The organism is Pseudomonas sp. B3(2017), assembly GCF_002113595.1.
Taxonomy (GTDB): Bacteria; Pseudomonadota; Gammaproteobacteria; order Pseudomonadales; family Pseudomonadaceae; genus Aquipseudomonas; species Aquipseudomonas ekonensis.
Genome location: NZ_NEIU01000008.1, coordinates 55,463 through 111,313, shown reverse-complemented (window position 1 = coordinate 111,313; position 55,851 = coordinate 55,463). Strand labels below are relative to the sequence as shown.

Annotated in this window: 51 protein-coding genes (2 of these 51 only partly in view); 30 read left to right on the top strand and 21 right to left on the bottom strand. The window is 64.8% G+C overall.

Annotated features, from left to right (window positions below; genetic code table 11):
- The 3 genes from CAG33_RS14040 to yjiA form a co-directional block, all read left to right on the top strand.
- A protein-coding gene (locus tag CAG33_RS14040) for a carbon starvation CstA family protein (protein ID WP_085584121.1) crosses the window boundary here: on the top strand, positions 1 to 1,766 show its 3' portion. The gene continues 301 nt to the left of window position 1, outside the view; 1,766 of the gene's 2,067 nt are visible here — the last part of the coding sequence; its start codon lies off the left edge, out of view; the stop codon is at positions 1,764 to 1,766.
- 15 nt (positions 1,767 to 1,781) lie between these two features.
- Positions 1,782 to 1,979, top strand: a complete 198-nt coding sequence (locus CAG33_RS14035) for a YbdD/YjiX family protein (protein ID WP_085584123.1) — start codon at positions 1,782 to 1,784, stop codon at positions 1,977 to 1,979.
- 156 nt (positions 1,980 to 2,135) lie between these two features.
- Positions 2,136 to 3,104: a GTPase gene (gene yjiA, locus CAG33_RS14030; RefSeq protein ID WP_085638886.1), complete on the top strand. Its 969-nt coding sequence runs from the start codon at positions 2,136 to 2,138 to the stop codon at positions 3,102 to 3,104.
- 82 nt (positions 3,105 to 3,186) lie between these two features.
- Here yjiA and CAG33_RS14025 read toward each other — a convergent pair whose 3' ends face one another.
- From CAG33_RS14025 to CAG33_RS13995, 7 genes are all read right to left on the bottom strand, one after another.
- Positions 3,187 to 3,897 (bottom strand): GntR family transcriptional regulator, encoded by a 711-nt coding sequence (locus CAG33_RS14025; protein WP_085638883.1) that lies wholly within the window; start codon positions 3,895 to 3,897, stop codon positions 3,187 to 3,189.
- Positions 3,898 to 3,921: 24 nt separating this feature from the next.
- Positions 3,922 to 4,626, bottom strand: a complete 705-nt coding sequence (locus tag CAG33_RS14020) for a FadR/GntR family transcriptional regulator (protein ID WP_085584129.1) — start codon at positions 4,624 to 4,626, stop codon at positions 3,922 to 3,924.
- 49 nt (positions 4,627 to 4,675) lie between these two features.
- Complete coding sequence (locus CAG33_RS14015) at positions 4,676 to 5,989, bottom strand: C4-dicarboxylate transporter DctA (RefSeq protein ID WP_085584132.1); 1,314 nt, start codon at positions 5,987 to 5,989, stop codon at positions 4,676 to 4,678.
- A gap of 274 nt (positions 5,990 to 6,263) precedes the next feature.
- Positions 6,264 to 6,818, bottom strand: a complete 555-nt coding sequence (locus CAG33_RS14010) for a hypothetical protein (protein WP_139831491.1) — start codon at positions 6,816 to 6,818, stop codon at positions 6,264 to 6,266.
- A gap of 76 nt (positions 6,819 to 6,894) precedes the next feature.
- Positions 6,895 to 7,467, bottom strand: a complete 573-nt coding sequence (locus CAG33_RS28275) for a hypothetical protein (protein WP_139831490.1) — start codon at positions 7,465 to 7,467, stop codon at positions 6,895 to 6,897.
- A 289-nt stretch (positions 7,468 to 7,756) separates the two neighbouring features.
- The gene (gene glyA / locus CAG33_RS14000; RefSeq protein ID WP_007924771.1) at positions 7,757 to 9,010 is read right to left on the bottom strand and encodes a serine hydroxymethyltransferase; all 1,254 of its coding nucleotides are present in this window, start codon (positions 9,008 to 9,010) and stop codon (positions 7,757 to 7,759) included.
- Positions 9,011 to 9,249: 239 nt separating this feature from the next.
- Positions 9,250 to 13,098: a bifunctional diguanylate cyclase/phosphodiesterase gene (locus tag CAG33_RS13995; protein WP_085638880.1), complete on the bottom strand. Its 3,849-nt coding sequence runs from the start codon at positions 13,096 to 13,098 to the stop codon at positions 9,250 to 9,252.
- 286 nt (positions 13,099 to 13,384) lie between these two features.
- On the opposite strand from CAG33_RS13995, the gene ettA reads away from it, so the two are divergent.
- Positions 13,385 to 15,049, top strand: coding sequence for an energy-dependent translational throttle protein EttA (ettA, locus tag CAG33_RS13990; RefSeq protein ID WP_085584140.1), 1,665 nt, complete (start codon positions 13,385 to 13,387; stop codon positions 15,047 to 15,049).
- Positions 15,050 to 15,426: 377 nt separating this feature from the next.
- Here ettA and CAG33_RS13985 read toward each other — a convergent pair whose 3' ends face one another.
- From CAG33_RS13985 to CAG33_RS13970, 4 genes are all read right to left on the bottom strand, one after another.
- Positions 15,427 to 15,921, bottom strand: coding sequence for a GreA/GreB family elongation factor (locus CAG33_RS13985; RefSeq protein WP_085584142.1), 495 nt, complete (start codon positions 15,919 to 15,921; stop codon positions 15,427 to 15,429).
- Positions 15,922 to 16,002: 81 nt separating this feature from the next.
- Entirely contained in the window at positions 16,003 to 16,359 is a 357-nt protein-coding gene (locus CAG33_RS13980; RefSeq protein WP_085584144.1) for a hypothetical protein, read from the bottom strand.
- 212 nt (positions 16,360 to 16,571) lie between these two features.
- Positions 16,572 to 18,425: a DUF4105 domain-containing protein gene (locus CAG33_RS13975; RefSeq protein WP_085638877.1), complete on the bottom strand. Its 1,854-nt coding sequence runs from the start codon at positions 18,423 to 18,425 to the stop codon at positions 16,572 to 16,574.
- Between the two features lie 175 nt (positions 18,426 to 18,600).
- Complete coding sequence (locus CAG33_RS13970) at positions 18,601 to 19,089, bottom strand: DUF3015 domain-containing protein (RefSeq protein ID WP_085584148.1); 489 nt, start codon at positions 19,087 to 19,089, stop codon at positions 18,601 to 18,603.
- A 284-nt stretch (positions 19,090 to 19,373) separates the two neighbouring features.
- On the opposite strand from CAG33_RS13970, the gene CAG33_RS13965 reads away from it, so the two are divergent.
- A complete protein-coding gene (locus tag CAG33_RS13965; RefSeq protein ID WP_085638874.1) occupies positions 19,374 to 21,812 on the top strand; it encodes a Lon protease family protein in 2,439 nt (812 codons plus the stop codon).
- Positions 21,813 to 22,123: 311 nt separating this feature from the next.
- The gene (locus CAG33_RS13960) at positions 22,124 to 22,441 is read left to right on the top strand and encodes a hypothetical protein (protein ID WP_085584152.1); all 318 of its coding nucleotides are present in this window, start codon (positions 22,124 to 22,126) and stop codon (positions 22,439 to 22,441) included.
- An 18-nt stretch (positions 22,442 to 22,459) separates the two neighbouring features.
- Here CAG33_RS13960 and CAG33_RS13955 read toward each other — a convergent pair whose 3' ends face one another.
- Entirely contained in the window at positions 22,460 to 24,280 is a 1,821-nt protein-coding gene (locus CAG33_RS13955) for a hypothetical protein (RefSeq protein ID WP_085638871.1), read from the bottom strand.
- Between the two features lie 160 nt (positions 24,281 to 24,440).
- Between CAG33_RS13955 and CAG33_RS13950 the strand changes: the two genes are divergently transcribed.
- From CAG33_RS13950 to CAG33_RS13940, 3 genes are all read left to right on the top strand, one after another.
- Entirely contained in the window at positions 24,441 to 24,929 is a 489-nt protein-coding gene (locus CAG33_RS13950; protein WP_085584156.1) for a TIGR00645 family protein, read from the top strand.
- Positions 24,930 to 25,091: 162 nt separating this feature from the next.
- The gene (locus CAG33_RS13945) at positions 25,092 to 25,397 is read left to right on the top strand and encodes a DUF6482 family protein (protein ID WP_085584158.1); all 306 of its coding nucleotides are present in this window, start codon (positions 25,092 to 25,094) and stop codon (positions 25,395 to 25,397) included.
- Positions 25,398 to 25,522: 125 nt separating this feature from the next.
- Complete coding sequence (locus CAG33_RS13940) at positions 25,523 to 26,140, top strand: FKBP-type peptidyl-prolyl cis-trans isomerase (protein WP_085632290.1); 618 nt, start codon at positions 25,523 to 25,525, stop codon at positions 26,138 to 26,140.
- Positions 26,141 to 26,268: 128 nt separating this feature from the next.
- Here the strand turns inward: CAG33_RS13940 and CAG33_RS13935 are convergent, their stop codons facing one another.
- From CAG33_RS13935 to CAG33_RS13925, 3 genes are all read right to left on the bottom strand, one after another.
- On the bottom strand, positions 26,269 to 26,526 hold the full coding sequence (locus tag CAG33_RS13935; protein WP_085584162.1) for a hypothetical protein: 258 nt from the start codon (positions 26,524 to 26,526) through the stop codon (positions 26,269 to 26,271).
- Between the two features lie 201 nt (positions 26,527 to 26,727).
- Positions 26,728 to 27,069, bottom strand: a complete 342-nt coding sequence (locus CAG33_RS13930; RefSeq protein ID WP_085584164.1) for a zinc ribbon domain-containing protein YjdM — start codon at positions 27,067 to 27,069, stop codon at positions 26,728 to 26,730.
- Between the two features lie 160 nt (positions 27,070 to 27,229).
- Positions 27,230 to 28,198 (bottom strand): polyprenyl synthetase family protein, encoded by a 969-nt coding sequence (locus CAG33_RS13925; protein ID WP_085584166.1) that lies wholly within the window; start codon positions 28,196 to 28,198, stop codon positions 27,230 to 27,232.
- A gap of 241 nt (positions 28,199 to 28,439) precedes the next feature.
- On the opposite strand from CAG33_RS13925, the gene rplU reads away from it, so the two are divergent.
- The 5 genes from rplU (at position 28,440) to CAG33_RS13900 (ending at position 32,179) form a co-directional block, all read left to right on the top strand.
- Positions 28,440 to 28,751, top strand: coding sequence for a 50S ribosomal protein L21 (rplU, locus tag CAG33_RS13920; RefSeq protein WP_003228361.1), 312 nt, complete (start codon positions 28,440 to 28,442; stop codon positions 28,749 to 28,751).
- A gap of 35 nt (positions 28,752 to 28,786) precedes the next feature.
- Entirely contained in the window at positions 28,787 to 29,044 is a 258-nt protein-coding gene (gene rpmA / locus CAG33_RS13915) for a 50S ribosomal protein L27 (protein ID WP_085584170.1), read from the top strand.
- A gap of 193 nt (positions 29,045 to 29,237) precedes the next feature.
- Positions 29,238 to 30,461, top strand: coding sequence for an Obg family GTPase CgtA (gene cgtA, locus CAG33_RS13910; RefSeq protein WP_085584172.1), 1,224 nt, complete (start codon positions 29,238 to 29,240; stop codon positions 30,459 to 30,461).
- Positions 30,462 to 30,584: 123 nt separating this feature from the next.
- Positions 30,585 to 31,703, top strand: a complete 1,119-nt coding sequence (proB, locus tag CAG33_RS13905) for a glutamate 5-kinase (protein ID WP_085584174.1) — start codon at positions 30,585 to 30,587, stop codon at positions 31,701 to 31,703.
- Positions 31,704 to 31,714: 11 nt separating this feature from the next.
- Entirely contained in the window at positions 31,715 to 32,179 is a 465-nt protein-coding gene (locus CAG33_RS13900; protein ID WP_085584176.1) for a CreA family protein, read from the top strand.
- 165 nt (positions 32,180 to 32,344) lie between these two features.
- On the opposite strand, the gene rpsT is transcribed toward CAG33_RS13900, so the two are convergent.
- Positions 32,345 to 32,617, bottom strand: coding sequence for a 30S ribosomal protein S20 (gene rpsT, locus CAG33_RS13895; protein ID WP_085584179.1), 273 nt, complete (start codon positions 32,615 to 32,617; stop codon positions 32,345 to 32,347).
- Between the two features lie 252 nt (positions 32,618 to 32,869).
- On the opposite strand from rpsT, the gene murJ reads away from it, so the two are divergent.
- The 6 genes from murJ (at position 32,870) to ispH (ending at position 40,350) form a co-directional block, all read left to right on the top strand.
- The gene (murJ, locus tag CAG33_RS13890) at positions 32,870 to 34,408 is read left to right on the top strand and encodes a murein biosynthesis integral membrane protein MurJ (RefSeq protein ID WP_085584181.1); all 1,539 of its coding nucleotides are present in this window, start codon (positions 32,870 to 32,872) and stop codon (positions 34,406 to 34,408) included.
- A gap of 129 nt (positions 34,409 to 34,537) precedes the next feature.
- Positions 34,538 to 35,476: a bifunctional riboflavin kinase/FAD synthetase gene (gene ribF, locus CAG33_RS13885; RefSeq protein WP_085584183.1), complete on the top strand. Its 939-nt coding sequence runs from the start codon at positions 34,538 to 34,540 to the stop codon at positions 35,474 to 35,476.
- 13 nt (positions 35,477 to 35,489) lie between these two features.
- Positions 35,490 to 38,321, top strand: a complete 2,832-nt coding sequence (gene ileS / locus CAG33_RS13880; protein ID WP_085638867.1) for an isoleucine--tRNA ligase — start codon at positions 35,490 to 35,492, stop codon at positions 38,319 to 38,321.
- Positions 38,314 to 38,826: a signal peptidase II gene (gene lspA, locus CAG33_RS13875; RefSeq protein ID WP_085584187.1), complete on the top strand. Its 513-nt coding sequence runs from the start codon at positions 38,314 to 38,316 to the stop codon at positions 38,824 to 38,826. Before ileS ends, lspA begins: the two co-directional genes overlap by 8 nt.
- The gene (fkpB, locus tag CAG33_RS13870) at positions 38,819 to 39,271 is read left to right on the top strand and encodes an FKBP-type peptidyl-prolyl cis-trans isomerase (RefSeq protein ID WP_085584189.1); all 453 of its coding nucleotides are present in this window, start codon (positions 38,819 to 38,821) and stop codon (positions 39,269 to 39,271) included. The genes lspA and fkpB overlap by 8 nt, the downstream gene beginning before the upstream one ends.
- 134 nt (positions 39,272 to 39,405) lie before the next feature.
- Positions 39,406 to 40,350, top strand: coding sequence for a 4-hydroxy-3-methylbut-2-enyl diphosphate reductase (gene ispH / locus CAG33_RS13865; protein WP_085584191.1), 945 nt, complete (start codon positions 39,406 to 39,408; stop codon positions 40,348 to 40,350).
- Here the strand turns inward: ispH and CAG33_RS13860 are convergent.
- Positions 40,307 to 40,876: a GspH/FimT family pseudopilin gene (locus CAG33_RS13860; protein ID WP_085584313.1), complete on the bottom strand. Its 570-nt coding sequence runs from the start codon at positions 40,874 to 40,876 to the stop codon at positions 40,307 to 40,309. The two genes, ispH and CAG33_RS13860, sit on opposite strands and share 44 nt — an antisense overlap.
- Before the next feature lie 140 nt (positions 40,877 to 41,016).
- Between CAG33_RS13860 and CAG33_RS13855 the strand changes: the two genes are divergently transcribed.
- The 7 genes from CAG33_RS13855 to thiO are packed head-to-tail and all read left to right on the top strand — an operon-like array spanning position 41,017 to position 47,785.
- A complete protein-coding gene (locus CAG33_RS13855; RefSeq protein WP_085584193.1) occupies positions 41,017 to 41,490 on the top strand; it encodes a GspH/FimT family protein in 474 nt (157 codons plus the stop codon).
- Positions 41,487 to 41,936 carry a type IV pilus modification protein PilV gene (gene pilV, locus CAG33_RS13850; RefSeq protein ID WP_085584195.1) on the top strand — a complete coding sequence of 150 codons (450 nt, stop codon included), beginning with the start codon at positions 41,487 to 41,489 and terminating at the stop codon, positions 41,934 to 41,936. Before CAG33_RS13855 ends, pilV begins: the two co-directional genes overlap by 4 nt.
- On the top strand, positions 41,933 to 42,646 hold the full coding sequence (locus CAG33_RS13845) for a PilW family protein (protein WP_085584197.1): 714 nt from the start codon (positions 41,933 to 41,935) through the stop codon (positions 42,644 to 42,646). The genes pilV and CAG33_RS13845 overlap by 4 nt, the downstream gene beginning before the upstream one ends.
- Before the next feature lie 10 nt (positions 42,647 to 42,656).
- Complete coding sequence (locus CAG33_RS13840; protein WP_085584199.1) at positions 42,657 to 43,136, top strand: PilX N-terminal domain-containing pilus assembly protein; 480 nt, start codon at positions 42,657 to 42,659, stop codon at positions 43,134 to 43,136.
- Positions 43,123 to 46,212: a pilus assembly protein gene (locus CAG33_RS13835; protein ID WP_085638864.1), complete on the top strand. Its 3,090-nt coding sequence runs from the start codon at positions 43,123 to 43,125 to the stop codon at positions 46,210 to 46,212. Before CAG33_RS13840 ends, CAG33_RS13835 begins: the two co-directional genes overlap by 14 nt.
- Positions 46,213 to 46,226: 14 nt before the next feature.
- Positions 46,227 to 46,628, top strand: coding sequence for a type IV pilin protein (locus CAG33_RS13830; protein ID WP_085584202.1), 402 nt, complete (start codon positions 46,227 to 46,229; stop codon positions 46,626 to 46,628).
- Positions 46,629 to 46,684: 56 nt separating this feature from the next.
- Positions 46,685 to 47,785: a glycine oxidase ThiO gene (gene thiO, locus CAG33_RS13825; RefSeq protein ID WP_085638861.1), complete on the top strand. Its 1,101-nt coding sequence runs from the start codon at positions 46,685 to 46,687 to the stop codon at positions 47,783 to 47,785.
- A gap of 81 nt (positions 47,786 to 47,866) precedes the next feature.
- Here the strand turns inward: thiO and CAG33_RS13820 are convergent, their stop codons facing one another.
- The 4 genes from CAG33_RS13820 to CAG33_RS13805 all read right to left on the bottom strand — a co-directional run bounded on the left by CAG33_RS13820 (position 47,867) and on the right by CAG33_RS13805 (position 52,164).
- Positions 47,867 to 49,210: a sigma-54 dependent transcriptional regulator gene (locus tag CAG33_RS13820; protein WP_085632283.1), complete on the bottom strand. Its 1,344-nt coding sequence runs from the start codon at positions 49,208 to 49,210 to the stop codon at positions 47,867 to 47,869.
- Positions 49,207 to 50,796 (bottom strand): PAS domain-containing sensor histidine kinase, encoded by a 1,590-nt coding sequence (locus CAG33_RS13815; protein WP_085638858.1) that lies wholly within the window; start codon positions 50,794 to 50,796, stop codon positions 49,207 to 49,209. Before CAG33_RS13815 ends, CAG33_RS13820 begins: the two co-directional genes overlap by 4 nt.
- Complete coding sequence (locus CAG33_RS13810; RefSeq protein WP_085584210.1) at positions 50,786 to 51,019, bottom strand: PP0621 family protein; 234 nt, start codon at positions 51,017 to 51,019, stop codon at positions 50,786 to 50,788. Before CAG33_RS13810 ends, CAG33_RS13815 begins: the two co-directional genes overlap by 11 nt.
- Positions 51,020 to 51,147: 128 nt before the next feature.
- On the bottom strand, positions 51,148 to 52,164 hold the full coding sequence (locus CAG33_RS13805; protein ID WP_085584212.1) for an outer membrane protein assembly factor BamD: 1,017 nt from the start codon (positions 52,162 to 52,164) through the stop codon (positions 51,148 to 51,150).
- A gap of 150 nt (positions 52,165 to 52,314) precedes the next feature.
- On the opposite strand from CAG33_RS13805, the gene rluD reads away from it, so the two are divergent.
- The 3 genes from rluD to clpB form a co-directional block, all read left to right on the top strand.
- Complete coding sequence (gene rluD, locus CAG33_RS13800; protein ID WP_085584315.1) at positions 52,315 to 53,277, top strand: 23S rRNA pseudouridine(1911/1915/1917) synthase RluD; 963 nt, start codon at positions 52,315 to 52,317, stop codon at positions 53,275 to 53,277.
- Positions 53,274 to 54,011 (top strand): peptidoglycan editing factor PgeF, encoded by a 738-nt coding sequence (pgeF, locus tag CAG33_RS13795; RefSeq protein WP_085638855.1) that lies wholly within the window; start codon positions 53,274 to 53,276, stop codon positions 54,009 to 54,011. The genes rluD and pgeF overlap by 4 nt, the downstream gene beginning before the upstream one ends.
- 220 nt (positions 54,012 to 54,231) lie before the next feature.
- Positions 54,232 to 55,851, top strand: the 5' portion of a protein-coding gene (gene clpB / locus CAG33_RS13790; protein WP_085584216.1) for an ATP-dependent chaperone ClpB. The gene runs 945 nt beyond the window's last position; the window shows 1,620 of its 2,565 coding nt (coding positions 1-1,620); its start codon is at positions 54,232 to 54,234; its stop codon lies beyond the right edge, outside the window.

Sequence of the window (55,851 nt, the reverse complement as noted above, 5' to 3'; positions counted from 1 at the left end):
GCGCAGGCCCCCTGGTCGGCCCGGTGCTGGCGGCGCAGATGGGCTACCTGCCCGGCACCCTGTGGCTGATCGCCGGCGTGGTGCTGGCGGGCGCGGTGCAGGACTTCATGGTCCTGTTCATGTCCACCCGCCGCAACGGCCGTTCCCTGGGCGACATGGTGCGCGAGGAAATGGGCCGCATCCCCGGCACCATCGCCCTGTTCGGCTGCTTCCTGATCATGATCATCATCCTCGCGGTGCTGGCGCTGATCGTGGTCAAGGCCCTGGCCGAAAGCCCGTGGGGCATTTTCACCGTGATGGCGACCATCCCGATCGCGATGTTCATGGGCGTCTACATGCGCTACATCCGTCCGGGCCGCATCGGCGAGATCTCGGTGATCGGCGTGTTGCTGCTGCTGGGCTCGATCTGGCTGGGCGGGCAGGTCGCCGCCGATCCGGTGTGGGCCAAGGCCTTCACCTTCACCGGCGTGCAGATCACCTGGATGCTGATCGGCTACGGCTTCGTCGCGGCGGTGCTGCCGGTGTGGCTGATCCTCGCCCCGCGCGACTACCTGTCCACCTTCCTCAAGATCGGCACCATCATCGCCCTGGCGATCGGCATCCTGGTCACCATGCCCGAGCTGAAAATGCCGGCGCTGACCCAGTTCGTCGACGGCACCGGCCCTGTGTGGAAGGGCGGCCTGTTCCCGTTCCTGTTCATCACCATCGCCTGCGGTGCGGTATCCGGGTTCCACGCGCTGATCTCCTCCGGCACCACGCCGAAGCTGCTGGACAACGAAACCAACGCCCGCTACATCGGTTACGGCGGCATGTTGATGGAGTCCTTCGTGGCCATCATGGCAATGGTCGCCGCTTCGGTGATCGAGCCGGGCGTGTACTTCGCCATGAACAGCCCGGCCGCCGTGGTCGGCGGTGATGTGGTGGCGGTGGCGACGGCGGTCAGCAACTGGGGCTTCGCCATCACCCCGGATGCGCTGCAGGCCGTGGCCCACGACATCGGCGAAACCACCATCCTGGCCCGCGCCGGCGGTGCGCCGACCCTGGCGGTGGGCATCGCGCAGATCCTGCACAGTGTCCTGCCGGGCGAGAACACCATGGCGTTCTGGTACCACTTCGCGATCCTGTTCGAGGCGCTGTTCATCCTGACCGCCGTGGACGCCGGCACCCGCGCCGGGCGCTTCATGCTGCAGGACCTGCTCGGCTCCTTCGTGCCGGCGTTGCAGCGCACCGAGTCCTGGACCGCCAACCTGATCGCCACCGCCGGCTGCGTGGCGATGTGGGGCTGGCTGCTGTACCAGGGCGTGATCGATCCGCTGGGCGGCATCAATACCCTGTGGCCGCTGTTCGGCATCTCCAATCAGATGCTGGCGGGCATCGCCCTGATGCTCGGCACCGTCGTGCTGATCAAGATGAAGCGTCAGCGCTACATCTGGGTCACGCTGCTGCCGGCCGCCTGGCTGCTGATCTGCACCACCACCGCAGGCTTCATCAAGCTGTTCGACGCCAACCCGGCGATCGGCTTCCTGTCGCTGGCCAAGAAGTACAGCGATGCGCTGGCCGCAGGCCAGGTGCTCGCGCCGGCCAAGAGCGTGGAGCAGATGCAGCATGTGATCTTCAACGCCTACACCAACGCGACGCTGACGGCGCTGTTCCTGTTCGTGGTGTTCAGCATCCTGTTCTATGCGCTCAAGGTCGGCATCGCCGCCTGGGGCAAAAAAGAACGCACGGACAAAGAATCGCCGTTCCAGGCCCTGCCGGACGCGTAACCTGAGGATTGCACCATGTTCAATGACCTGAGTCGCCTCGGTAAATACCTCGGTCAGGCCGCACGCCTGATGGTCGGCATGCCCGACTACGACACTTACGTCGAGCATATGCAGACCAAGCACCCGGACAAGCCGGTGATGGACTACGAGACGTTCTTCCGGGAACGTCAGGAGGCCCGTTACGGCGGCAAGGGCGGGCCGAAGTGCTGTTGAGCTGACAGCCTGCGGCCGACGCGGTAAACCTGTGGGAGCCAGCCCGCCGGCGATAGCGGAGCGTCATTCGGCAACGATGCCGACTGACCCGCCCTCATCGCCGGCAGGCTGGCTCCCACATTTGTTTTGTGATTCTTTCAGATCAGGAGAAAACGCTTGTCCTCTCCCATTCCCGTCACGGTGCTCAGCGGTTTCCTCGGCGCCGGCAAGACCACCTTGCTGCGCCACCTGCTCAAGGCCGAGCACGGCCTGAAGATCGCCGTGATCGAAAACGAATTCAGCGACGCCGGCATCGACACCCAACTGCTCGGCGATGAGCCCGTGCAGGTCATGACCCTGGCCAACGGCTGCGTCTGCTGCACCATCCACACTGATTTGACCAAGGCCCTGTACCTGCTGCTCGAACGGCTGGACGGCGGCGAAATCGCCTTCGACCGGCTGGTGATCGAATGCACCGGCCTGGCCGACCCGGCACCGGTGGCGCAGACCTTCTTCATCGACGAAGAACTGCGCGAGCGCTACCTGCTCGACGGCATCATCACCCTGGTGGACGCCGCGCACGCCGACCTGCACCTGACCCAGACCATCGCCCAGGCGCAGGTCGGGTTCGCCGACCGCTTGCTGGTGAGCAAGACGGACCTGGTGGACGAAGCCGCCTTCACCGCCCTGAGCGAGCGGCTGACGCGCATCAATCGGCGGGCGCCCATCCGCGTGGTCGAGCACGGCCGGATCGACCTGGCCGAACTGCTCGACGTGCGGGGCTTCAACCTCAATGCCGACCTGGGCGGCGGGGTGAGCCTGAGGCCGGTGCGCCAGGCGCCGTCCATCGACCGGATCTCCAGCCTGGTGCTGCGCACCGACCGGCCGCTGGACATCGACCGCCTCAGCGGGTTCATGAACGAGCTGCTGGAGGAGCATGGACGGCAACTGCTGCGCTACAAGGGCGTGCTGAGCATTGCCGGAGAGGATCGGCGCCTGGTCTTCCAGGGCGTGCTGAAGCTTTACGGTTTCGACTGGGACACCGAATGGGCCGAAGGCGAGGCGCGGGAAAGCGTGATCGTGTTCATCGCCGATGACCTGCCTGAAGAGAAGATCCGGGCAGGGTTCGCCGAAATGGCAGGCTGAGGGCGCGGCGCCGGCAGGAGGGCTCCCACAGGTTTTGGGCCGCGCCGGCCACTGTGGGAACGGGCTTGCCCGCGAAGGCGATCTAGCCTGCGGCTCTGTGTTCGCGGGTCGGGTCGAGCAGTCTGTCCTCCAGGCGCTCCAGGTAACGGCTCATCAGCACCGCTGCCTTGTCCGCGTCCCCATCTGCCACCGCCTCGACGATCGCCGAATGCGCCTGCCAGGAGTCGCCCTCGGGGGCCTGCCCGGCATTGCGCGCAATGGCCAGCGACGTCAACGGCACCAGGCTGCCGAGAAAGTGCGCCAACGGCGCATTCCCCGCCAACTGCGCCAGTTGCAGATGAAACTCCCCGGACAGCCGGATCGCCGCACCGCTTTGGGCTTGCGCCACGGCCAGGCGCTCGCGCTCCACGCATGCCCGCAGGCGCTTGAGCCCGTCAGGCGATGCGTTGCGGCAAGCCATGCGCACCAGCGTGGCTTCGGCCAGACGCCGAGCGTGCAGTGCTTGCCGGGTCTGCTCGGCATCGGGCTCGGCGACCCGTGGCCGATGATGGGTGCGCAACACAATGACGTGCTCATGGGACAACCGCGTCAGCACCCGGCGCACCTGCGCGCGGCTGACGCCGAACATCGCCTTGAGGCTGTCTTCCGTGAAGCGGTCCGCAGGCCCGATCCGCTGCTCCAGGATCGCCTCGAACAATTGCCGATAAAGATCCTCCGCCGGCGCCCGCAGGCCGGGGAAGGGCAGGGCCGCCGACATCCGGCGGGTGTGAGGCGACGTGGCAAGGCTGTTCATGACCGGTCTCCCGTGTGAGGCGATTCAGTTGCCGAGGTGGTCATCCGGAATGTTCAGCTCGATCCCCATCCGGCGTCCTTCGCGCAGGATGTGCCGACGCATTTCGGCGCTGGCCTGGGCGCTGTTCCGGTTGCGGATGGCGCGCACCACGGCTTCGTTCTCTTCCAGGCGTTCGGCCAGGTGCTGGGGCGAATTGCGCAGCACCTCGGCGCTCTGCTTGAGGGCGTTGCCGGTCTGCTGCACCACGCTCTGGAAGATCGGGTTGGCGGTCAGGGCGAACAGTTCTTCGTGGAAGGCGATGTAGGCGTTGGCCCCGGCTTCGCTGTCGCCGGCGTCGAGGGCTTCGCGCATGTCCATCAGGGTCAGGCGCAGTTGCCCGACTTCCTTGCTGCCGACCGACTGCGCCACCAGGCCGACGATGAACGGCTCCAAGGTGTAGCGCAGTTGCAGGACGTCCTCGAGGCTGGCGCGGGCGACGGCGCTGTCGGGGCTGTGCGTGTCCTCGGCCTGCGCCTCGAGCACCACCACGCCTTTGCCGGGCATCGAGCGCACCAGGCCCAGGGTTTCCAGCACGGTCACCGCCTCGCGCAGGCTCGGGCGGCTGATGCCCAGTTGTTCGGCCAGCTCGCGCTGGCCCGGCAGCATGTCGCCGGAACGCCACTGGCCTCGGGCCAGTGCGGCGCGGAGTTTTTCCACCACTGAGTTGACGACGGTTGAAGTAGTAATCACGTGTTCGCTCCATGGGCCGTGCCTGCGCTCCGGCAGGCACGGCGGTCATTCAGAATTCTTTGGCCGCCGCCCGGGCGGCCGGTTTTCTTGGCTGAAAGGTATAGCCTTGCTCGCCGCTGAGCACCTTGTTGGCCCGTTGCACATCGATGTCCCTTTCCCAGCGGGCGATGGCCACGGTGGCGACGCAGTTGCCGGTCAGGTTGGTCAACGCCCGGCCGATGCCCATGAACCAGTCCACCGCCAGCACCAGCACCAGGCCCACCACCGGAATCGCCGGGATCGCGGTCAGCGTCGCGGCCAGGATCACCAGCGCGGAGCCCGGAATGCCGTGGGCGCCCTTGGAGGTGATCAGCGACACCAGCAGGATCGTCAGCAGATCGGTCATGGCCAGCGGCGTGCCGGTGGCATTGGCGATGAAGACGATGGCCAGGGTCAGGTAGATCGAAAAGCCGTCGAGGTTGAACGAGTAGCCGGTGGGGATCACCAGCCCGACGGTGGAGCTGCCGATGCCCAGGTGTTCGAGCTTGCGCATCACTTGCGGCAGCACGGCGTCGGAGGACGCGGTGCCGAGCACGATCAGCAGTTCCTCGCGCAGGTACTTGAGCAACGGCCACAGGCGCAGGCCCGAAAGACGCATCACCAGGCCCAGGACCAGGGACACGAAGGCGGCGCAGGTCAGGTAGAACAGGCCGATCAGGCTGCCCAGGTGCTGCAGCGAATCCAGGCCGTACTTGCTGGTGGTGAAGGCGATGGCGCCGAACACGCCGATGGGCGCCAGGCGCACGATCATGCCCATGATCCGGAAGATCACATGGCTCAGTTCGTTGATCAGCCGCGAGATGCCGGAGGCCGCCTCGCCCACCAGGTTCAGCGCGCTGCCGAACAGGACGGAGAACAGCAGCACCTGCAGGATGTTGTTGTCGGCGAAGGCGCCGAGGGCCGATGCCGGAATCAGATCCATCAGGAACTGGGTGGTGGTGTGCATGTGCTGGCCGCGTTCGGCGATGTCGCCCATGTCGGCGGCGGCCAGCTGTTCCAGGTGGATGTTGGCGCCGCTGCCGATCCCGGTGGTGAAGGCGAAGACCAGGCCGATCACCAGGGCGAGGGTGGTCAGCACTTCGAAGTAGATCACCGATTTGAGGCCGATGCGCCCGACCTTCTTCAGGTCGCCGGCGCCGCTGATGCCGCTGACCACCACGCAGAACACGATCAGGCCGATGAGCATCTTGATCAGTTTGATGAAACCGTCGCCCAGCGGTTTGAGCTGGGCCGAGTATTCGGGGAGGGTCAGTCCGCAGACGATGCCGAGCATCAGGCCGAGAACCACTTGGAGGAAGATCGAACGCGAGCACCATCTGAGCATGGGAGGAATCCTGGTCGGTGTCCTGGCTGCCGGGCGCGTGGCGCTTCGGATTGAGGACTTAATTATTGTGGTCTTACCGGTATGTCCAGTGCGGGGGCAGAATAGGCGCTGTTTCGGGAGGGGTGCAAGTGAAAAATGACAAATTGGCTTGACCGGTCTGACCAGTGGTTCGGTGCTGCCGGTTATCTTGCCTTGCTTGTGAAGAGGCCAAAGCGCGGACGGTCATGTCCGCGCCTTGGCGTCGGGTAGGCGGTGCGATCCTTGCGATGCCGGATCAGTAGGGCGCGTTGCGCTGCAGGATGTTCAGCTTGAAGTCCAGTGCGGTCGAACTCTGGTTGGGGTCGGTTCGGATGAACGTGCCAACCTTGGGGTCATATCGGTTCCGGCTCAATCCGGCCCGGAGCAGTTTGCCGGCCCGCGTCTGTATCCGGACGGTGGGTGTGTCGCTGCCGAGTCGATCCAGCGTGACGATCTTGCCGCGGGCGTTCAGCAAGTTGAAAGTGGTCTGGTCGCCGTCTTCGGTGGCATAGGCGTTCAGGAAGTCTTCCTGCTCTTTGCTGACAGTCCTGTAGTAATAGTCTCCGGGAGTCAGAATATAGATCGTGTAATAGTCGTCGAGGCATCTGAAATAAAACGTCAGTGCGTCGGGTGCGACGTTTGGGTTCAGGAACAAATAATCGGAAACATCAATGTGGGAAGAAAGAGTGAAGGGCACGTAGTCGGGGCGCATTGTCGAGACTTTCTTGCCGTAGGTCAGTCTTGGAAAGTGAGGGTTTCCAAGAGGGGTGCTGAAAGTTGCAATGAAGGATTTTTCCTGGTCGGTGCTCATAGGATGCTCAGCGTTCTGAATGTTCGTTGAAAAGTGCAGTGTCGCGGGAAGTTGAAGTGCGTCGGGCAGGCGTGGGTCAGACTTCGTCCGGGTCACTCAGGAACGATGCGTTGCGCTCGATGATCCGCAGCTTGAACACGATGCCTTCCTTGTCGGTTTCGCCCAGGTAGCGGTAGGGCGCGCCTCTTCGGCGGAGGCTGCCGACATGCCGGGCGCTGCGTGCCTGGAGCCGGATGAGGTGGGTGTCGCGGGTCAGGTCCGGCAGCGTGATGACGCGGTTGTCCAGGTTCAGCAGATTGAAGGAGGTGGTGTCGCGACCGGCCGGGAGAAACGCCCCGAGGAAGCCGGAAGGGTCTTTGCTCAGGCAGTATCCTGCATAGACGGGGTGGGACCTTACATAGAGGTGGTAATAGTCGTCCGTGCAGCGGAAGTAGATCGTCATTGGCGCGGGATTGGGGATGTCCTGTCGGGAGCGATGGCCCAGCAGGTGGCTGTCGTTTTTCTGTTTCGGTGCGCCAGTGAAAAAGCCACCGGAAAACTGTGTGTCCAGGCGTGTGGCAGGAGTTTCGTGCAACAGGCCAAGAAAGTTAACGTGCTGAGTGTCCATTGCTAATGTTGCGATGAAAGAGTCTTGCCTGTTTGTTCTCATGGGTTCTTCCTTGAATTCCAGTGGTGAGTGGCATTTGGATTGTTTCTTAGTTGTATGTTTTGGTGTTGTCGTGTGGATGGATTTATTGGCGCTGGCGAATTTGGTGAACGATAACAGTTAGTTCTTTGGTGTGGTCGATAGTGATGGGGTGTTGTTGTTTCAAGTCTTGAATGGCAGGAGGGAAAGTTGCTTGGGGAAAGGGGCGCGAGTCAGGGGAACGGCATTTTGCGGGCGAAAAAAAACCGGCCAATCGCTTGGCCGGTTTTCCGTGCTGGGGTTCAGGCTGCCGTTAGGCGCCGTACACCGGCAGCTTCTTGCAGATGGCCTTGACCTTCTCGCGAACGGCGTCGATCACCGCTTCGTTGTTCAGGTCGGCCAGGATGTCGCAGATCCAGCCGGCCAGTTCCTTGCACTCGGCTTCCTTGAAGCCGCGGGTGGTCACGGCCGGGGTGCCGAAACGCAGGCCGGAGGTGACGAACGGCGAGCGCGGGTCGTTAGGCACGGAGTTCTTGTTCACGGTGATGAACGCTTTGCCCAGTGCGGCGTCGGCGTCTTTGCCGGAGATTTCCTGCTTGATCAGCGACAGCAGGAACAGGTGGTTCTGGGTACCGCCGGACACCACGTCGAAACCGCGCTCGATGAACACGCCGGCCATGGCCTGGGCGTTCTTCACCACTTGTTGCTGGTAGGCCTTGAACTCAGGCTGCAGAGCTTCCTTGAAGCAGATCGCCTTGGCCGCGATCACGTGCTCCAGCGGGCCGCCCTGGGCGCCCGGGAACACGGCGGAGTTCAGTTTCTTCTCGATGTCGGCGTTGGCGCGCGCCAGGATCAGGCCGCCACGCGGACCGCGCAGGGTCTTGTGGGTGGTGGTGGTCACGACGTCGGCGAACGGCACCGGGTTCGGGTAGACGCCGGCGGCGACCAGACCGGCCACGTGGGCCATGTCGACGAACAGGTAGGCGCCGACCTTGTCAGCGATGGCGCGGAAGCGCGGGAAGTCCAGCACCTGCGAGTAGGCGGAGAAACCGGCCACGATCATTTTTGGCTTGTGCTCGACCGCCAGGCGCTCGACTTCGTCGTAGTCGATCAGGCCGTTGGCGTCGATGCCGTACTGGATGGCGTTGTACAGCTTGCCGGAGGAGGACACGCTGGCGCCGTGGGTCAGGTGACCGCCGTGGGCCAGGCTCATGCCCAGGATGGTGTCGCCGGCCGACAGCAGGGCCAGGTAGACCGCGGCGTTGGCTTGGGAGCCTGCGTGCGGCTGGACGTTGGCGTAGTCGGCGCCGAACAGTTCCTTGGCGCGGTCGATGGCCAGTTGCTCAACCACGTCGACGTATTCGCAGCCGCCGTAGTAGCGCTTGCCCGGGTAGCCTTCGGCGTACTTGTTGGTCAGCACCGAGCCTTGAGCTTCCATCACCGCAGGGCTGGTGTAGTTTTCCGAAGCGATCAGCTCGATGTGTTCTTCCTGGCGCTGAGCTTCTTGCTCCATGGCGGCAAAAAGGTCGGCGTCGTACTTGGCAATAGTCAAATCACGGCTGAACATGGCGGTCCTCAAGGATCGGGGCAGAAAAGGGGGGCATTCTAACCCAACGGGTTTTGGATGGCATATGAAACGACATCATGTCGCAGACAAGTGGCGTTCATGGCCGAATGCGTGGCGTCCGTGCCGGCCTTTTCGCTGGCCAGCCAGTTCGCACAGTAACCGCTGATAACCACGAACTTCATGATTGACATCAAACTTTGTGGGAGCTGGCTTGCCAGCGATGGCAGCGCCGCAGATCCTCAGTCGAACATGAACAGCGCATCGTTGCTGAACTGCGCCTCGAACCGCCCCGCCGGCATCGGCCGGCCGAACAGGTAGCCCTGCACCTCGTCGCAGCCGTGCTCGCGCAGGAAGTCCAGTTGCTCGTGGGTCTCCACGCCCTCGGCGATCACCGCCAGGTTGAGGCTGTGGGCCATGGCGATGATCGCCCGGGCGATCTGCGCGTCCTGCTCGCCGGACGGCAGGCCGTCGACGAAGGTGCGGTCGATCTTCAGCACGTCGATCGGGAACTGCTTGAGGTAGTTCAGCGATGAGTAGCCGGTGCCGAAGTCGTCCACCGCGATACTCAGCCCGAGGTTCTTCAGGCCGTCGAGAATCTGCATCGCCTCGCTGACTTCGCGCATCAGGATGCTTTCGGTCAGCTCCAGTTCCAGGCAGGCCGGCGGCAGGCCGGTTTCGCGCAGGGTGGTGGCGATCCGCGTGCCGAGCTGGCCGTCGGAGAACTGCCGGGCGGAGATGTTCACCGACACCTTCGGCACGCGCACGCGGCTCTGGTGCCAGGTCTTGAGTTGGCGGCAGGCTTCGGCGATCACCCAGTCGCCGACGTCCACCACCAGGCCGAGCTCTTCCAGCACCGGGATGAAGTCCCCCGGCGGCACCAGCCCGCGACGCGGATGACGCCAGCGCAGCAGGGCTTCGGCGCCGGTCAGGCGCTTGCCGTCGCCGCTGAACTGCGGCTGGTAATACAGCACGAATTCGTTCTGCTCCAACGCGTGGCGCAGGTCGCTTTCCAGCTCCAGGCGCTCCAGCGCACTGGCGTTCATGTCGGCCTGGTAGAACTGGAAGTTGTTCTTGCCGCGTTCCTTGGCGTGGTACATCGCGGTGTCGGCGTTCTTCATCAGTTGGCTGAGCTCGTTGCCGTCCTGGGGGCTCAAGGCGATGCCGATGCTGGCGGTGACGAAGAACTCGCGGCCTTCGAGCACGAACGGTTTCACCAGGCTGGCGAGGATCTGCTCGGCCACGTGGATCGCCCGGTTGAGCGCCATCTCGCGGCTGGAGCGGTGCTGCAGCAACAGGGTGAATTCGTCGCCGCCCATCCGCGCCACGGTGTCGTCATCGTCGACGCAGGCCAGCAGGCGCGTGGCCATGTCCTTGAGCATGCGGTCGCCGGCGGCGTGGCCGAGGGAGTCGTTGATCGGCTTGAAGCGGTCGAGGTCGAGGAACATCAGCACCACCCACGACTTCTGCCGGTCGGCGGACTGCAGCGCGGTGTGCAGGCGGTCCTGGAACAGCGTGCGGTTGGGCAGGTGGGTCAGGGCGTCGTAGTAGGCGAGGCGGTGGATGCGTTGCTCGCTGGCCTTGCGCTCGCTGATGTCGCTGAAGAAGCACACGTAGCTGGCCAGGTCGCCTTCGTCGTCGAGCACGGCGGTGATGCCGACCCAGGCCGGGTAATGCTCGCCGTTGCGCCGCTTGAGCCAGACTTCGCCTTCCCAGGTGCTGTGCTGGTGCAGTTGCTTGAGCACATAGCGCAGGTGCGCGTCCTGCTGCTCGTCGACGGTGAGCATGTTCGGCAACTGGTCGAGGACTTCGGCCACCGCGTAGCCGCTGACCCGGCTGAACGCCTCGTTGGCCTGGACGATGTAGCCGGCGGGGTCGGTGATCAGGATCGCCGACGTCGAGTGCTCGAATACGGTGGCGGCCATGCGCAGGTCTTTTTCGGCGCGGCGCTGCTGGCTGATGTCGCGGCCCACGCCGAGCACACCCTCGAAGGCGCCGTGCTCGTCCCACACCAGCACCAGGCGCAGCTCGATCGGGATCTTGCGGCCGTCGGCCCGCAGGCAGTCGAACAGGAACATCTGGGTCTGCACTTGGCTGCGCAGCAGCGCCAGTTGTTCGGGCTTGTCCAAGGCCTTGCTGACGCGGTCCATCAGGTGATAGATGCCGGTCAGCTGCTGCGGGTTGGCGATGGTCGACTGCCAGCCGTTCTGGAAGATCCACTCGGCGTCATAGCCCAGCACCGCCTGCACCGAAGGGCTGACGTAGTTGAGCGACATCTTGCTGTCGGTGGAGAAGATCACGTCGCTGATGCTTTCGGCGAGCATCCGGTAGCGCTGCTCGCTGTCGCGCAGGGATTCGCTGGCCTCGATCTGCTCGGTGATGTCCTTGGCCACGCCGATGATCCGTGTGACCTGATCGTGCTTGTCCCGGGCCAGCGCCTGTTCGCGGATGTCGAAGCGCCGCCATTTGCCGTCGCGGTGGCGAAAGCGCAACTGGCACTGCAGCAGTTGGCTGTAGCCGGCGTGGCGCTGCAGTTGGCGCGAGCGGTGGTAGTAGTCGGCGTCTTCGGGGTGCAGCAGGATTTCCCAGAAGTACTCGCCCATCTGATGCAGTTCGGTGCGGTTGTAGCCCAGGGTCTGGCCCAGGTGATGGTTGCTGAAGATCATCCGCTGGCTGATCACGTCCTGCACGTACAGGTGATCCGGCACGGTGCGCACCACGTCCGACCAGAAGCCCTCGCGCTCCAGCAGCGACAGTTCGATCAGCTTGCGGCTGGTGATGTCGTTGATGCTCAGGATCACCGCTTTGTAGTCGTGCTGTTCCTGCGGCAGGCGCAGCACCAGCCACAGGTGCTGGTCGCGGCCGTTGATGTCCGGCAGCTTGATTTCGAGCTCCAGCTGCTTCTGTTGCTGGAGCACGGCGTCGAGCACCTGGTTGCCGATGGCGCAGTGGGTGTGCGGACGGCCGTCGATCAGCAGCTGCCAGGCGTGCTCGCAGGAATTGACGTTGAGCAGTTGCAGCGCCACCTGGTTGACCTCGGTGATGCGCAGTTCCTGCAACAGCTGCTGGCGCTGCTGCGGGTGGTCGAGCCAGGCCTTGAGCTGGTCGCTGGTCTGCAGGCGGGCCTTGTCGAACACCTGCTTGAGCCCGGACAGGTCCAGCACGCACAGGGCCACGCCGGTGCCTTCGAAGATGTCCTGGTAGCGGCGCCGGCCTTCATGCAGTTGGCGCTGGCGGCGGCGCATGTTGAGCAGCGCGATGAACGGCAGCAGCGAGAACGCCAGGCCCAGCAGGCATTTGCCGATGAAGGCCGGCAACAGTTGCTCGAGCACGCGCTGACGGTCGAACAGGCCGCGCAGTTGCCAGTCGCTGCTGCTCAGCGGCACGGTCAGCACGCTGTTGGCCAGGTCGTCCGGGGTCAGGGTGCTGGTGCGGGCGGAAGGCAGGACTTCGTCGCGGCTGATGATCTGATGGTTGATGCGGTTTTCCACCAGCCACAGCGGGCGGATGCCGGTGTCGCCCTGTTTGGTCAGCGAGGCGAAGAAGGTCGGGGTCAGGCGCAGCGCCCAGTAGCCGCGGGTACTGCCGCTGGCCTGGTGCAGCAGCAGGTGCACCACCGAACCGTCGTCGGCGTTGCTGAAATAGTGGGCCTGGGCGCGGCTGCGGCGCACCAGTTCGCCGAGGTAGTCGGCGTCTTCGCTGGCGGCGTCGCTGTCGCTGAGCACCTTGCCGGACGGGCTGAGCAGCGCCAGGCTGCGCAGGTCGGGCAGCGACTGCTGCAGCTTGCGCAACAGCGCCTGCTGTTCGTCGGCCGATTGCGGCTGTTCGACGATCGGTAGCAGGTTGAGGGCGATCTGCGCGTTCAGCGCCATGTTCAGGCTGACCTGGGAGGCGAGATCGGCGGTGTAGTCGATGGTGTACTGGCGCTGGTTCTTCTGGGTTTCGCGCAGTTGGTCGAGCAGTTGCCAGAACAGCAGCGCCAGCAGCAGAAGCACCAGGGTCGCCAGCGCGCCTTTCAATGTTCCGCGCAGGGGCGAGCCGGGCGCCGGTTGGGTGCTGCTCACAGAGGCTGGCGGAGTGACATTGGACAAGCTGGAATCCTGCGGTTTGGCTGGACTGGCGCGACGTGCACTATAAGCCGGACGCCCGAAGGGCGGCTAGCATGCCTTGAGTTGTGGCGAAGTGCCAGCCCCGCTCGGCTGGACTGCCTTCCGTCATTCAGGTAGCTTTGCCGGTTACGCGGGAGCGTTCCAGCTCCTAGACTCAGACTTTTTCCGCGCGCACGCATTGGGCACTCTCAACTGAACGACGCGCACCGGTCTGGCCAGGCATCGCCTGCGCTCCACTCATTCATCCGTCACTGACCCTAGGTTCTCCATGGCTCAATACGTCTTCACCATGCATCGGCTGGGCAAAGTTGTTCCGCCGAAGCGGGAAATCCTGAAAAACATTTCGCTGTCCTTCTTCCCTGGCGCCAAGATCGGCGTGCTCGGCCTCAACGGCTCGGGCAAATCCACGCTGCTGAAAATCATGGCCGGCGTCGACACCGAGTTCGAGGGCGAAGCCCGCCCGATGCCGGAGCTGAACATCGGCTACCTGCCGCAGGAACCGCAACTGGATCCGGCCAAGACCGTGCGCGAAGTGGTCGAGGAAGCGGTCAGCGTGATCAAGGACGCCCAGGCCCGCCTGGACGAGGTCTACGCCGCCTACGCCGAGCCGGACGCCGACTTTGACAAGCTGGCCGCCGAACAGGCCAAGCTCGAAGCGATCCTGCAGGCCAGCGACGGCCACAACCTGGAGCGTCAGCTGGAAGTCGCCGCCGACGCGCTGCGCCTGCCGGCGTGGGACGCGAAGGTCGAACACCTGTCCGGCGGTGAGAAACGCCGCGTGGCCCTGTGCCGCCTGCTGCTGTCCGCCCCGGACATGCTGCTGCTCGACGAACCGACCAACCACCTGGACGCCGACTCCGTCGCCTGGCTCGAACACTTCCTGCACGACTTCCCGGGCACCGTGGTGGCGATCACCCACGACCGTTACTTCCTGGACAACGTCGCCGGCTGGATCCTGGAACTCGACCGCGGCGCGGGCATTCCTTACGAGGGCAACTACTCGGGTTGGCTGGAAGCCAAGTCCGATCGTCTGGCCCAGGAATCCAAGCAGCAGTCGGCCCACGAAAAGGCCATGAAGGAAGAGCTGGAGTGGGTGCGCAAAGGCGCCAAGGCCCGCCAGTCCAAGTCCAAGGCACGTCTGGCGCGCTTCGAGGAAATGCAGTCGCAGGAATTCCAGAAGCGCAGCGAGACCAACGAGATCTACATCCCGGCCGGTCCGCGCCTGGGCGACAAGGTCATCGAATTCAAGAACGTCACCAAGGGCTACGGCGACCGCGTGCTGATCGACAACCTGTCGTTCTCCATGCCCAAAGGCGCCATCGTCGGCGTGATCGGCGGCAACGGCGCCGGTAAGTCGACCCTGTTCCGCATGCTGATGGGCAAGGAAACCCCGGACTCCGGCAGCATCGAGATCGGCGAGACCGTGCAGCTGGCCTGCGTGGACCAGAGCCGCGAAGACCTGGACGGCAGCAAGACCGTGTTCCAGCAGATCTCCGACGGTTCCGACCAGATCCGCATCGGCAGCTACGAGATTCCGTCGCGCACCTACGTCGGCCGCTTCAACTTCAAGGGCGGCGACCAGCAGAAGTTCGTCAAGGATCTATCCGGCGGTGAGCGCGGCCGTCTGCACCTGGCGCTGACCCTGAAAGAGGGCGGCAACGTCCTGCTGCTCGACGAACCGTCCAACGACCTCGACGTCGAAACCCTGCGTTCCCTGGAAGAGGCCCTGCTGGACTTCCCGGGCGCCGCCATTGTGATCTCCCACGACCGGTGGTTCCTTGACCGCGTCGCGACCCACATCCTGGCGTACGAAGACGACTCGCAAGCGGTGTTCTTCGAAGGCAACTACACCGAGTACGAGGCCGACCGCAAGAAACGCCTCGGCGACGCCGCGGCCCAGCCGCACCGTGTTCGCCACAAGAAGCTGGCCTGATCCGGCTGGTGGCATGAAAGAGAACGGAGCCTTAGGGCTCCGTTTTTTTTGCCCTGCGTACTTTCAGTGGAACCGCATCAAGGCCATCGCCAGCAGGCTGGCTCCCACAGGTTCCGTGTCCGCCACCCACATTGTGGAAGCCAGCCTGCCGATGATCTGCGGCCAGCGCAAACCTGTGGAAGCCAGCCTGCCGATGATCTGCGGCCAGCGCGAAACCTGTGGAAGCCAACCTGCCGATGATCTGCGGCCAGCGCGAACCCTGTGGGAGCTGGCTTGCCAGCGATTGGGCCGGTGCATCCGACATCACCGGGGACTGATCCGACGCCCTCGACTGTGGGAGCCAGCCTGCTGGCGATGGCGTCAGTGAAGATTGCCGCCTAGGCCGGTTCGATGCGGATCACCTCGATCACCCGATCGCCGGCCGGGCGCTGCCACAGCACTTCGTCGTTGAGCCGGGCGCCCAGCAGCGCCCGGCCCAGGGGCGAGCTCCAGTTGATCAGGCCGCGGGCGACGTCGGCCTGGTCTTCGCCCACCAGTTGTACCCGGCGTTCGGTGTTGTGCTCGTCGGCGTAGGTCACCCAGCTGCCGATCTGCACCTTGTCGGTCGAGGTGGCGGCGGGCACCACCTGGGCGCTGCCGACGCGCTGCATGAAATAGCGCAAGTCCCGGTCGAGATCGGCCAGGCGCTGCTTGTCGGCCTGATCGCCCTTTTCCGATTGCTCGGCCAGCAGGGCCTGCAGTTCCGCCACTTTGGCCTGCAGCAGCGCAAAGCCCTGGGGCGTGACGTAGTTGGGTTGCGTGCTGACCTGCCGCTCGACCGGTTGGTCGGCCTGCGCGGCGGCGTTGTCCTCATTGACGAAAGCGCGGCTCATGGTCGCCTCCTTTGACGGGCCTTCTTAGGGAGTCGACCCATGGTCGCAGGCATCGTTCGGACGCGGTTGTCTGGAAACGACCTAAGGCGAGCGATACGCCCGCGCCGCGTCCCGATCCTTCTGCTGCTGCCAGGCGCGTTCGCGCTCGTCCCAGTGCTCGTTGCGGTAGTCGTCGCGATCCTTGTTTTCCAGCATGGCCTGGCACTGGCGGAAACCGTCGCTCCAGCCTTCGGCGTACTGCGCGTCCTTGAGGTAGCGCGGCACGTCCTTGCGGAACTCTCCGCTGATCGAGCCGGCCGCCTGTCGGCCGCTGACGCAGCCGTCATCGAAACCGTCGGCGAAGGCCGGTGGATAACCTCTGGCGATCAACTCTTCATGGGTGCTCTGGCAACCGCCGACCAGCAACAACACGCCCAGCAATCCCGCACACCGCCACATCTCGTTCTCCCGGGCCGTTTCACGGCTGATACGGGAAAGTCTAGAAGCGGATTCGTCCGGTGTGCGTGAAAGGCATGTGAGCAATTCGTTGAGCGTGCGCAAATCCCCTGTAGGAGCGAGCCTGCTCGCGATAGCGGTGTGCCAGCCCACGCATTCGTCGGCTGAAGAACCGAATCGCGAGCAGGCTCGCTCCTACAGGGGACGGTGGGGGATCAGTAGTGATACCACTTCACCTCAAGCATCACTTCGGTCTGCGGGGTGGCCAGATGGCTGAATTCGCGTTCGGCGCTCAGCCGCAGGCCGAGGTTGCGCGACAGTTCCCACTGCTGGTTGAGGCTCAGGCTGCGGCGCACTTCGCCGTTGGTGAAGTAATCGCCCTTGGCCTCCAGGCTGAGGTTGCCCAGCGGGTTTTTCCACAGCACGCCGCTGTTGAAGCCGGCTGCGGGGGCGATGAACCCGGCGAAGTCGTTGTTGTGTTCAATCCGCACCGTGCCGAGGGCGAAGCCGAGCATGTCCTCGCCCAATTGCCAGGTGCCGCCGCCTCCGCCGTTGACGTGGCTGACCAGGGTTTCGTCGTCGTGCTTGCCCGGCACCCGCTCAAGCCCCCCGGTGACCTGCCACGACAACGGCTGCAGCAGCGCGTTGCGCGGGGTCAGGGAACGGATGGTGGCCAGGTCCAGCCGCTGGAACTGCCAATCGTTGCCCTCGTATTGGCGCAGCTTCATCTGCAGGATTTCGATCTGCGCGCCCAGCGGGAAGCTTTCGCCGTTGTCGTTGAGGTCGTGGTAGGCCATGCGCAGACCGTACTCGCCGAACGCCCGGTCGCCGCGGGTGCCCAGGCCGGCCTGCCAAGTGCGCGATTCGTGTCCGTCCTCGGGCAGGCCGGGGCGAGGGATCTCCAGCTCCGGCGCCGGGTTCTTGTTGATCGCCCGCAGCAGTTCGAAGCTGCGCTGGGCCCGTTGCGGATCGCGCTCCTGGCCGTTGGCGCGGTAGCGCTCCAGGCGGTACGCGGCATCGATGACCAGCGCCTGACGGTCGCGGGGCAGGGCCTTGAAGGCGGGCGCCTGCAACTGTTGCTGGTCGGCGCTGACCTTCAGCACCCAGTCCTGTTCCTCGTCGCTCAACGGCTCGGCGCGGCTGAGCAGTTCGCGCTCACGGGACGGACGGTATTCGATGTGCTCGACCAGGCCCGCGTCCTTCACCGCTTTGACGGTGTCGGTGGGGATGGCCGTGAGCGGGAACTGTTCGGTCAGGCGCAGGCCCGGGCGGGCCACCTGCAGCAGTTCGAGCAGGCGGTAGGAGCAGTTCTCGTCGAAGAAGAAGTAGTCGAACTTGATCTGCTTGAGCTCCCACACGTGCTCGACCATGCGCGCGGTTTCCTGCGGCGTCAGGTTCAGCCGGTATTCCCACAGGTCACGGTTTTCCAGGCTGCGGTACTCGGAGAGCTTTTCCTGGTAGGGCACCAGGGCGAACAGCCCCGGATAGCCGCCCATCAGGCCTTTCCAGGCGTAGAGGATGCTGTTGTCCGAGCCTTCGATGTAGGCGCCGAAGTTGATCGCGTGGCTGAGCAGCGACGTCTTGTCGCTTTGCACGTCGGCCTGGTCGATGCGCAGCAGCGTGTGGCCGAACATCGACGACGGGCTGTTGAGGTAGGCCGCCGGGAAGATCATCACCGCGCTGTGGGGCGAGACGTCCTTGAACCATTGCCGGAATTCGGCGCAGTCCGGGGCCGGCAGGTCCTTGAGGTTCAGTTGCGCCTTCAGCCAGCGGGTACGGGCCGGGTACACGCATTGGGCGTGCCGCTCGCCGAGGCTGGCCGGTGCGTACAGCGCCTGCACGGTGGCGGCCAGTTCACGGTCGGGGTGTTCGTTGCCGTCGGCGGCGAGGAAGAACCGGCTATCGCTGACATAGCTGCGCCAGCCGCCGAGCTTGGCGGTCTCGTAGTGGCCCAGGGAAATCCAGAAGCGGTCGTTGGCCAGTTGCTGCAAACGTTGGGGATCGAGGTGGGGCGCGGCGGACAGCGGGGCGCAGGCACACAGCGCCAGCCAGGCAAGGCGTTTGAGCATAGGTGGCAACTTGAAATCGTCAAAAAGGGTTCGACGGGTAACGGCCGGTCAACCCATGCGGGAGCGAGCAGGCTCGATTCCACCGTCATTGCTGATGACTGGCCGGCATTTCCCGACAGAGGGCCGCTGCGAAAGAACAAAACCCGCTCCCCGAAGGAAGCGGGCGGGGCCTGGCTTAGGCCTGGGTCGCGTACTTGGCCAGGCGAGGGTCGGCCTTGAGGACGGCCAGGGTGTTGGTGTGCACGTCCTCGGCGGTCACGTCAGCCTTGCTGAAGATCTGCTGGAAGTGTTCGTGGGTCACGGCGGCGAAGTGCGCGCGGTCTTCCGGCGCCACGCCCAGCACCACGGCGTAGGTGGTCAGCGCTTCGCCCTGGCCCTTGGCCATGTCTTCGGACAGCTCGTTCATCATGCCGTTCATGGCGAACCAGGACTTGCCGCCGTAGGTCAGCGCCGCGTTGGTGGAGCAGCCGTTGGTGCCGGAGGTCATGCCGAACGTCGCGTTGCCGGAGGTGCCGTTGGTGGTGGAGGCGAGGAAGTGGGCCGGCGTGCCGCGCTGGCCTTCGAACAGCATGTTGCCCCAGCCGCAATCAGGGCCGCCCGGCGCCTGGGCCATGGCATTGATGGATACAGCGGTGAAGAGAGTACCGAGAAGAATCCGTTTCATAGCTTTGTTCTCTTTATGTGCGTACCAATGGACAGGGTTCTGGCCCCCCCAAGCTCTGTGCGTACAGACCCGAACGGCGCCAGTGGGCCGGTATTCGTTCCAGCCGCGCAGCTTGGAGTTTAGGCACGTTCGCCGGGTTCCGTCACATTTTCCTTCAGATTTGCGCACGGGCCGGCTTTTCGTGAGGGCGCAGGCCGGCGCATCGCCGCAAGGCGCCTTGCCAGTGGGTACGGGCAGCGCCAGAATGCCTCTTATCTGCCCCGCCTGATTGTTAAGGAAGCCCGATGCCTGATCCTGTTGCCGCCAGTTTGCGTCTGGCGCCCGAAGCGCTGACCCGTCCGTTTTCCGCTGAACAGTTCAGCTTCACCACCACCAACGATCTGGAGCCCTTTCGCGGTGTGCTCGGCCAGGAACGCGCGGTCGAAGCCCTGCAGTTCGGCGTGGCCATGCCGCGCCCCGGTTATAACGTCTTTGTCATGGGCGAGCCCGGCACCGGCCGCTTCTCGTTCGTCAAACGCTACCTGAAGGCCGAAGGAAAGCGCCTGCAGACCCCGGCGGACTGGGTCTACGTCAACCATTTCGACGAACCGCGCGAGCCCCGCGCCCTGGAGCTGCCGTCGGGCACCGCCGGCGCCTTCATCAATGACATCAACGGCCTGATCGACAACCTGCTGGCGACCTTTCCGGCCGTCTTCGAGCATCCGTCCTACCAGCAGAAGAAGAGCGGCATCGACCGCGCCTTCAACCAGCGCTACGACCGTGCGCTGGATGTGATCGAGCGCCTGGCCCTGGAAAAGGACGTCGCCCTGTACCGCGACAGCAGCAACATCGCCTTCACCCCGATGTTCGAGGGCAAGGCGCTGGACGAGGCGGAGTTCGCCCAGTTGCCGGAAGCCGACCGCGAGCGCTTCCACGAGGACATCTCCGCACTGGAGGAGCGCCTCAACGAGGAGTTGGCGAGCTTGCCGCAGTGGAAGCGCGAGTCGAGCAACCAGCTGCGCCAGCTCAACGAAGAGACCATCACCCTGGCCCTGCAGCCGTTGCTGGCGCCGCTGTCGGAAAAGTACGCCGAGAACGCCGGCGTCTGCGGCTACCTGCAAGCGATGCAGGTGTACCTGCTCAAGACCGTGGTCGAGCAACTGGTGGACGACAGCAAGACCGACGCCGTCGCCCGCAAGCTGCTGGAGGAGCAATACGCCCCCAGCCTGGTGGTCGGCCACCCGGTCAGCGGCGGCGCGCCGGTGGTGTTCGAGCCGCACCCGACCTACGAAAACCTGTTCGGCCGCATCGAGTACACCACCGATCAGGGTGCGCTCTACACCACGTACCGGCAGCTGCGCCCGGGTGCGCTGCACCGGGCCAACGGCGGTTTCCTGATCCTTGAGGCGGAAAAGATGCTCGGCGAGCCGTTCGTGTGGGATGCGCTCAAGCGCGCCCTGCAGTCGCGCAAGCTGAAGATGGAGTCGCCGCTCGGCGAAATGGGCCGCTTCGCCACCGTGACCCTGACCCCGCAGCACATCCCGCTGCAGGTCAAGGTGATCATCATCGGCGCCCGGCAGCTGTACTACGCGCTGCAGGACCACGATCCGGACTTCCAGGAGATGTTCCGCGTCCTGGTGGACTTCGACGAAGACATCCCGATGGTCGACGAAAGCCTGGAGCAGTTCGCCCAACTGCTCAAGACCCGCACCTCGGAGGAGGGCATGGCGCCGTTGACCGCTGACGCGGTGGCGCGCCTGGCCACCTACAGCGCTCGCCTGGCCGAACACCAGGGGCGGTTGTCGGCGCGGATCGGCGACCTGTTCCAGCTGGTCAGCGAAGCGGACTTCATCCGTCACCTGGCCGGCGACGAAATGACCGACGCCGGCCACATCGAACGGGCGCTGAAGGCCAAGGCCACCCGCACCGGGCGCGTGTCGGCGCGGATCCTCGACGACATGCTCGCCGGGATCATCCTGATCGACACCGACGGCGCGGCGGTGGGCAAGTGCAACGGGCTGACGGTGCTGGAGGTCGGCGACTCGGCGTTCGGCGTGCCGGCGCGGATCTCCGCCACGGTGTACCCGGGCGGCAGCGGCATCGTCGACATCGAGCGCGAGGTCAACCTCGGCCAGCCGATCCACTCCAAGGGCGTGATGATCCTCACCGGCTACCTGGGCAGCCGCTATGCGCAGGAATTCCCGCTGGCGATCTCCGCGAGCATCGCGCTGGAGCAGTCCTACGGCTACGTCGATGGCGACAGCGCTTCGCTGGGCGAGGCGTGCACGCTGATCTCGGCGCTGTCCAAGACCCCGCTCAAGCAGTGCTTCGCCATCACCGGCTCCATCAACCAGTTCGGCGAGGTGCAGGCGGTCGGCGGGGTCAACGAGAAGATCGAAGGCTTCTTCCGCCTCTGCGAAGCCCGCGGGCTGACCGGCGAGCAGGGCGCGATCATTCCCAAGGCCAACGTCGCCACGCTGATGCTCGATGAGAAGGTGCTGGCGGCGGTGCGCGCCGGGCAGTTCCACGTTTATGCGGTGAGCCAGGCCGACGAGGCGCTGAGCCTGCTGGTGGGCGAGCCGGCCGGTGAGCCGGACGCCGACGGCCAGTTCCCGGAAGGCAGCGTCAACGCTCGCGTCGTGGAGCGTCTGCGGGTGATCGCCGAGATGATCAGCGAAGAGGACCTGAAGGAGGCCGAGAAGGAAGCGGCCCAAGAGGCATTGGCCGAAGCCAAGCCGGCCTGAAGGCCGATGCGGTAAACCGGTGGGAGCCCGCCTGCGGGCGATTGCGGCATGTCATTCGACATCTGTCTGTCTGACGTTCCGCCATCGCCGGCAGGCGGGCTCCCACCGTCGCATTTGGGCGGGAACGTGCGGGAAAGTGCCATCACTCTGGCGCCAAAATTCACACAATGACCATTCGGCGCCTTCTGGTCGTATCCGGTTGGCGCAGACGACTTTTCTTCTATTCTCAGCTCAAGGACATCGAGAGCATCACTGGATCGAAACAGCCTTCCCTTGAGGGTTGAACACCGGCTTCACCGAGGGTCGCCGCCATGTCGCGCAACCTCTGCCTCACCCGTCAGTGCCTGGGTCTTGTGACCCGTATCGAATGCGCCATCAAGCCCCTGGCCGGCGACACCGGCATGTGGACGCTGCTCTTCGCCGCCGGCATGGCCGGCGAACAACCTTCCGCCATCAAGGCCCAGGGCCCTTTCCACGGGCCGGTCGCCGCCGAGTCGATCCTCGACACCATCGTCGAAAGCCTCACGATGCACGGTTATGAGCTGGCCGACGATCCGCAGATCTGGAGCCTGCACCTGCAAGCCCAACTGCGGCAGATCAACGGCGGCCGCAGCCGCAGCCTCAACTGAGCCTGCCGGTTCCGGGGCTCAGGGGGCCGTGCCCGGTGCCTGAGCCTTGTCGAGTTTGACCTCAAAGCCGTACTGCACGGTGGCGAGGTCGGTTCGCCGGTAGGTTTCCACCTGCGTGGGACGACCGTAGAAGTAGTGCACGCCGAAGATCGCCGGGCCCTCTGCGCCCGCGTCGTGGCTGACCGAAAGAATCTGCTTGAGGTACTGGCCGCTGCCGTCCTTGACGAAGAAGCGCCACTGGTCGGCCGCGAACCGCTTCAGATCCACCACCAGCATGTTGTTGCGGATGTCCAGGCCCTTGGGCAAGGACTTGGCGTCGAACGTCTGCTTTTCCACCGTGGCCAGGAACAGCGGCATGGAGCCGACCGCAAACGCCGGGGTTTCCGGGAACAGGTTCAGATCGTAGGTGATCGTGCCCGACAGCGGATCGACCTGGTACGCCTCCGGCGGTAGTTCGATCGGCTCGTCCCGTTCGCCGTTGCGCTTTTGCGTGAAGAAAGTCACCGGGCTGTCGCCGGGGCTGAAGTCCTCGCCGAGCAGCTCATCGTTGAAGGTCTTGCGGTGATCGAACTCGATCCGGGCGGCACTGGGCTCCTCCACCGACTGGCGGATGCGGATGCTGTCCTTCAGCTGCTGCTCGGTCAGGGCCGCGCCCTTGAGCCAGTCCGCGGCCTGGTCGTCATACACCGTCACCGGCAGATCCAATGGCTGCACCGCCTTCGCGGTGGTGTGCGGATCCAGGTGGCGCACCGGCAGGTCCAGCGGCTTGCGGGTCACGCTCACGTTCGAGAAGTCCAGCACGCTCACTTCGAGGGTCTCGACCGGGCCATGGAAGTACACCTTGTTGTAGCGGCGCGGGTGCTGGCGCTCGAAGGCGCTCTGGCCGTCGTTGAGCTGTTTCTCCAGAGCGTCGCTCCAGGCCTTTTGCTGCTGCAGGTGCGCCAGCTGTTCCTGGTAGAACGCGACCTGCTCCGGGCTCTCGTTGATCGACCCGGCGCGCTTGAGGTACTGGCCGGTGGCGTCGCGGGCCTGGATGATCATCGGGTTGAGCGGTGTGCCGCCGACCTCAGGGGCCAGGGGCAGGCTGTTGCTGAATTCGACTTCGGCGTAGTTCTTCTCAAGCTTGAGCAGCGTGACGCTGAGGTTGCCGTCGGTGCGGGTCTGGCCGATGTCCTGTTTGCCGAGGTCAAAGCCGTGCAGGCGCCCGGGGGCGATGACCTCGATCTCGCCCAGCAGGCTCACCGGCTGCGGCTGGCTCTTGCGGTCGATGTCCAGGCCTTCGATGAAGGGGTAGGACAGGGTCAGGTCGTCGGGGGGGGAGCTGGACGGGCTGAGCTGGATGCCCGGGTCGGTCTCCGACCATTCCGTTTGCCAGGCGATCACCCGTTTGTCGCTCAAGGTCACCGACTGCCATTGCACGCCGTGGGGGAACAGGAAGCCGCCGGGGATGTTGAGGTTGAAGGGGAACACCGGCTGCAGATCGGTGAGGTAGTCGGAGCCGACGTCCTTGCGCAGCACGAACAGGCCATCGATGAACGTATCGACCAGCGCCTGGGGCGTGGGGTAGTGCCTGAGCGCGCCGAGGGCGTCTTCGCCGTACTCGGTCTTGGCCGGTTGGCCGTCGAGCCGCCGCCGGGCGCGTTCGAGCAGCAGCAGCGAACCGCCGAGTTCGGTCACGGCGTCCTTGAGCTTGGGGTCGGTGATGGCGTCCAGCGACTGTTCGAACTGCGCGGTCTTTTCCTCAAGGCTCGGGCCGTGCTTTTCGTCGTCCGGCGAGCAGCCGCCCAGCAGCAGGGCGAGGCACATTCCGGCAGTCGTCATCGGCAAGCGCACATCCATTTCCAGTCGTCCTGTCCACTGTCGCGGGGCTGTCAATGATCTGGACACTAGCAGAAAAACTTTGACACACACACGCAGGTGGCGGATTTCCGGGCGGTTTCTGGCGCTCACGGGGGGCTGGTATACTCGCCGCCGATTACAACCCCTTGTGTGAGATTCAATGGAACGCTTTGTCGAAAACGCAATGTACGCCTCGCGCTGGCTGCTGGCGCCGATCTACTTCGGTCTGTCCCTCGGGCTGCTGGCGCTGGCGCTGAAATTCTTCCAGGAAGTCTTCCACGTCATCCCCAACGTGTTCGAGATGGCCGAGTCGGAACTGATCCTGGTGCTGCTGTCGCTGATCGACATGGCGCTGGTGGGCGGCCTGCTGGTGATGGTGATGATTTCCGGCTACGAGAACTTCGTCTCTCAGCTGGACATCGACGACAGCAAGGAAAAGCTCAACTGGCTGGGCACCATGGACTCCTCGTCGCTGAAGATGAAAGTGGCGGCCTCGATCGTGGCGATCTCCTCGATCCACCTGCTGCGCATCTTCATGGACGCCAAGAACGTCGATCCCGAACACCTGATGTGGTACGTGATCATCCACATGACCTTCGTGGTCTCGGCGTTCGCCATGGGTTACCTGGACAAAGTGACCAAGCACTGAGGCATGACGGGGAAGCTCGCCCGACGGCTTCCCTCTTCAAGCAGGAAAAACACCGCCCGTCCGTTGCAAAACAGACGGGCGGTCTCGTTCATGGCTTGTGCTTTGTCGTGCCGAAGCCTATCCCTGTAGGCGTCCAGACCCGCCGTCGCGTGAGGTGCGCCCATGAACCTGCAAGAGCTGAATGCGTTTGCCGTCGCCAGGAAGGTCGATGAACTGAACCTGATCTCCATGGAGGGCGGAATCTATCTGCTCGAGGCGCGGATGCACGGCGCGGCATACCCGCTCAGCGGCACCGATGGGCAGATGCTGACGCTGCGTTCGGTGGAGCACGCCCGGGATCTGCTGCACAACTTCCCGGTGCTGCCGTTCAACCTGGTGCACACCTCGGTGCACGACGAGATGTGCGGTCTCGGCGCCAGCGGCGAGGAAAGCCTGAAAGTGCCGTTGGCCTGGCGCTCGGCGCTGTAGCGCCCGCGATCCGATCAAAGCCTGGGCATCTGTGCTAGTCTGCTCGCCCTTTTGGTTCCGGGCGCGCCGGGACGCGCTGTGCATGCACGGCCAGTCCCGGGCCGTCCGCACAGCGGAGCAGTGTCATGTCCGAAGTAAATCTGTCCACCGACGAAACCCGCGTCAGCTACGGCATCGGCCGTCAGCTGGGCGACCAGCTGCGCGACAACCCGCCACCGGGCGTCAGCCTGGACGCGATCCTGGCCGGCTTGACCGACGCGTTCGCCGGCCAGCCAAGCCGTGTGGGCCAGGAAGAGATGTCCGCCAGCTTCAAGGTGATCCGCGAGATCATGCAAGCCGAAGCCGCTGCCAAGGCTGAAGCCGCCGCCGGCGAAGGCCGTGCGTTCCTGGCCGAAAACGCCAAGCGCGAAGGCATCACCACCCTGGCTTCCGGCCTGCAGTTCGAAGTGCTGACCCAGGGCGAAGGCGCCAAGCCGACCCGTGAAGACAACGTGCGCACCCACTACCACGGTACGCTGATCGACGGCACTGTGTTCGACAGCTCCTACGAGCGCGGCCAGCCTGCCGAATTCCCGGTGGGCGGCGTGATCGCCGGCTGGACCGAAGCCCTGCAACTGATGAATGCCGGCAGCAAATGGCGTCTGTACGTGCCGAGCGAGCTGGCTTACGGCGCGCAAGGCGTGGGCAGCATCCCGCCGCACAGCGTTCTGGTGTTCGACGTCGAGCTGCTCGACGTTCTGTAAGGACTGGCCTGCCTTGATGGCAGGCTAATGTGGGAGCCAGCCTGCTGGCGATAGGATCGACCGGTTCTTTGGGGGCCGCGCGGATGCCATCGTCAGTTGGCTGGATCCCACCGTTCCTGCGGTGGTTTTCATACTTCGATCTTGTTGTGCAATTCACCGGTCGGGCGCAAGGCCCGGGCGTAGCAGAACAGGAACAGATTGCGCACCAGCTCCTTGAGCACCAGCGGTTCGCTGGAACTCAGGCCGCTGACGTCCAGGTCGCCCTGATCCTGCAGTTCATGCAGGGCTTCTTCTTCCAGCACCGCGCAGACTTCCCCGGTTTCCCGATGCAGGATCCGCAGGTAAGGGTGCGGACGGTCCAGCCAGGCGTCGATCAGATAAGTCATGGTTCTCATCTCCATTGAAAGGGTTCAATGAGAATAATTCTTATTCGTCAAATAGCAAGCGCCTATTGGCGGTTTGCGTTTTTTTGCGGGTAAAGATTGCGTAAGGTCAAAACGGCTGGCGTTTGGCCATTGCGTTGCGGCGAGGGGAAAGCGGGGAGGGGTCGCCATCCCGCGTCGGGCGCGGGATGGCAGGCAGCGGGCTCAGACCTTTCTGACGAACTCGGACTTGAGCTTCATCGGGCCGATGCCGTCGATCTTGCAGTCGATGTCGTGGTCGCCGTCGCACAGACGGATGTTCTTGACCTTGGTGCCGACCTTGACCACCAGCGAGGTGCCCTTGACCTTCAGGTCCTTGATCACGGTGATGGTGTCGCCGTCCTGCAGGACATTGCCCACCGCGTCTTTCTTCACGGTGTCTTCGGATGCCGCGTCGGCTTCACCGTTGGCGGACCATTCGTGGGCGCACTCCGGGCACACCAGTTGGGCACCGTCTTCGTAGGTGTATTCGGAATTGCATTTCGGGCAGGGTGGCAACGTGCTCACTAAGGCTCCTTGGTATGAGGATCGTTAAAGGGCGCACATTGTATAGGGTTTTAAGCGAAGCAGGGCATTGCATGCAAAGCACTGCGGGAGCGGACCTGCTCGCGATGGCGTCTGACATGACGCTATCGCAAGCAAGCCCGCTCCCGCAGGGGCAGCAAGATCAGTGCGTGCGGGCGACCGCGAACTCGCTCAGTTCGACCAGCGCATCGCGGTATTCGCTGGCAGGCAGCGCTTCGAGGCACTTGATGGCACGGGCCACGTAGTCGCGGGCCAACTGCGCGGTGTAGTCCAGCGAGCCGGAGGCTTCGACCGCCGCACGGATGCTTTCGAGGTCTTCGATGCCGCCTTTCTGGATCGCCTGGCGCACCAGGGCCGCCTGTTCCGGCGTGCCTTCGCGCATGGTGTAGATCAGCGGCAGGGTCGGCTTGCCTTCGGCCAGGTCGTCGCCGACGTTCTTGCCCAGCGTGTCGGCGTCGCCCTTGTAGTCGAGCAGGTCGTCGACCAGCTGGAACGCCACGCCCAGGTGGTCGCCGAAGGTGCGCAGGGCCTCGGCCTGTTCGGCGGTGGCGCCGGCCAGCGCGGCGGCGCTGTGGGTCGAGGCTTCGAACAGCATCGCGGTCTTGCCGCGGATGACTTCCATGTAGGTCTCTTCGGTGGTGCTGGCGTCGCGCACCTTGGACAGCTGCAGCACTTCGCCTTCGGCGATGATGCGCGTGGCCTGGGACAGGATCTTCATCACCGGCATCGAGCCCAGTTCGACCATCATCTCGAACGAGCGCGAGTACAGGAAGTCGCCGACCAGCACGCTCGGGGCGTTGCCCCACATGGCGTTGGCGGTGGAGCGGCCGCGGCGCATGCCGGACATGTCGACCACGTCGTCATGCAGCAGGGTCGCCGTATGCAGGAATTCGATGGTGGCGGCCAGCAGGCGCAGGTCGTCGCCCTCGCGGCCCAGGGCCTTGCCGCACAGCAGCACCAGCAGCGGGCGCAGGCGTTTGCCGCCGGCTGACGTGATGTAATCGCCGATTTTCGACACCAGCGGCACGCGGGAAGTCAGCTGTTTCTTGATGATGCCGTCGACGGCGCTAAAATCGTCCGCCACCGCGCGGTAGAAAGCTTGGGGTTGCATCAGAGACAGGTGCTCCAGAAGGGTTGCGCGGCATGCTAGGACCCACGTCCGCAGGTGTCAAGGCGCGATGGACGGCCCCTTGCGCGGCGTCGGCGGCTTGCGTACAATCGCGCACCCTGAACTTCCTGGGCAGCACCTGCCTTACGCAATTGCACTTGGGCCGTTCCAGCCCCATGCAGCCATGCCAGCCAATACCTCTTCCTATAAAGAGCTGGGTGAGCAGGATTATCGGAGAAATACCATGTACGCAGTAATCGTTACCGGCGGTAAGCAATACAAAGTCGCTGAAGGTGAATACCTGAAGATCGAAAAACTGGAAGTCGCCACCGGCGAATCCGTGACCTTTGACCGCGTTCTGCTGGTCGCCAACGGCGACGACGTGAACATCGGCGCACCTGTTGTTGCTGGCGCAACCGTCAAGGCTGAAGTGATCTCCCAAGGTCGTCACGATAAAGTCCGCATCATCAAGTTCCGTCGCCGTAAGCACCACATGAAGCGTATGGGCCACCGCCAGTGGTTCACCGAGATCAAAATCACCGGTATTCAGGCTTAATTTCAGCCTAATTCCTCACTAGGAGAATTGAACTCATGGCACACAAAAAAGCTGGTGGTAGTACCCGCAACGGTCGCGACTCAGAAGCCAAACGACTTGGCGTGAAGATGTACGGCGGCCAGGCCATCAAGGCCGGCAACATCATCGTGCGTCAGCGCGGCACCCAATTCCACGCTGGCTACGGCGTTGGCATGGGCAAGGATCACACCCTGTTCGCGAAAATCGAAGGCGTGATCAAGTTCGAAGTAAAGGGCGCTTTCAACCGCCGTTACGTGAGCGTTGTCGCAGCCTGATTGCGAGAATGCTGGAGAAGCCCTGTCTTGCGACGGGGCTTTTTCGTTTGTGGGATGAGTCTCTTGCAAAGCTGTTTGTATGGGCTGTCGGCGTGCGATGCGGGTCGTGTATTGGGGTCGCTGCGCTCATCTTTGCAAGAGTCTTATGTCTTGATTGTTTTTCGGCTCGTCCGTACGGCGAGAGGCGTTGGTTATGAAGTTTGTTGATGAAGTATCGATCCGCGTGAAGGCGGGTGACGGCGGCAACGGGTGCATGAGCTTCCGTCGCGAGAAGTTCATTGAGAACGGCGGTCCGAACGGCGGTGACGGCGGTGACGGCGGTTCCATCTACATGATGGCCGACGAAAACCTCAACACCCTGGTGGACTACCGTTACACCCGGCATTTCGATGCCGAGCGCGGCTCCAACGGCGGCAGCACCGACTGCACCGGCAAGAAGGGCGAAGACCTGATCCTGCGCGTGCCGGTCGGCACCACGGTGATCGACTCGTCCACCCAGGAAGTGATCGGCGACCTGACCAAGTCCGGTCAGAAGCTGCTGGTGGCCCATGGCGGCTGGCACGGGCTGGGCAACACCCGCTTCAAGTCCAGCACCAACCGCGCGCCGCGCCAGACCACGCCGGGCAAGCCGGGCGAGCAACGCGACCTGAAGCTGGAAATGAAAGTGCTGGCCGACGTCGGCCTGCTGGGCTTGCCGAACGCCGGCAAGAGCACCTTCATCCGTTCGGTGTCGGCCGCCAAGCCGAAAGTCGCCGACTACCCGTTCACCACGCTGGTGCCGAACCTGGGCGTGGTCAGCGTCGACCGCTGGAAGAGCTTCGTCATCGCCGACATTCCGGGGCTGATCGAAGGTGCATCCGACGGCGCCGGCCTGGGCATCCGTTTCCTCAAGCACCTGGCGCGCACCCGTCTGCTGCTGCACCTTGTGGATATGGCGCCGCTGGACGAAAGCAGCGCGGCGGATGCGGCGGAAGTGATCGTCAACGAGCTGACCAAGTTCAGTCCTTCGCTGGCTGAGCGCGACCGTTGGCTGATCCTGAACAAGTGCGACCAGATCCTCGAGGAAGAGCACGAGGCTCGGGTCAAGGAAGTGGTCGAGCGCCTGCAGTGGGAAGGTCCGGTCTACGTGATCTCGGCCATCGCCAAAGAGGGCACCGAGCGCCTTACCCGCGACATCATGCGTTACCTGGAAGACCGCGCCGACCGTCTGGCCAATGATCCGGCCTACCAGGAGGAGCTGGCCGACCTCGATCAGCGCATCGAAGACGAAGCTCGTGCCCAGTTGCAGGCCCTGGATGACCAGCGCGCTCTGCGCCGCAGCGGCGTGAAGTCGGTCCATGACATCGGCGACGATGATTGGGACGAGGAAGACGTGGATGACGACGACGGTCCGGAAATCATTTACGTGCGCGACTGATCCGTTGCAGTAAACTTAAGCGCCGCTCAATCGAGCGGCGTTTTGGTATCTGGAAAACGGTAGCCACAAATAACGTCACGGGCGGCGCTGGGTCGCGCTGCCCTCAAGCTAAGGTTGAAGATGATGCGGAGCAAGGTGACAGGTGCGCAGCGTTGGGTCGTGAAGATCGGCAGCGCTTTGCTGACGGCTGACGGCAAGGGGCTGGATCGTGCGGCAATGGGTGTCTGGGTCGAGCAGATGGTGGCCCTGCACGAAGCGGGCGTGGAGCTGGTGCTGGTGTCCTCCGGGGCGGTGGCGGCCGGCATGAGCCGTCTGGGCTGGAGCGCACGACCCAGTGCGATGCACGAGCTCCAGGCGGCCGCCGCCATCGGCCAGATGGGGCTGGTGCAGGCCTGGGAGTCGAGCTTTGCCGAGCATGGCCGGCATACCGCGCAGATCCTCCTGACCCACGACGACCTGTCCGACCGCAAGCGCTACCTGAACGCCCGAAGCACCTTGCGCGCGCTGGTCGAGCTGAAGGTGATCCCGGTGATCAACGAGAACGACACCGTGGTCACCGACGAGATCCGCTTCGGCGACAACGACACCCTGGCGGCGCTGGTGGCCAACCTGGTGGAGGCGGACCTGCTGGTGATCCTGACGGACCGCGACGGCATGTTCGATGCCGACCCGCGCAGCAATCCGGATGCGCAGCTGATCTACGAAGCCCGTGCCGACGATCCGGCGCTGGATGCGGTGGCGGGCGGCACCGGCGGTGCGCTGGGGCGCGGCGGCATGCAGACCAAGCTGCGGGCGGCGCGTCTGGCGGCGCGTTCCGGTGCGCACACCATCATTGTCGGCGGGCGCCTGGAGCGGGTGCTGGATCGCCTCAAGGCGGGTGAGCGTATCGGCACGCTGCTGTCGCCGGAGCGCGGCATGCTGGCGGCGCGCAAGCAGTGGCTGGCCGGGCATCTGCAGACCCGCGGCACGCTGGTGCTGGACGACGGGGCGGTGTCGGCTTTGTCTCAGGGCAACAAGAGCCTGCTGCCGGTCGGCGTCAAGTTGGTGCAGGGCAGTTTCCGCCGCGGCGAGATGGTGGTCTGCGTGGCGCCGGACGGTCGTGAGATCGCCCGTGGCCTGGCCAACTACAGCGCCCTGGAGGCACAGAAGATCATCGGTCAGTCGTCGGATGCCATTGTCGGCCTGCTGGGCTACATGGCCGAGCCCGAGCTGGTTCACCGTGACAACCTGATTCTGGTTTGAGGATGCGTGCGATGCGGATTGCAAAAGGACTGTTGGGGTTGCTGATGGCGTTGCCGTTGGCGGTCTCGGCCGAGGAGATCGGCCAGGTGTCGACCGTGTTCAAGTTCGTCGGCCCCAACGACCGGATCGTGGTCGAGGCGTTCGACGATCCCAAGGTCGACGGTGTGACCTGCTACCTGTCCCGTGCCAAGACCGGTGGGGTGAAGGGCGGCCTGGGGTTGGCGGAGGATCGCGCCGAGGCGTCCATCGCTTGTCGTCAGGTCGGGCCGATCCGGTTCAAGGGTGAGCTGAAGGATGGCGAGGAGGTGTTCAAGGAGCGCACCTCGCTGGTGTTCAAGACCATGCAGGTGGTGCGGTTCCTCGACAAGAAGCGCAATACCCTGGTGTATCTGGTCTACAGCGACCGCCTGATCGAAGGCAGTCCGCAGAATGCGGTGACGGCGATCCCGATCCTGCCGTGGGCGCCTGCCCAGTAGTCATCCGGAGACTCCCGCAGGGGCTGTGTACGGCACGGAACCTGTGGGAGCCAGCCTGCTGGCGATGGCGGCAGGGCGGGATCGAGCATTTTCTGTGTCCGCATGCGCCAAATCGCAGGCAATAAAAAACCGACCCTTGGGTCGGTTTTTCAGTGACTACGTCGCTTAGGCAGCTGCTTTCAGTGCCTTGACGTGGCCATTCAGGCGGCTCTTGTGGCGAGCGGCCTTGTTCTTGTGGATGATGCCTTTGTCGGCCATACGGTCGATGACAGGCACAGCCAGGGTGTAGGCAGCTTGAGCTTTTTCAGCGTCTTTTGCGTCGATGGCTTTAACTACATTCTTGATGTAGGTACGAACCATGGAACGCAGGCTGGCGTTGTGGCTGCGACGCTTCTCAGCCTGTTTTGCACGTTTTTTGGCGGAAGGTGAGTTGGCCACCGTCGAGCTCCTCGAAAGACTTTTTAGGGAATAGCAAACAAAATAGGCCGCGAATCATGCCGATGAGTTGAAGTCTTGTCAAGGGCGCTTGAGACGTTCCGCTAAGTGGTAGGCATAACGCGACGGGATATTTCATTCCGGCGCATGACCTGTAAACTCGCGAGCTTTGGCTCTGTGCTGTTGCGGCGCGGAGTATCGCACAAGTGGGCGCACAGTTCGCCTGCTGTTTATCGACAGGCACACATTCCTTCAATGAATCTGCTCAAATCGTTGGCCGCCGTCAGCTCTATCACGATGCTTTCCCGGGTTCTCGGGTTTGTCCGCGACACGCTCATCGCGCGCACGTTCGGCGCCGGAATGGCGACCGACGCCTTCTTCATCGCCTTCAAGCTGCCCAACCTGCTGCGGCGGATCTTCGCCGAAGGCGCGTTCTCCCAGGCGTTCGTGCCGATCCTGGCCGAATACAAGAGCCAGAAGGGCGAGGAGGCCACCCGCACGTTCATCGCCTATGTCTCGGGCCTGCTGACCCTGGTGCTGGCCCTCGTCACGGCGCTGGGCATGCTCGCCGCGCCGTGGGTGATCTGGGCCACCGCGCCGGGCTTTGCCGATACGCCGGAGAAGTTCCGCCTCACCTCCGACCTGCTGCGGGTGACTTTTCCTTATATATTGCTGATCTCGCTGTCTTCGCTGGCCGGAGCGATCCTCAACACCTGGAACCGCTTTTCGGTGCCGGCCTTCGTGCCGACGCTGCTGAACGTCAGCATGATCGTGTTTTCGCTGTTCCTGACCCCGTACTTCGATCCGCCGGTCATGGCCCTGGGCTGGGCGGTGCTGGTCGGAGGCCTGGCGCAGCTGCTCTACCAACTGCCGCACCTGAAGAAGATCGGCATGCTGGTGCTGCCGCGCCTGAACCTGCGCGACACCGGTGTCTGGCGGGTGATGAAGCAGATGCTGCCGGCGATCGTCGGGGTGTCGGTCAGCCAAATCTCCCTGATCATCAACACCATTTTCGCCTCGTTCCTGGTGGCCGGCTCGGTGTCCTGGATGTACTACGCCGACCGCTTGATGGAATTGCCGTCCGGCGTGCTGGGCGTGGCGCTGGGCACGATCCTGCTGCCGACCCTGGCCAAGACCTACGCCAACAAAGACCGCCACGAATATTCGCGCATCCTCGACTGGGGCCTGCGCCTGTGCTTCGTGCTGGTGCTGCCGTGCGCGCTGGCGCTGGGCATCCTCGCCGAGCCTTTGACGGTGTCGCTGTTCCAGTACGGTCAGTTCACCGGTTTCGATGCGGCGATGACCCAGCGGGCGCTGATCGCCTATTCCGTCGGCCTGCTCGGGATCATTCTGATCAAGGTGCTGGCGCCGGGTTTCTATGCGCAGCAGAACATCCGCACGCCGGTGAAGATCGCGATCTTCACCCTGATCGTCACCCAGTTGTTCAACCTGCTGCTGATCGGCCCGCTGGCCCATGCCGGCCTGGCGCTGGCGATCAGCGCCGGCGCGTGCCTGAACGCCGGGCTTTTGTTCTATCAGCTGCGCAAGCAGCAGATGTACCAGCCGCAGCCGGGCTGGGCCGCGTTCGGCTTCAAGCTGCTGGTGGCGGTCGCGGTGATGTCGCTGGTGCTGCTGGTCGGCATGCGTTTCATGCCGGCCTGGGATCAGGGGCACATGCTGGAGCGTTTCCTGCGCCTGGGCGTGCTGGTGGTGGCGGGCGTGGTGGCGTATTTCGGCATGCTGCTGCTGTTGGGCTTCCGCCTGCGCGACTTCAACCGCAAGGCGTTGGGCTGAGGTTTCGGCCCCTGCGCTGCGGTTCGGGCCGGCGGTTTTGTCGGCTCGATCACTTTGGGTGACGGTGTTGCCTGTCGTCGGCCGTCGGGTGTGGTTATAATCGGCCACTTTATGAGCAAGAAGCGCGTTATGCAGCTGGTTCGAGGCCTTCACAACTTGCGCCCCCAGCATCGGGGCTGCGTCGCCACTATTGGCAACTTTGACGGTGTGCACCGGGGTCACCAGGCTATCCTGGGCCGGCTGCGCGAGCGTGCGCTCGAGTTGGGCGTGCCCAGCTGCGTAGTGATTTTCGAGCCGCAGCCCCGGGAATTCTTCGCCCCGGACACAGCGCCGGCACGCCTGGCCCGGCTGCGGGACAAACTGCAGCTGCTGGCCGCCGAAGGCGTCGACCGAGTGCTGTGCCTGGCGTTCAACCAGCGCCTGAGCAAGCTCAGCGCCAGCGAGTTCGTCGACACCATCCTCGTGGACGGCCTCGGCGTGCAGCACCTGGAGGTCGGCGACGATTTCCGTTTCGGCTGCGACCGTCTCGGCGATTTCGATTTCCTGCTGCAGGCCGGCCAGGTGCACGGTTTCACCGTGGAGGCCGCGCAGACCGTCGAGCTGGACGGCCTGCGGGTCAGCAGCACCCAGGTGCGCAACGCGCTGGCCGCCGCCGATTTCGCTCTGGCCGAACGTTTGCTCGGCCGTCCGTACCGGATCGCCGGCCGCGTGCTGCACGGCCAGAAACTGGCCCGGCAACTGGGTACGCCCACAGCCAACATTCAGCTCAAGCGCCGTCGCGTGCCGTTCACCGGGGTCTACCTGGTCGACGTCGCCATCGACGGCAAGACCTGGCCCGGCGTCGCCAACATCGGCGTGCGGCCCACGGTGCAAGGTGACGGCAAGGCCCACCTTGAAGTCCATCTACTCGATTTCGCCGGCGATCTGTACGACCGGCGCCTGACGGTGGTTTTCCACCAAAAGCTGCGTGAAGAGCAGCGTTTCGCCTCCCTGGAGGCACTGAAAACGGCGATCAACGCGGATGTCGCCGCCGCCCGTGCACTCGCCGCACCTAGCGCCCATCGCTAATGAAGAGCCTTAAATGACCGACTATAAAGCCACGCTAAACCTTCCGGACACCGCCTTCCCAATGAAGGCCGGCCTGCCACAGCGCGAACCGCAGATCCTGCAGCGCTGGGACAGTATTGGCCTGTACGGAAAGTTGCGCGAGATTGGCAAGGACCGTCCGAAGTTCGTCCTGCACGACGGCCCTCCGTACGCCAACGGCACGATCCACATCGGTCACGCACTGAACAAGATTCTCAAGGACATGATCATCCGCTCGAAGACCCTGTCGGGCTTCGACGCGCCGTACGTGCCGGGCTGGGACTGCCACGGCCTGCCGATCGAGCACAAGGTCGAAGTGACCCACGGCAAGAACCTGGGCGCGGAAAAGACCCGCGAACTGTGCCGCGCCTACGCGTCCGAGCAGATCGAAGGCCAGAAGAGCGAGTTCATCCGCCTCGGCGTGCTGGGCGACTTCGCCAACCCGTACAAGACCATGGATTTCAAGAACGAGGCCGGTGAGATCCGCGCCCTCGCCGAAATCGTCAAGGGCGGTTTCGTGTTCAAGGGCCTCAAGCCCGTGAACTGGTGCTTCGACTGCGGTTCGGCCCTGGCCGAGGCGGAAGTCGAATACGAGAACAAGAAATCCTCGACCATCGACGTGGCGTTCCCGATCGCCGACGAGGCCAAGCTGGCCGCCGCGTTCGGCCTGGCGTCGCTGGCCAAACCGGCCGCCATCGTGATCTGGACCACCACCCCGTGGACCATCCCGGCCAACCAGGCGCTGAACGTCCACCCGGAATTCAACTACGCCTTGGTCGATGTCGGCGACAAGCTGCTGGTGCTGGCCGAAGAGCTGGTGGAGTCGTGCCTGTCCCGTTACGGTGTAGAAGGCACCGTGCTGGCCACCGCGCCGGGTTCGGCGCTGGAGCTGATCAACTTCCGCCACCCGTTCTATGACCGCCTGTCGCCGGTGTACCTGGCCGACTACGTGGAGCTGGGCGCCGGCACCGGCGTGGTTCACTCCGCTCCGGCCTACGGCGTGGACGACTTCGTGACCTGCAAGAAATACGGCATGGTCAACGACGACATCCTCAACCCGGTGCAGAGCAACGGCGTCTACGCACCGTCGCTGGAATTCTTCGGCGGCCAGTTCATCTGGAAGGCCAACCCGGCCATCGTCGACAAGCTGAGCGAAGTCGGTGCGCTGCTGCACACCACCGTCATCGACCACAGCTACATGCACTGCTGGCGCCACAAGACCCCGCTGATCTACCGCGCCACCGCGCAGTGGTTCATCGGCATGGACAAGCAGCCGACCGCCGGCGACACCCTGCGCCAGCGCTCGCTCAAGGCTATCGAAGAGACCAAGTTCGTGCCGGCCTGGGGCCAGGCGCGTCTGCACTCGATGATCGCCAACCGTCCGGACTGGTGCATCTCCCGTCAGCGCAACTGGGGCGTGCCGATCCCGTTCTTCCTGAACAAGGAAAGCGGCGAACTGCACCCGCGCACCGTCGAGCTGATGGAAGAGGTCGCCAAGCGCGTCGAAGCCGAAGGCATCGACGCCTGGTTCAAGCTGGACGCGGCCGAACTGCTGGGCGATGAAGCGCCGCAGTACGACAAGATCAGCGACACCCTCGACGTCTGGTTCGACTCGGGCACCACCCACTGGCACGTGCTGCGCGGCTCGCACCCGATGGGCCACGAGACCGGCCCGCGCGCCGACCTGTACCTGGAAGGTTCCGACCAGCACCGCGGCTGGTTCCACTCCTCGCTGCTGACCGGCTGCGCCATCGACAACCATGCGCCGTACCGCGAGCTGCTGACCCACGGCTTCACCGTGGACGAGGCGGGCCGCAAGATGTCCAAGTCCCTGGGCAACGTGATCGCGCCGCAGAAGGTCAACGACACCCTGGGCGCCGACATCATGCGCCTGTGGGTCGCTTCCACCGACTACTCCGGCGAAATGGCGGTGTCCGAGCAGATCCTGCAGCGCAGCGCGGACGCCTACCGGCGCATCCGCAACACCGCGCGCTTCCTGCTCTCCAACCTGACCGGCTTCGATCCGGCCACCGACCTGCTGCCGGCCGAAGACATGCTGGCGCTGGACCGCTGGGCGGTGGACCGCACGCTGATGCTGCAGAACGAGCTGAAGGAAAGCTACGGCGAATACCGTTTCTGGAACGTCTACTCCAAGATCCACAACTTCTGCGTGCAGGAGCTGGGCGGCTTCTACCTCGACATCATCAAGGACCGCCAGTACACCACCGGCGCCGACAGCAAGGCCCGCCGTTCGTGCCAGACCGCGCTGTTCCACATCTGCGAGGCGCTGGTGCGCTGGATCGCGCCGATCCTGGCGTTCACCGCCGACGAGCTGTGGCAGTACCTGCCGGGCGAGCGCAACGAATCGGTGATGCTCAACACCTGGTACGAAGGGCTGACCGAACTGCCGGAAGGCTTCGAGCTGGGCCGTGCCTACTGGGACCGCATCATGGAAGTGAAGGTCGCGGTCAACAAGGAAATGGAGATCCAGCGCGCGGCCAAGGCCGTCGGCGGCAACCTGCAGGCCGAAGTGACCCTGTTCGCCGAGGATGCCCTGAGCGCCGACCTGGCCAAACTGAGCAACGAACTGCGCTTCGTGCTGATCACCTCCACCGCCGCCGTCGCGCCGTTCACCCAGGCGCCGGCCGATGCGGTGGCCACCGAAGTCAGCGGCCTGAAGCTGAAGATCGTCAAGTCGAACCACACCAAGTGCGCCCGTTGCTGGCACTGCCGTGAAGACGTCGGCGTGAACCCGGAGCATCCGGAAATCTGCGGCCGTTGCGTGGACAACATCAGCGGCGCCGGCGAGGTGCGTCACTATGCCTAATGCCGTGGGCCGTTTCGGACGGCTGGGCTGGCTCTGGTTGAGCGTGCTGGTGCTGGTCATCGACCAGGCCAGCAAGTTCTACTTCGAAGGCAAGCTCGAAATGTTCCAGCAGATCGTGGTCATTCCCGACTACTTCAGCTGGACCTTGGCCTACAACACGGGCGCCGCGTTCAGCTTCCTGGCGGACAGCTCCGGCTGGCAGCGCTGGCTGTTCGCGCTGATCGCCATCGTGGTCAGTGCGGTGCTGGTGGTCTGGCTCAAGCGCCTGGGCCGCAACGAAACCTGGCTGGCCGTCGCCCTGGCGCTGGTGCTGGGCGGTGCGCTGGGCAACCTGTATGACCGCATCGCCCTGGGCCATGTGATCGACTTCATCCTGGTGCACTGGCAGAACCGCTGGTACTTCCCGGCGTTCAACTTCGCCGACAGCGCCATCACCGTGGGTGCGGTGATGCTGGCACTGGACATGTTCAAATCCAAGAAAACCGAAGAGGCCGTTCATGACTGAACAGGTATCGGCCGTGCAACGCATCGGCCAGAACACCGAAGTCACCTTGCACTTCGCATTGCGCCTGGAGAACGGCGACACCGTCGACAGCACCTTCGACAAGGCCCCGGCGACCTTCAAGGTCGGCGACGGCAACCTGCTGCCGGGCTTTGAGGCGGCGCTGTTCGGCTTCAAGGGCGGCGACAAGCGCACCCTGACCATCGAGCCGGAGAACGCCTTCGGCCAGCCGAACCCGCAGAACGTGCAGGTCATCCCCCGTTCGCAGTTCACGGGCATGGAGCTGTCGCCCGGTCTGCTGGTGATCTTCAACGATGCGGCCAATACTGAATTGCCGGGCGTGGTGAAGGAATTCGACGACGCGCAAGTGACCGTCGATTTCAACCACCCGCTGGCCGGCAAGACGCTGACCTTCGACGTGGAAATCATTTCCGTCAAGGCGCTCTGAGTCATCGGGCAGTGACCGTGCGGGAGCGGGCAGGCTCGCTCCCGTCGTGTTCTTCCCCATTCGAAGGGGACTTTCCCCTTTGAATGGTTTTTACTGTATTCGCAATTTCTTGCGCGCAAGGCACGAGGCACAGCATGCAAATCAAACTCGCCAACCCCCGTGGCTTCTGCGCTGGCGTGGACCGGGCGATCGAAATCGTCAACCGCGCCCTGGAAGTGTTCGGGCCGCCGATCTACGTGCGCCATGAAGTGGTGCACAACAAGTTCGTGGTCGAAGACCTGCGCAGCCGCGGCGCGGTCTTCGTCGAAGAGCTGGATCAGGTGCCGGACGACGTCATCGTGATCTTCAGCGCCCACGGCGTCTCCCAGGCCGTGCGCAGCGAAGCCGCCGGCCGCGGCCTCAAGGTGTTCGACGCCACGTGCCCGCTGGTGACCAAGGTGCACATCGAAGTGGCGAAGTACAGCCGCGACGGGCGCGAATGCATCCTGATCGGCCATGCCGGCCACCCGGAAGTCGAAGGCACCATGGGCCAGTATGACGCCAGCAACGGCGGCGCGATCTACCTCGTCGAGGACGAGCAGGACGTCGCCGAACTGCAGGTGCGCAACCCAGACCGGCTGGCCTTCGTCACCCAGACCACGCTGTCCATGGATGACACCAGCCGCGTCATCGACGCCTTGCGCACCCGGTTCCCGGCCATCGGCGGCCCGCGCAAGGACGACATCTGCTACGCCACGCAAAACCGTCAGGACGCGGTCAAGCAACTGGCCGACGAGTGCGATGTGGTGCTGGTGGTCGGCAGCCCGAACAGCTCCAACTCCAACCGCCTGCGCGAACTGGCCGAACGGATGGCCACCCCGGCCTACCTGATCGACGGCGCCGAAGACCTGCAAGAGGCCTGGTTCGAAGGCGTCGAGCGCATCGGCATCACCGCCGGCGCCTCCGCCCCGGAAGTGCTGGTGCGCGGCGTGATCCAGCAGCTGCAGGCCTGGGGTGCTACCGGCGCCGACGAGTTGGCCGGGCGTGAGGAGAACATCACGTTCTCGATGCCGAAAGAGCTGCGCGTCCGTTCGATCTGACGCCCTGCGCCTTGCCGCACAGCGCCTGCTCGGCCTTTTCGCCGGCCAGGCGCACGCGGCCGCTCGCCGCCAGCACGATCTGCCATCGGCTGACCGGCTCCCGGGCCGAGCAAATGTGCAGCTTCCCCGCCTGAAACGACCTTCCGGGCATCAGCGGCTGGCCCAGGCCGCTGAACCGCACATAGCGGCTGACCCACCAATTGCCGACGACCGGCACCTTCCCGTCGCTCGCATGCTCGACCAGCAGCGGATTGCCGCTGTCCTCCGGCCCCTTGCCGCTGTTGTCCAGAATGATCCGCCAGCCCCGGCCCCAGTCGCCGTCGATGCCGTGCATCACCACGGTCCGGTTGTGCGTGATGGCCAGCGTGCGGGCGTTGCGGATGCCTTCGAGCAGAGACCGCGCCGCCTGTTCCTGGCGGCTGGACTCCGTGAGCGCGGCGAACGCCGGGCCGACCAGCGACAGAACAATTGCGCCGATCGCCAGTCCCATGAGCAGTTCGACCAGGCTCAGGCCCCGTTGCGGCATGACAGGTTGCGGCATGAAGGCTCCCTCCGTGGAGCAGGTGCGCGGCGCCTCCCGGCGTCGGGCAGGGCAAATCGGCCGACGCCGGCCGGCCGGATGTTCTAGCGTGTATCAGGTATAGCCGACGGCTACGGAGGGCATCGATGGATCGTTGTACAAAAGGTTTCACGCTGGTCGAGCTGCTGGTGGCGGTCGCCGTGTTCGTGGTCCTGGTCACGATGGCGGTGCCCGCGTTTACACGGTCGGTGCAGGGCAGCAAGGCCGACACCGAAGTCGGCGACCTGCAGCGGGCCCTCAACTATGCGCGACTCGAAGCGATTGACCGCGGCGTGACCACACGGATCCGGCCGACCGCCGGCGGCAGCGTTTGGACTGGCGAGTTGTCGGTCTACGACAGCACGGGGACACCGGCCAATGTATTGCGGGTTGTTCCAGCGATGAGCAGCGGGGCGACTCTGACGCTAACCTCAGGAGTGAGCGCGCTGGATTTCAACAATCTGGGCGGGCTGGCGGCGCCGTCGACGGCGGTGGTCATCAGCTACACGCTGGGAACGCAAAGCAGGACGCTGAACGTGTGTCTGAACGGACGAATCCAATTGGGTGGAAGCTGCGGATGAGGGCAGGGAGCAAGGGTGCACAGGAGGGCATGACGCTGATCGAGGTGCTGGTCGCGTTGCTGATTCTGACGGTCGGGTTGCTGGGGGCGGCGGCGGTTCAGCTCAATGCGCTGAAATACACCGACAGCTCGCGGATGGCCAGCCAGGCCAGTTTCATCGCCTACGACATGATGGACCGGATCCGCGCCAATTCCGCGGCCGACTACACCGTCACGCCGCCGGCCTCGGGCAACCTGAGCGTGGCCCGGGACCAGGACCTCTACGACTTCGCCACCAATATCACAGGTTTCGGCGGGCCCACCGCCACCGGCACCATCACGCTGAACCAGCGGGTGTACACCATCACCATCACCTGGAGCGATGCCCGGGCCGCCAACGCCGCGACCGCCCAGCGCAGCTTCGTGCTCACCAGCCGCGCCGCCGTCGATCCGGTGGCCACGCCATGAAGCGCCGCAATCTCGGGTTCGGCCTGATCGAACTGCTGGTCGCCCTGGCGTTGGGGCTGATCGTGGTGCTGGGCGTGGTGCAGATCTTCATCGCCGCGAAAAACACCTACGCCAGCCAGAACAGCGCCGCCGCCATGCAGGAGGACGCGCGCTTCGTGCTGAGCAAGATGATCCAGGAGATCCGCATGGTCGGGATGTTCGGCTGCCTGGGCACGATCACCGACTCCAGCTCCGCCGGCGATTTCAACGCCAGCCAGATCGCGCCGATCAGCTGGGACAACGCCAACCTCAAGCTGACCCTGGTCACCGCCGATGTCGGCGGCAGCGGCGGGACGCCGACCTGGACGGTGCTCTCCGATTGCCGCAACAGCGCCACGGCCTACACCGGCGTGCGGGCCGCAGCGTCCGGACAGATCGCGTTCCCGATCCGACGCCTGGTCTACAGCTTCAGCAACAACCAGATACTCATGGGCACCGGCAGCGGCTCGCCGACCCAGTCGGCGCTGGTCAACAACGTCAGCGCCTTCAGCGTCATGTTCGGCCTGGCGGCGTCCGCCACGGATGTCGCGGCCTCCACCTACAGCAGCAACCCCAGCGACCCGGCCCGCATCCGCAGCGTGCGCCTGAGCCTGACCCTCACCGACCCGAACAACCGGGTGCGCAGCCAAACCTTCAACGTGGTTGCCGCCTTGCGCAACCGCCTGCAATGAGGGCCGGCCGATGACGATCCCTTTCCGTCCCCCGCAGGCGCAGCGCGGCATGGTGCTGTTGGTCAGCCTGGTGTTCCTGCTGCTGTTGACCCTGATCGGACTGTCGTCGATGCAGAGCGCCAACCTCCAGGAAAAGATGGCCGGCAGCGTCAGCCTGCGCAACCAGTCGTTCCAGGTGGCCGAAGCGGCGCTGCGCATCGGCGAAAGCGCGGTGCAGCTCGACAGCTATTCGCTGGCGGTGTGCGCCACCACGGCCCAGTGCGCGCCGCCGGCGGAGTCCTCGACGGTCAGCGCGGCGGGGCTCAACGCCTCGTCCGGGGTCACCTGGATCGCCGCCGGCAGCGGGTTCTACGGCGTGCAGAACATCGGCACCACCCTGACCGCCGTCAATGTGCCGAGCAACACCTCGGCGACGCTGTACCGGGTCACGGCCGTCGGCATCGCCGGCACTTCGCGCAGCGTGGTGGAGAGTGTCTATGCCAAGTACTGAACCGCGCCGGCCATGGCGGGCCCTGTTGGCCGGGCTGTTGCTCGGCGGGTATCTGGCGGCGCCGGCCTACGCCTTCACGCCGTCCGACTCGCCGCTGCTGAGCGCTGCGGCGGTGCCGCCGAACGTGATGTTGCTGATCGACGATTCGGGGAGCATGAACAGCATCATCTACGCGGCGGGGTTCGATCCGACGGTGGATCGCACGCCGGCCAAGCAGTGCAATGCCTTCGCAGGCCTGTGCCTGAGCTCGACGGCGATCACAGGCGACTCGGTGTTCCTGTCGAGCCTGCCCACCTCGGGTTGCTCCGGCGGGGCCTACGCGTTCTACAACAACTCGCTGACGCCCCTGTGCCTGAAGCTGCCGGATCCGGTGGGCAGCGGCAACACGCGCTATTCGGGCGACTACATCTCTTACGTGGTCGGGTTGGCCAACGGCAGCAACCGCGACTTCACCACGGGCGCGATCCCCAACGACTACCGGATCAACGTCGCGCGCAACGTGTCCACCGCGCTGGTCACCAGCAACCGCTCCCTGCGCATCGGCCTGGCGACGTTCAACCCGGCCACCAACAACAACCCCGGCAACGGCGGCTACATCGCCCGTTCGGTCAGCGACCTGTCGCCGGTGTCCGGCAGCGTCACCCAGGCCCAGGCCGACAGCAACTACAACGCCCTGATTTCTTCGATCAACGGCTTGAGCGCCGTGGCCAACACGCCGCTGGCGGAGACCTACTACGAAATCACCCGTTACATGCGCGGCCTGGCGCCTTACTACAACAGCACGCCGAACACCTACACCAGCCCGATCCAGTACCGCTGCCAGAAAAACTACGGGGTGGTGATCACCGACGGCTTGCCGACCTACGACCGCACCTTCCCGAACAACGATCCTCTGGGCGGCAACCGCTTGCCCAACTGGGACGGGGTCAACAACGACGGCGACAACCTCAACGGCGACGGCGAGGGCGATACGCTGTACCTGGACGACATCGCCAAGTTCGCCTTCGACATCGACATGCGCTCCACCGGCACCGACGCGGCGGGCAAGAGCTGGAACGCGGCGGACTTCCCCAAGCAGAACATGAACACCTACACCGTGGGCTTCACCGCCGCCAACGACATGCTGTCGGACGCCGCCGGCTACGGCCAGGGCAAGTACTACCAGGCCACCGACAGCGCCGGCCTCAACACTGCGCTGTCCGCCGCGCTGAGCGACATCACCTCCAAGGCCGGCTCCGGCGGCAGCGGGGTCACCAGCGGCAACACCCTGGCCAGCGGCACCAGCTACTTCCAGACCAGCTACGACCCCAAGGACTGGCGCGGCACCATCAAGTCCTTCGGGTTCACGTCGACCGGCGCGGTGAACACGTCGACGGTGCTGTGGAGCACCGACACGGCCATCGTGCCCAGCGCCACGGCACCGACCTACCAGTCCTGGAACACCACGACCAACGCCGCCGTCACCCTGGCCTTCGGCAATTTCTCGGCCGCCCAGCAGACCGTCCTGGGCCAGGGCCTGCCCACCGGCATCAGTGGCAGCGATCTGGTGGAATGGAGCAAGGGCACCAACAAAGCCGGCCTGAAGGTGCGCAGCGTACTGCTGGGCGACATCATCAACTCGCCGCTGGTGCTGGCGTCGCCCTCGGAGAAAACCGCGTCCGACCTGTCGGGCGACACCTCCTACAGCACGTACCTGACCGCCAAGGCGGCGAACATGAACGCCAGCCTGGTGGTGAACGGCAACGACGGTTTCGTCAGCGTCATCAACTCGGCCAACGGCACCCGGCGCTATGCCTACATGCCGTCCAGCGTGCTGCCGTCGCTGCGTCTGATCGCCGATCCGACCTACATCAACGGCGTCGGCCACAAGTTCCTGGTGGACGGCCAGGTCGGCGTGTACGACGCGCAGTTCGGCACCGCCTGGAAAACCCTGGCCATCGGCGGTACCGGCGCCGGCGGCAAGACCTTTTACGGGCTGCAGTTGTACGACGCCTCGGCGGGCAACGTGATCAAGGGGCTGTGGGAAGTCAGCGCGCCGTCCACCGCCAGCGCATCGAACGTGTTCAACGATCTGGGCTACGCCTATGCCCGGGCGGAAGTGGCGCGTCTGGCCGACGGGCGCTGGGCGGCGTTCATCGCCAACGGTTACGGCAGCAACTCCGGGGTGGCGGCGCTGTATGTGCTGGATGTGCGCGACGGTTCGTTGATCCGCAAGATCGTGATCGACGCCACCGAGACCACCAACGGCCTGTCGTCGGTCAAGCTCAAGGTCAACTCGCAGAACGTGGTGCAGGCCGCGTACGGCGGCGACCTGAAGGGGCGCCTGTGGAAGTTCGACCTGAGCGCCGCCTCCAGCGACAGCTGGGGCTTGGCGTTTTCCGGCAAGCCGCTGTTCACCACGGCGGGCGGGGCGACCCAGCCGATCACCGCGCAACCGTTGCTGGCGGACAATTCCCTGGGCGGCAAGCAGGTCTTCGTCGGCACCGGCAAGTTCAACGAAACCACCGACAAGACCAACAAGGACCTGCAGGCGTTCTATTCGGTGTGGGACGCCGAGGGCGGCTCGGGGCAGTTGACGGTGAGCAGCCTGCAGGCCCAATCCATCACGGGCACCTTCTCGGGCAGCTCAGGTCAGTTCGTCACCACCTCCCAGAACGACACGACGTATCCGGCGGAGAAAGGCTGGTACTTGCCGCTGGTGTACAACAACGTGCTGACCGGCGAACGGGTGATCAACCAGGCCAGCCTGGTGCTGGGCCGGATCGTGTTCACCACCGCCAGCGTCGACACCACCGACCCGTGTTCCAGCTTCGGCACCGGCAAACTCATCGAACTCGAGGCGTTCAGCGGTAAGATGCTCAACTACGCGGTGCTCGACACCAACGCCGACGGCGTGGTCGACACCAACGACACGATCTCCAGCGGCGTGGTGTTCAGCGGCGGCATTCCGACCCTGAACGCCATCGTCAACGGCGCGAGCCGCAAGGTCGTGAACGATTCCAGTGGCACCATCACCACGCTGGTGGAAAAATCCGGCGGCGGCAGCCGCCGCATCATGTGGCGGCAACTACAGTGAGCGAGAACCGAGGCATGCGCAGAACCCACCGAGGCTTCACCCTGATCGAAATCATGATCGTGATCGCGATCATCGGTATCGTCATCACCATCGGCTATCCGAGCCTCACCGAGTACGTGAAGAAGGGACGCCGTGGCGAAGTGGTGTCGCTGCTGTCGGAGCAGGCGCAGATCCTCGAGCGCTTCTACTCGAAGAACAACGTCTACACCAATGTCACCGGCCTGAGCGCCGGCAACGATTTCTACACCCTCACGCCGACGATCACCGACCAGACCTTCCTGCTGACGGCGACGCGCAAGGCCGGCACGGCGATGGCCACCGACAAGTGCGGGGACTTCACCCTCACCAACACCGGCGTGAGAAGCATGAACAACGCGACCACCGGGCTGACCACCAAGGATTGCTGGGGCCGCTGAGCCGCTTTATCGGGGCGCCCTTTGCGCCCGCTGTCTATTTAACGGTTGGAACAGAGATGACCAGGCAACAGCAAGTGGTGATTGTCGGTGGCGGGGTGATTGGCCTGCTCACCGCGTACAACCTCGCCAACGAGGTGGGCAGCGTGGTGCTGCTGGACCGTTCGGACCTGGGGCGGGAATCGTCCTGGGCCGGCGGGGGCATCGTTTCTCCGCTCTATCCGTGGCGCTACAGCCCGGCGGTGACCGCCCTGGCGCATTGGTCGCAGGATTTTTATCCACAGCTGGGCGAGCGCCTGTTCGCCGCCACCGGCGTCGACCCTGAAGTGCACACCACCGGCCTGTACTGGCTGGATCTGGACGACGAGGCGCAAGCGCTGGCCTGGGCCGAGCGGGAAGGGCGCCCGCTGCGGCCTGTGGATATCTCGGCGGCCCATGACGCGGTGCCAGCCCTGGGCGGCGGGTTCTCCCGGGCCGTCTACATGGACGACGTGGCCAACGTGCGCAACCCGCGCCTGGTCAAATCGCTGAAGGCGGCGTTGCAGGCACTGCCGAACGTCAGCATCCGCGAGCAGTGCGAGGTCGGCGGCTTTGCGCGCGAAGGGGGGCGGGTGGTCGGCGTAGAGACCCCTGCGGGCGTGATCCGGGGCGATCAGGTGGTGTTGTCCGCCGGCGCCTGGAGCGGCGAGCTGCTCAAGACCCTGGATCTGACGCTGCCGGTGGAGCCGGTCAAGGGGCAGATGATCCTCTACAAGTGTGCGGCGGATTTCCTGCCGAGCATGGTGCTGGCCAAGGGGCGCTATGCGATCCCGCGCCGCGACGGGCATATCCTGATCGGCAGCACGCTGGAGCACGAAGGGTTCGACAAGACGCCGACCGACGTGGCCTTGGCCAGCCTGAAGGCTTCGGCGGTGGAGTTGCTGCCGGCGCTGGCCGACGCCGAGGTGGTGGGGCATTGGGCCGGCCTGCGGCCGGGCTCGCCGGAAGGCGTTCCCTACATCGGCGCCGTGCCGGGCTTCGAGGGGCTGTGGCTCAACTGCGGGCATTACCGCAACGGGTTGGTGCTGGCGCCGGCGTCGTGTCAGCTGTTCGCCGATGTGATGCTGGGGCGGGCGCCGATCATCGATCCGGCGCCGTATGCGCCTGCGGGGCGGATCTAGCCGGCATTCGCGGCGTCGGCGATCCGACGAAGGCGTCACTCAAGGCACCGCAGGACACGACAGTTGCTCCCATAAGGGGCCTCAGTCCAGCCCCAGTTTCTTGAGGCGGTAGCGCATCGAGCGGAACGACAGGTTCAGGCGTTGCGCCGCCGCCGTGCGGTTCCAGCGGGTCTCCTCGAGCGCTTGCAGGATCAGCTTGCGCTCGACGTTTTCCAGGTAGTCCTCCAGGTTGTCGATCTGCGTCAGGTCGGCGAGGCCGCCCTCGGCCGCGCAGTTGCCCTCGCTCAGGCGCAGGTCGTCGGCTTCGATCATGCGGTTCTCGCACAGGGTATGCGCCCGTTCGAGGACGTTCTCCAGCTCCCGCACGTTGCCCGGGAAGCGGTAGTTCTTCAGGGCCTCGAGCGCTTGCGGGTGCAGGCGCGCCACGGGCTGGCCGGTGCTGGTGGCCAGGCGCTTGAGCATCTGGCCGGCCAGCGCTTCGATGTCGTCGCGCCGCTCGCGCAGGGACGGCACCCGCAGTTCGATCACGTTCAGGCGGTAATACAGGTCCTGGCGGAAGCGTCCGGCGGCGACCTCGGCGTCCAGATCCTTGTGCGTGGCGCAGAGGATGCGCACATCGACCACGGTTTCCTGCTGGCCGCCGACGCTGCGCACGGCCTTTTCCTGGATCGCCCGCAGCAGCTTGACCTGCATCGACAGCGGCAGGTCCGCCACCTCGTCGAGAAACAGCGTGCCGCCGTGGGCCGCCTGGAACAGGCCGGGCTTGTCCTCCACCGCGCCGCTGAAGCTGCCTTTGCGGTGGCCGAAGAATTCGCTCTCCATCAGTTCAGACGGAATCGCCCCGCAATTGACCGGCACGAACGGTTGGCCGGCCCGCGGCCCTTGTTCGTGGATCAGGCGCGCCACCAGCTCCTTGCCGCTGCCGGACTCGCCGCTGATGTACACCGGCGCCTGGCTGCGGGCGAGCTTGTCGATCTGCTTGCGCAGGTCGCGCATGGGCGGGGAGTCGCCCAGCAGCCGCCGTTCGATCGACGTGACGCCGCCCGCCGCCGGCACGCGCAAGGCGCTGGCGACCAGTTCGCGCAGGCGCGCAAGGTCCACCGGTTTGGTGAGGAAGTCGAAGGCCCCGGCCTTGAGGGCGTTGATCGCGGTTTCCAGGCTGCCGTAGGCGGTGATCATCGCCACCGGCAGCTGTGGATAACGTTGCTGGAGGTGCTGCACCAGCTCAAGCCCGGTGCCGTCGGGCAGGCGCATGTCCGTCAGGCACAGGTTGAAGGCCTCGCGGTGCAGCAGCGCCCGGGCCTCGGCCAGGTTGCGTGCGCTGAAGGTGTCGAGTTTCATCCGTCCCAGGGTGATTTCCAGGAGTTCGCGGATATCCGGCTCGTCGTCGACGATCAGGACTTTTTGCCGTGGGCTCGTAGTCAACTTTGTTTCCGTCCGTGAGCAAAGGTGATGCGAAAGCAGCCGCCGCCTTGGCGTGGTTTGAAGTCTAGGCGCGCTTGATTGCTTTCGCACAGCTCACGGGACAGATAGAGCCCAAGGCCGGTGCCCTGGCTGCTGGTGGTGAAGAACGGTTCGAACAGGTGCGCCTGCTGGTCGGGCGCCACGCCCGGGCCGTTGTCCTGCACGTGCAGCACGGCCTGGCGGGATTCGGGGTCGAGGGACAGTTCCAGCCAGACTTCGGCCTGCTCGTGCAGCGCGCCGCTGTGGCGCCAGCCGTTGCGCACCAGGTTGTCGAGGACCTGGGTCAGCTGGTCGGGATCCATCAGGGTACGCAAATCGCCGGCGCCGATGTGCACGTGCAGTGACTGACGGGCGGTCGCCTGCTCGCGGGTCTCGGCGACGAAGCGCTCCAGCCAGGGCTTGAGATCCAGCCGCTGCGGTTCGCTTTGCTGGCGGCGGGACAGTTGCAGGACGTTCTCGATGACTCGGTTCATGCGCTGGGAGTGGTCTTGGATGATCTGCGTCAGACGCCGGTCTGCGCCGTCGAGTTCCTCGGACTCGCCCAGCAGCTGCGCCGCATGGCTGATGGCGCCCAGCGGGTTGCGGATCTCGTGGGCGATGCCGGCGGTCAGGCGCCCGAGCGCGGCCAGCTTCAACTGCTGGGCCTGTTGGGCGATCTGCGCGAGGTCTTCGAGGAACACCAGGGTCTGGCGTCCCGGGCTCTGCTCCAGGGCGATGAAGCTCGGTTGCAGCACAGGGCCTTCCCCGGGCATCTTCAGGCTTTGGGGGCGCAGGCTGGGGTTGCTCAGCCACAGTTGCAGGCGTTCGACCAGCCCCGGCGCGCAGTCGTCGATCAACAGCCCTTCGAGGTGCTGTCGGCCCAGCAGGGCCTGGGCGCTGTGGTTGGCCAACTGGATGCGGCGCTGTTCGTCGAACACCAGGATGCCGGTGCGCATGCGTTGCAGGATCAGGGCGTTGAGGGCCTCGAGGCCTTCCACCTCGCTGGCGCGGCGCTCGGCCAGGTGCTCGCTGAACTCCAGGCGCTGCATCAGGCCCTGCACCAGCAGGGACGCCGCGAAGCACAAGGCGCCGAGGGTGCCGGCCTGGAGGTAGTCGTTGGGGCTCAGGGGATGGTCGAAACTGAGCAGGAAGCTCAGGGCGACGATGCCGAGGGCGCCGACGGCGGCGATCAGCAGGCCTATCCGTCGGCGCAGCAGGGTATTGCTGATGGCCACCGAGACGATCAACAGGTTGCCCAGGGAGCTCGCCACGCCGCCGGCCGCGTAGAACAGGCCGCAGAGCAGCAGGATGTCGGTCAGCGCCAGGCCGAACAGCTGCGCCGGGCGGCGGATGTTCTCCAGGAACACCACCAGGAGGATGTTCAGCACCAGGTACAGCCAACTGCCGCTGCGCAGCAGCTCGTCGTCGGCCGAGGTGAGCAGGCGGTTGTCCATGTTGCTGGAAATCAGCAGCACCAGGGTGATGCCGACGCTCAAGCGATACAGATGATAGAGGCGCAGCAGGCGCTGGGCCTGCTTGCCGGAAGCGTCGGCGGTCTCAGCGACCACTGGAGCCGGGGCCTTGCTCCAGGTGCGCCTGGCTGCAGTACCACTGCTGCTCAAGGCTCAGGGCACGGTCGCGGGGCAGGTGCACGCCGCAATGGGCGCAGCGCACCATGGGCGCGGCGTCCTGTTCGCGGGGAGACTGGGCGGGGGAGGCGGGGGCCTTGATCTTGCGCCAGAGCCAGACGGCGGCGGCGATCAGGGCGATCCAGAACAGTAAACGAAGCATGATGGGCGGCTTTTCGGCTAATGATCCGGCAGTTTAGCCAAGGAGTCCGTCGGCCGCACAGCCCCGTCAAACGCGGCAACGAAAAAGGGAGATCCGAAGATCTCCCTTTCTTGAACAACTGCTGTGGATCAGTCGAACAGACCGAAGGTCATGTAGCTGAAGATCGAGCGGTCGGAGCTGCCGGACTCGGATTCCGGCTCTTCGATCACGTTGCCGTTTTCGTCTTTTGGCTTGAGTTCGTTCGGGATCGCGTCCTTCGCGTCCTGGAACTGCTTCTGCACGTCCTGGTTGGCGCGGGTCTCTCCCGGCGGCAGCGGCGGACGGGACTCGATCAGGCCGAGGGTGGCCTTGCTCAGCCACGAACGGTTGTCGGCTTCGGCCACCGACGGCACGAACTGACCGTCCACCAGGCTCGGGTGGTTCGGGTAGTTGAGCTTCAGGGTCTCGAGGCTGGAGGCCGCCAGTTCGTCCAGGTGCAGGCGCTGGTAGGCTTCGGTCATCACCGCCAGGCCGTCGCCCACCGATGGGGTCTCCTGGAAGTTCTCCACCACGTAGCGGCCACGGTTGGCGGCGGCGACGTAGGCCTGACGGGTCAGGTAGTAGTCGGCCACGTGGATTTCGTAGGCCGCCAGCAGGTTGCGCAGGTAGATCATGCGCTGCTTGGCGTCCGGCGCATAGCGGCTGTTCGGGTAGCGGCTGGTCAGCTGGGCGAACTCGTTGTAGGAGTCGCGGGCGGCGCCCGGGTCACGCTTGGTCATGTCCAGCGGCAGGAAGCGCGCCAGCAGGCCGACGTCCTGGTCGAACGAGGTCAGGCCCTTGAGGTAGTAGGCGTAATCGACGTTCGGGTGCTGCGGATGCAGGCGGATGAAGCGCTCGGCGGCGGACTTGGCGGCCTCAGGCTCGGCGTTCTTGTAGTTGGCGTAGATCAGTTCGAGCTGGGCCTGGTCGGCGTAGCGGCCGAACGGATAGCGCGACTCCAGGGCCTTCAGCTTGGCGGTGGCGCTGGTGTAGCTGCTGTTGTCCAGGTCCTTCTGAGCCTGCTGGTACAGCTCGGCTTCGCTCAGGTTTTCGTCTACGACTTCCTTCGATGAGCAAGCGGCGGTCAATGCGAGGATGGCGATCAGCAGCAGGTGTTTCACTTGCATGGCGGCTTGCGTCCCTATGACGGCCGCTGTCTTGGGCGGGACCGTCCTGTTATGATGAGCGCCCCGTTGAAAAGCCTCGGGGCAAAAGAAGCCGTATTTAACCACAAGCGCGCAGCCGAAACCAAAGGCTGTGCCGACGCCAGTCCGAGCATGTCCGATAAAATTGAACTTCGCGCAGAGGTGCCGTCCGAACTGGGCGGCCAACGCCTCGATCAAGTCGCCGCCCAACTCTTCGCCGAGCACTCGCGCTCGCGCCTTTCCGCCTGGATCAAAGACGGTCGCCTGACCGTGGACGGCGCGGTCATCCGTCCGCGCGACATCGTTCACGGCGGCTCGGTGCTGGAGCTGACCGCCGAACAGGAAGCCCAGGGCGAGTGGGTGGCCCAGGACATCGAGCTGGACATCGTCTATGAAGACGACGACATCCTGGTGATCAACAAGCCGGCGGGCCTGGTGGTGCACCCGGCCGCCGGCCACGCCGACGGCACGCTGCTCAACGCCTTGCTGCACCACGTGCCGGACATCGTCAACGTCCCGCGTGCCGGCATCGTGCACCGTCTGGACAAGGACACCACCGGCCTGATGGTGGTGGCCAAGACCATCCAGGCGCAGACCAAGCTGGTCGCGCAGTTGCAGAGCCGCACCGTCAGCCGCATCTATGAGTGCATCGTGATCGGCGTGGTGACCGCCGGCGGCAAGATCAACGCGCCGATCGGCCGCCACGGCCAGCAGCGTCAGCGCATGGCGGTGATGGAGGGCGGCAAGCCGGCCGTCAGCCACTACCGCGTGCTGGAGCGCTTCCGTTCCCACACCCACGTGCGGGTGAAGCTGGAGACCGGGCGCACCCACCAGATCCGCGTGCACATGGCGCACATCAATTTCCCGCTGGTCGGCGACCCGGCCTACGGCGGCCGTTTCCGCATTCCGCCGGCCGCGAGCCAGACCATGGTCGAGTCCCTCAAGCATTTCCCGCGGCAGGCCCTGCATGCGCGGTTCCTTGAGCTGGAGCACCCGACCACCGGCGAGCGCATGAGCTGGGAATCGCCGCTGCCGGAAGACTTCGTCTGGCTGCTGACCCTGCTCAAGCAGGATCGCGAGGCGTTCGTCGGATGAACTGGCTGACGCCGGACTGGCCCGCGCCGGCCAGCGTCAAGGCCTGTGTCACCACCCGCGAGGGCGGTGTCAGCGAGGCGCCGTTCGACACGCTCAACCTGGGCGATCACGTCGATGACCGCCCCCAGGACGTCGCCGAGAACCGTCGCCGCCTCACCGATCACTTTTCGATCAAGCCCGCCTGGCTGCAGCAGGTCCACGGCACCACCGTGGCCCACGCCGACCCGTCCGTGGTGGCCACCGCCGACGCCAGTTGGACCGCCACGCCGGGCATCGCCTGCGCCGCGATGACCGCCGACTGCCTGCCGGCCCTGTTCTGTGACCGCGCGGGCACCCGCGTCGCCGCCGCCCATGCCGGCTGGCGCGGCCTGGCTGCCGGGGTGCTGGAGGCCACCCTCGACGCCCTGGGCACCGCGCCTGAAGACGTGCTGGTATGGCTCGGCCCGGCCATCGGCCCGCAGGCCTTCGAAGTGGGCCCGGAAGTGCGGGAAACCTTCGTCGATCAGTTGCCCGCCGCGGCGGCCGCGTTTGTCCCGAGCCAAAACGCCGGCAAGTTCATGGCCGACATCTACCTGCTGGCGCGCCTGCGTCTGGCCGAGCGGGGTGTCACGGCGGTGTACGGCGGCGGTTTCTGCACCGTCAGCGACCCGCGCTTCTTTTCCTATCGCCGCGCATCGCGCACCGGTCGCTTCGCCTCGCTGGTGTGGCTTGAGGGCCCAGGCGGCGCCGTCTGACGGCGCCGGTTTGCGCCATGCCGCGCCTTTCAATGCCGGCAACTTACCGTCAAACGGAAACGCATCGGCCAGGCCGGGCGCACGCTAAGCTTGTCTGACCTGCATCAAACCCCTGACGCTTGAATCTTCCAGAATCGGCCACATCTATAGCGGTATCTGGCAGGTTTCTTCATTCAGGATGGTTTCCTAGATCCGACCTGCTCAAAAGGAAGGTGACCCCATGCGTATAGACCGTTTAACCAGCAAACTTCAGTTGGCGCTGTCCGATGCCCAATCCCTGGCCGTCGGCCTCGACCATCCGGGCATCGAGCCTGCGCACCTGATGCAGGCCATGCTCGAACAGCAGGGCGGCTCGATCAAGCCCCTGCTGATGCAGGTGGGCTTCGACGTCAACAGCCTGCGCAAAGAGCTGACCAAAGAGCTCGACCAACTGCCGAAAATCCAGAATCCGACCGGCGACGTCAACATGTCGCAGGATCTGGCGCGCCTGCTCAACCAGGCCGACCGCCTGGCCCAGCAGAAGGGCGACCAGTTCATTTCCAGCGAACTGGTGCTGCTCGCCGCCATGGACGAGAACAGCAAGCTGGGCAAACTGCTGCTGGGCCAGGGCGTGAGCAAAAAGGCCCTGGAGAACGCCATCAACAACCTGCGCGGCGGCGAGGCGGTCAACGACGCCAACCACGAGGAATCGCGCCAGGCCCTGGACAAGTACACCATCGACCTGACCAAGCGCGCCGAAGACGGCAAGCTCGATCCGGTGATCGGCCGTGACGACGAGATCCGCCGCACCATCCAGGTCCTGCAGCGCCGCACCAAGAACAACCCGGTGCTGATCGGCGAGCCTGGCGTGGGCAAGACCGCCATCGCCGAAGGCCTGGCCCAGCGGATCATCAACGGCGAAGTGCCGGACGGCCTGCGCGGCAAACGCCTGCTGTCGCTGGACATGGGCGCGCTGATCGCCGGCGCCAAGTACCGCGGCGAGTTCGAGGAGCGGCTCAAGGCGCTGCTCAACGAACTGTCCAAGCAGGAAGGGCAGATCATTCTGTTCATCGACGAACTGCACACCATGGTCGGCGCCGGCAAGGGCGAAGGCTCGATGGACGCCGGCAACATGCTCAAGCCGGCCCTGGCCCGCGGCGAGCTGCACTGCGTGGGCGCCACCACGCTCAACGAGTACCGCCAGTACATCGAGAAGGACGCGGCCCTTGAGCGGCGTTTCCAGAAGGTGCTGGTGGACGAGCCGAGCGAGGAGGACACCATCGCGATCCTGCGCGGCCTCAAGGAGCGCTACGAGGTGCACCACAAGGTGGCGATCACCGACGGCGCGATCATCGCGGCGGCGAAGCTCAGCCATCGCTACATCACCGACCGGCAATTGCCGGACAAGGCCATCGACCTGATCGACGAGGCCGCCAGCCGCATCCGCATGGAGATCGACTCCAAGCCGGAAGTGCTGGACCGTCTGGAACGCCGCCTGATTCAGCTGAAGGTCGAGTCCCAGGCGCTGAAGAAGGAAAGCGACGACGCGGCGAAGAAGCGCCTGGAGAAGCTCCAGGAAGAAATCGACCGCCACGAGCGCGAGTATTCGGACCTGGAAGAGATCTGGAACTCGGAAAAGGCCGAGGTTCAGGGCTCTGCGCAGATCCAGCAGAAGATCGAACAGTCCCGCCAGGAGCTGGAAGCGGCGCGGCGCAAGGGTGACCTCAACCGCATGGCCGAGCTGCAGTACGGGGTGATCCCGGACCTGGAGCGCAGCCTGCAGATGGTCGACCAGCACGGCAAGAGCGAGAACCAGCTGCTGCGCAGCAAGGTGACCGAAGAGGAAATCGCCGAAGTCGTG

What these genes read in the sequence shown, in the direction of transcription:
- CAG33_RS14035 (WP_085584123.1), top strand. Translation starts at nt 1,782, where the DNA reads ATGTTCAATGACCTGAGTCGCCTCGGTAAATACCTCGGTCAGGCCGCA.
- CAG33_RS14025 (WP_085638883.1), bottom strand. Translation starts at nt 3,897, where the DNA reads ATGAACAGCCTTGCCACGTCGCCTCACACCCGCCGGATGTCGGCGGCC.
- CAG33_RS14015 (WP_085584132.1), bottom strand. Translation starts at nt 5,989, where the DNA reads ATGCTCAGATGGTGCTCGCGTTCGATCTTCCTCCAAGTGGTTCTCGGC.
- CAG33_RS14010 (WP_139831491.1), bottom strand. Translation starts at nt 6,818, where the DNA reads ATGAGCACCGACCAGGAAAAATCCTTCATTGCAACTTTCAGCACCCCT.
- CAG33_RS28275 (WP_139831490.1), bottom strand. Translation starts at nt 7,467, where the DNA reads ATGAGAACAAACAGGCAAGACTCTTTCATCGCAACATTAGCAATGGAC.
- glyA (WP_007924771.1), bottom strand. Translation starts at nt 9,010, where the DNA reads ATGTTCAGCCGTGATTTGACTATTGCCAAGTACGACGCCGACCTTTTT.
- ettA (WP_085584140.1), top strand. Translation starts at nt 13,385, where the DNA reads ATGGCTCAATACGTCTTCACCATGCATCGGCTGGGCAAAGTTGTTCCG.
- CAG33_RS13985 (WP_085584142.1), bottom strand. Translation starts at nt 15,921, where the DNA reads ATGAGCCGCGCTTTCGTCAATGAGGACAACGCCGCCGCGCAGGCCGAC.
- CAG33_RS13980 (WP_085584144.1), bottom strand. Translation starts at nt 16,359, where the DNA reads ATGTGGCGGTGTGCGGGATTGCTGGGCGTGTTGTTGCTGGTCGGCGGT.
- CAG33_RS13975 (WP_085638877.1), bottom strand. Translation starts at nt 18,425, where the DNA reads ATGCTCAAACGCCTTGCCTGGCTGGCGCTGTGTGCCTGCGCCCCGCTG.
- CAG33_RS13970 (WP_085584148.1), bottom strand. Translation starts at nt 19,089, where the DNA reads ATGAAACGGATTCTTCTCGGTACTCTCTTCACCGCTGTATCCATCAAT.
- CAG33_RS13965 (WP_085638874.1), top strand. Translation starts at nt 19,374, where the DNA reads ATGCCTGATCCTGTTGCCGCCAGTTTGCGTCTGGCGCCCGAAGCGCTG.
- CAG33_RS13960 (WP_085584152.1), top strand. Translation starts at nt 22,124, where the DNA reads ATGTCGCGCAACCTCTGCCTCACCCGTCAGTGCCTGGGTCTTGTGACC.
- CAG33_RS13955 (WP_085638871.1), bottom strand. Translation starts at nt 24,280, where the DNA reads ATGGATGTGCGCTTGCCGATGACGACTGCCGGAATGTGCCTCGCCCTG.
- CAG33_RS13950 (WP_085584156.1), top strand. Translation starts at nt 24,441, where the DNA reads ATGGAACGCTTTGTCGAAAACGCAATGTACGCCTCGCGCTGGCTGCTG.
- CAG33_RS13945 (WP_085584158.1), top strand. Translation starts at nt 25,092, where the DNA reads ATGAACCTGCAAGAGCTGAATGCGTTTGCCGTCGCCAGGAAGGTCGAT.
- CAG33_RS13940 (WP_085632290.1), top strand. Translation starts at nt 25,523, where the DNA reads ATGTCCGAAGTAAATCTGTCCACCGACGAAACCCGCGTCAGCTACGGC.
- CAG33_RS13935 (WP_085584162.1), bottom strand. Translation starts at nt 26,526, where the DNA reads ATGACTTATCTGATCGACGCCTGGCTGGACCGTCCGCACCCTTACCTG.
- CAG33_RS13925 (WP_085584166.1), bottom strand. Translation starts at nt 28,198, where the DNA reads ATGCAACCCCAAGCTTTCTACCGCGCGGTGGCGGACGATTTTAGCGCC.
- rplU (WP_003228361.1), top strand. Translation starts at nt 28,440, where the DNA reads ATGTACGCAGTAATCGTTACCGGCGGTAAGCAATACAAAGTCGCTGAA.
- rpmA (WP_085584170.1), top strand. Translation starts at nt 28,787, where the DNA reads ATGGCACACAAAAAAGCTGGTGGTAGTACCCGCAACGGTCGCGACTCA.
- cgtA (WP_085584172.1), top strand. Translation starts at nt 29,238, where the DNA reads ATGAAGTTTGTTGATGAAGTATCGATCCGCGTGAAGGCGGGTGACGGC.
- proB (WP_085584174.1), top strand. Translation starts at nt 30,585, where the DNA reads ATGCGGAGCAAGGTGACAGGTGCGCAGCGTTGGGTCGTGAAGATCGGC.
- CAG33_RS13900 (WP_085584176.1), top strand. Translation starts at nt 31,715, where the DNA reads ATGCGGATTGCAAAAGGACTGTTGGGGTTGCTGATGGCGTTGCCGTTG.
- murJ (WP_085584181.1), top strand. Translation starts at nt 32,870, where the DNA reads ATGAATCTGCTCAAATCGTTGGCCGCCGTCAGCTCTATCACGATGCTT.
- ribF (WP_085584183.1), top strand. Translation starts at nt 34,538, where the DNA reads ATGCAGCTGGTTCGAGGCCTTCACAACTTGCGCCCCCAGCATCGGGGC.
- ileS (WP_085638867.1), top strand. Translation starts at nt 35,490, where the DNA reads ATGACCGACTATAAAGCCACGCTAAACCTTCCGGACACCGCCTTCCCA.
- lspA (WP_085584187.1), top strand. Translation starts at nt 38,314, where the DNA reads ATGCCTAATGCCGTGGGCCGTTTCGGACGGCTGGGCTGGCTCTGGTTG.
- fkpB (WP_085584189.1), top strand. Translation starts at nt 38,819, where the DNA reads ATGACTGAACAGGTATCGGCCGTGCAACGCATCGGCCAGAACACCGAA.
- ispH (WP_085584191.1), top strand. Translation starts at nt 39,406, where the DNA reads ATGCAAATCAAACTCGCCAACCCCCGTGGCTTCTGCGCTGGCGTGGAC.
- CAG33_RS13860 (WP_085584313.1), bottom strand. Translation starts at nt 40,876, where the DNA reads ATGCCGCAACGGGGCCTGAGCCTGGTCGAACTGCTCATGGGACTGGCG.
- CAG33_RS13855 (WP_085584193.1), top strand. Translation starts at nt 41,017, where the DNA reads ATGGATCGTTGTACAAAAGGTTTCACGCTGGTCGAGCTGCTGGTGGCG.
- pilV (WP_085584195.1), top strand. Translation starts at nt 41,487, where the DNA reads ATGAGGGCAGGGAGCAAGGGTGCACAGGAGGGCATGACGCTGATCGAG.
- CAG33_RS13845 (WP_085584197.1), top strand. Translation starts at nt 41,933, where the DNA reads ATGAAGCGCCGCAATCTCGGGTTCGGCCTGATCGAACTGCTGGTCGCC.
- CAG33_RS13840 (WP_085584199.1), top strand. Translation starts at nt 42,657, where the DNA reads ATGACGATCCCTTTCCGTCCCCCGCAGGCGCAGCGCGGCATGGTGCTG.
- CAG33_RS13835 (WP_085638864.1), top strand. Translation starts at nt 43,123, where the DNA reads ATGCCAAGTACTGAACCGCGCCGGCCATGGCGGGCCCTGTTGGCCGGG.
- CAG33_RS13830 (WP_085584202.1), top strand. Translation starts at nt 46,227, where the DNA reads ATGCGCAGAACCCACCGAGGCTTCACCCTGATCGAAATCATGATCGTG.
- thiO (WP_085638861.1), top strand. Translation starts at nt 46,685, where the DNA reads ATGACCAGGCAACAGCAAGTGGTGATTGTCGGTGGCGGGGTGATTGGC.
- CAG33_RS13810 (WP_085584210.1), bottom strand. Translation starts at nt 51,019, where the DNA reads ATGCTTCGTTTACTGTTCTGGATCGCCCTGATCGCCGCCGCCGTCTGG.
- CAG33_RS13805 (WP_085584212.1), bottom strand. Translation starts at nt 52,164, where the DNA reads ATGCAAGTGAAACACCTGCTGCTGATCGCCATCCTCGCATTGACCGCC.
- rluD (WP_085584315.1), top strand. Translation starts at nt 52,315, where the DNA reads ATGTCCGATAAAATTGAACTTCGCGCAGAGGTGCCGTCCGAACTGGGC.
- pgeF (WP_085638855.1), top strand. Translation starts at nt 53,274, where the DNA reads ATGAACTGGCTGACGCCGGACTGGCCCGCGCCGGCCAGCGTCAAGGCC.